The sequence below is a fragment of the Micromonospora sp. NPDC005252 genome (genome assembly GCF_042872475.1).
Lineage (GTDB): Bacteria > Actinomycetota > Actinomycetes > Mycobacteriales > Micromonosporaceae > Micromonospora.
Window position 1 is genome coordinate 112,275 of sequence record NZ_JBIAKN010000008.1, and the last position, 46,967, is coordinate 159,241.

Consider the following 46,967-nt stretch of genomic DNA (forward strand, 5'->3'; position numbering starts at 1 on the left):
CGAGCGCGCCAAGCACCGCCGCGATGACGGCGAGCTGGTGGTCACCCCGCGCGACCGGCTTCCGCGCGGCCGGACCTTCACCGTGGCGGTCGACTACGCGGGAGTGCCCACCGCCGTGACCGACGGCGAGCTGGGCAGCGGCGGCTTCCTGCACACCGACGACGGGGCGATCGCTCTCGGTCAGCCCGACTCCGCGGCCACCTGGTTCCCGGTCAACGACCACCCGTCGGACAAGGCCAGCTACGACATCGCGGTGACCGTCCCGGACGGACTGTCCGCGCTGAGCAACGGGGTGCCCGGGCCGAAGAGCAGCGCCGACGGGTGGACCACCTGGCGCTGGTCGGAGCGCACCCCGATGGCGAGCTACCTGAGCACCCTCGTGATCGGAAACTATCGGGTGGTCAACGGCGAGCACGCCGGACGACCGCTGGTCACCGCGGTCGCGGCGAGCCTGCCGGCGAACGGTGGGGCGGCCGGCTCCCTGGCCCGCACCGGCGAGATCGTGGACTTCCTGGCCAGCCGCTTCGGCCCGTACCCGTTCGACTCGTACGGCGGGATCGTGGTCGCCGACGACCGGATCGGGTACGCGTTGGAGACCCAGTCCCGGCCGGTCTACGGGCCCGCCTTCTTCACCGACGACCATCCCAACCCCGGCGTGGTGGCACACGAGCTGGCCCACCAGTGGTTCGGCGACAGCGTGTCCCTGCACCGGTGGAGCGACATCTGGCTCAACGAGGGCTTCGCCAGCTACGCCGAGTGGCTGTGGGAGGAGCACGACGGCGGCCGGACCGCGCAGCGCAACTTCGAGCTGCAGTACGCGTCGACCGACTGGTCCCAGCCGTCGGTCGAGCCGGGACGGGAGCGGATGTTCGGCACCGCCGTCTACAAGCGCGGCGCGCTCGCCGTGCACGCGCTGCGCCGGACGGTCGGTGACGACACCTTCTTCCGCATCCTGCGTACCTGGACCACCGAGCGGGCGGGCGGCACCGCCACCACCTCGGACTTCGTGGCGCTGGCCGAGCGGGTGGCCGACCGGCAGCTACGGCCGCTCCTCGACGCGTGGCTGGTGGGCGGAGCGGCACCGACCCTGCCGTGACGGCCTCGTGATCATCTGTCGATAGGCTGCCGCCTGCGATCAGGCAGGAGCGCCGGTCGCGCGGGGTGGCCAGGCCCCCCGCACCGGGTGTACGGGGAGGGTTCGTGATGCGGGGAACGCGGCGCAGGCTGCGGGTGGGTGCCGGTCTGCTGGTGACCGGGGCGCTCGTGCTGTCCGGATGCGACTCGTCCACGAAGGAGGCCGCGGCCCCGACGCCGAGCGCGTCCCCGACGCCGTCGCGGACCTTCACCGCCGGGGCGGCCGGGCTCGGGGACGCGTACTTCCCGACGTACGGCAACGGCGGGTACGACGTCGGGAAGTACACCGTGAAGGTGCGCTACGACCCGGCGAAGGACCGGCTGACCGGTACGGCAACCGTGCAGGCCACGGCGACGGCGGACCTGTCGACGTTCAACCTCGACCTGGCCGGTCTGACCGTCAAGACGGTCACCGTGGACGGCGCACCGGCCACCTACACCCGGGACAAGAACGAGCTGGTGATCAAGCCGGCGGCCGGCCTGATCACGGGCAACGGTTTCGTCGCGGAGATCGTGTACGAGGGGGTGCCGAAGCCGCTGAAGAACGAGGTGCTCGGCGAGGGCGGGTTCCTGCACACCGCCGACGGCGCGATCGCGCTGGGCCAGCCGGAGTCGGCGAGCACCTGGTTCCCGGTCAACGACCACCCCTCCGACAAGGCGGCGTACGACTTCGAGGTCACCGTCCCGCAGGGCCTGACCGCCGTCAGCAACGGCGTGCCGGGCGGCAACACCACCAAGGACGGCTGGACCACCTGGAAGTGGTCGGAGAAGTCGCCCATGGCCAGCTACCTGAGCACCGTGGTGATCGGCAAGTTCCGGATCACCACCGGCCAGCACAAGGGGAAGCCGGTCTACAGCGCCGTCACCACCAAGGTGGCCAAGGGCGCGTCGGACGCGTCGATCGCGCAGACCGTCAAGGTGGCCGACTACCTGGAGAGCGTCTTCGGGCCGTATCCGTTCGACGCGTACGGCGGCGTGGTCGTCTCGGACAGCCGGATCGGGTACGCGCTGGAGACGCAGAGCCGCCCGGTCTACTCCGCCGGCTTCTTCCGGCGTGGCGAGAACACCGAGGTGGTCGCCCACGAGCTGGCCCACCAGTGGTTCGGCGACAGCGTGGCGCTGGCCAAGTGGGAGGACATCTGGCTCAACGAGGGCTTCGCGACGTACGCGGAGTGGCTGTGGGCCGAGCACACCAAGCAGTACACCGCGAAGCAGGCGTTCGACATCCGCTACGAGCGGGTGCCGGCCGCGGTGTGGAAGACCCCGCCGGGCAAGCCGGGGGTGAAGGACCTGTTCAGCGAGTCGGTCTATCAGCGTGGCGGGATGACCCTGCACGCGCTGCGGGTGGCCGTCGGCGACAAGGCGTTCTTCCAGATCGTCAAGACCTGGGCGGCGGAGAAGCGCAACGGGACCGCCACCACCGCCGAGTTCGTGGCCCTCGCCGAGCGGATCTCCGGCAAGCAGCTCGACGCTCTCTTCGAGGCGTGGCTCAACGGCACCAAGAAGCCCGCCCAGCCCAAGAAGCTCTAGGAAGGTGTGCCGGGGGCCTCGGTCGAGCCGAGGGCCCCGGGGCGCGGGTCAGGTCTTGACGACCAGCTTGGGGTGGGCCGCGAGGTACGCGTCCGCGCGTCCGGCCCGGAGTTCGGTGATGAACTTCCGGCCCTCGCTGGTGAGTTGTTCGCCCTGGTAGGCGCTGCCCTTGCCGACACCTGAGCCGGGCAGGCCGACCAGGACGAACTTGTTCTCCGGCACCCCGCTGAGCGCGTACGCCAGGTCGACGATCCGGTTGCCGCCCACGTAGATCAGGGTGTCGCCCAGCGCGGCGACCACCTGGTCGACGCGCTCCGGCTGCCGGGCCAGGCCCTCATCGAGGATCTTGCGGGTCAGCGCTCGGACGAGCTGCTGCTGGTGGCGCTGGCGGGCGTAGTCGCCGCCGGTGATGTAGCGCTGCCGCGCGTAGTCCAGGGCCTGCCACCCGTTGAGGTGCTGCTCGCCCTTCTCGTAGACCTGCTGCGGCCCGGTGTACCCGCCGGGGGCGCTGTCCCGGTACTTGCCGTCCGGCTTGCGGTGCAGGGAGGCGACCCGCTGGTCGACGTAGATGTCCACCCCGCCGAGGGCGTTCACCAGCCGGTCGAACCCGGCGAAGGTGAGCACCGCCCCGGCGTCGATCCGCAGCCCGGTGTATCCGCTCACCGTGCTGCGCAGCAGCTCGTACCCCTGGGCGGTGCTCGGCTGCTTGGGCTTGCCGGGCACCCGGCTGCCGAAGCTCATCGAGTGGGTGAGCTTGGTCTTGCCGCCCTTGTAGCCGGCCTTCGGGAACGCCGGAATGTCCACCAGCAGGTCGCGGGGGAGCGAGAAGAGGTACGCCCGGCCCAGCCCCTTCGGCACGTGCAGCACCAGCACGGCATCGGAGTGCGGCTCCCAGCCGGGAACGCTGACCCGGGTGTCCACCCCGACGAGCAGCAGCGTCAGCGGGCCGGTGATTTTCGCGCCCGGAGGCGGGCCGCTCGGGCTGGGCGTGGGGGTGGGCGTGCCGACCGACGACGGGCTCGGCGAGCCGGCCACCGGAGTGCCGGCGGGCGAGTCGCCGCCGGTCAGGCGGGTGATCACCACAGTGCCGCCGGCGATCAGCGCGACGACGGCGAGGGCGGCCAGCCCGAGCACCAGCCACCGCCGGCGCGGCTCCATCGACCCCAAGATCATCTTCGTTTCCTTCCACCCGTATCCGGCACAACGCTCCGACGGGTGCTCCGGGTTGCGGCCGGAAGGCGCCGGGTCGGTCGGCCGGTGCATGATCGCGCGAAAACTGCCGCTGGCGCGAGCGCTACTGACGGGTAATGATGCGTCCATGCGGTACGACGTGGTCGTCATCGGGTCCGGCTTCGGCGGCAGCGTCACAGCGCTCCGCCTGGCCGAGAAGGGTTACTCGGTAGGCGTCCTGGAGGCCGGCCGCCGCTTCGCCGACGACGAGTTCCCGCAGACGTCCTGGCGGGCCCGCCGGTTCCTGTGGGCGCCGAAGCTGGGCTGCTACGGCATCCAGCGGCTCACCCTGCTCCGCCCCGCCGAGCGGCGATCCGGCGGCGGCGTACTCGTGCTCTCCGGCGCGGGAGTGGGCGGTGGCTCGCTCGTCTACGCGAACACCCTCTACGAGCCGCTGCCGGCGTTCTACACCGACCCGCAGTGGCGCGACATCACCGACTGGCGCGACGAGCTGGCCCGACACTTCGACCAGGCGAAGCGGATGCTCGGCGTCACCACGTACCCGATGGACACCGGCGCGGACCGCGCCATGCGGGCGGTGGCCGACCGGATGGGGGTGGGCCACACCTTCCACGCCACCCCCGTCGGCGTGCACATCGGCCGCCCCGGCCAGCGCGTCGCCGACCCGTACTTCGGTGGCGTCGGCCCGGAGCGCACCGGCTGCCTGCACTGCGGCTCGTGCATGACCGGCTGCCGGCACGGGGCCAAGAACACGTTGGTCAAGAACTACCTGTGGCTCGCCGAGCGGCTGGGCGCCACCGTGCACCCGCTGACCACGGTGACGGCCGTCCGGCCGGCCGCCGACGGCGGGTACGAGGTGCACACCGAGCGCACCGGCGCCTGGCTGCGCCGACGGCGGCAGGTGATCCACGCCGACCAGGTGGTCTTCGCCGCCGGGGCGCTCGGCACCCAACGGCTGCTGCACGGCATGAAGACCGACGGCGCCCTGCCGCGGCTCTCACCCCGCCTCGGTGAGCTGACCCGGACCAACTCGGAGGCGATCCTGGGCGCCTCGGTGGACCACCGGCGGGCCCGGTCCGAGCGTCTGGACTTCACCGAGGGGGTGGCGATCACCAGCTCGTTCCACCCGGACCCGCAGACCCACATCGAGCCGGTCCGCTACGGGCGCGGCTCCAACGCCATGGGGCTGCTCCAGTCGCTGCTTGTCGACGGCGGCCCGCACCGGGTTCGGCGCTGGCTGGGCAGCATCGTCCGGCAGCCGGGGCTGGCCGCCCGGATGCTGTCCGTGCGCGGCTGGTCGGAGCGGACGGTGATCGCCCTGGTGATGCAGTCGGTGGACAACTCGCTGACCACCCGCTGGCGGCGCGGCGTGTTCGGTCGCCGGCTGGTCACCGCGCCCGGCCACGGCACCCCGAGCCCGACCTGGATCCCGGCCGGCAACACCGCGACCCGGCTGCTCGCCGAGGAGATCGGCGGTACGCCGGGCGGCTCGCTCACCGAGCCGTTCGACATCCCGATCACCGCGCACATCCTGGGCGGCGCGGTGATCGGCGCCACCGAGGCCGACGGGGTGATCGACCCCTGGCACCGGGTGTACGGCCACCCGGGGCTGCACGTGGTGGACGGCGCGGCCGTCTCGGCGAACCTGGGCGTGAACCCGTCCCTGACGATCACCGCACAGGCGGAACGGGCGATGTCCTTCTGGCCCAACCGGGGAGAGCCGGACCCTCGGCCCCCGCTCGGAGATCCGTACCGGCGGCTGCCTCCCGTACCCCCGCTGCACCCGGCGGTGCCGGCGGACGCCCCCGGCGCGCTGAAACCCTGACCCCGGCGGGCTGTGACCCTGACCCCGGCGGGCGAGCCGGTGCCGGGGACGGCGGTGCTGTCGGTAGGCTTTGTGCACATGAGCCTGCCTCGCCCTGTCCTCGTGGTGGACTTCGGAGCCCAGTACGCCCAGCTCATCGCGCGCCGGGTCCGCGAGGCGAAGGTCTACTCCGAGATCGTGCCGCACTCGATGCCGGTCGCCGAGATGCTGGCGAAGAACCCGGCCGCGATCATCCTCTCCGGCGGTCCGGCCAGCGTGTACGCGCCGGACGCCCCGCAGATCGACGCCGGCGTGTTCACGGCCGACGTGCCGGTCTTCGGCATCTGCTACGGCTTCCAGGCGATGGCCCAGGCGCTCGGCGGCACCGTCGCGCGGACGGGCAACCGCGAGTACGGCGGCACGCCGCTGCGCCCCCGCCTCCTCGAGCCGGGTGTGCTGCTGCGCGACCTGCCGGCGGACCTGCCGGTCTGGATGAGCCACGGAGACTGCGTCACCGAGGCCCCCGAGGGCTTCACGGTCACCGCCGAGTCGGCGGGCGCGCCGGTGGCGGCCTTCGAGGACGTGGCCGGGCGCCGGGCCGGCGTGCAGTTCCACCCGGAGGTCGGGCACACCGCGCACGGTCAGGAGATGCTGACCCGCTTCCTGTACGACATCGCCGGCATCGAGCCGACCTGGACGCCCGAGAACATCATCGACGAGCAGGTCGCCCGGATCCGCGCCCAGGTCGGTGACAAGGAGGTCATCTGCGGCCTCTCCGGCGGGGTGGACTCGGCGGTCGCCGCCGCGCTGGTGCACAAGGCGGTCGGTGACCAGCTCACCTGCGTGTTCGTCGACCACGGTCTGCTGCGCGCGGGCGAGGCCGAGCAGGTCGAGAAGGACTACGTGGCGGCCACCGGCATCAAGCTGAAGGTGGTCGACGCCGCCGACCGGTTCCTCGGCGCGCTGGCCGGGGTGACCGATCCGGAGCAGAAGCGCAAGATCATTGGCCGGGAGTTCATCCGGGTCTTCGAGGCCGCCGCCCGCGAGATCGCCTCGCACGGCGACGTGGAGTTCCTGGTCCAGGGCACCCTCTACCCGGACGTGGTGGAGTCCGGCGGCGGCACCGGCACCGCCAACATCAAGAGTCACCACAACGTCGGCGGCCTGCCGGAGGACCTGAAGTTCGCCCTGGTCGAGCCGCTGCGCACCCTGTTCAAGGACGAGGTCCGGGCGCTCGGCCTCCAGCTGGGCCTGCCCGAGGCGATGGTCTGGCGGCACCCGTTCCCCGGCCCCGGCCTGGCCATCCGGATCATCGGCGCCGTCGACCGCGAGCGCCTCGACCTGCTGCGCCGCGCCGATCTGATCGCCCGCGAGGAGCTGACGGCCGCGGGCCTGGACCGGGGTGTCTGGCAGTTCCCCGTGGTGCTGCTCGCCGACGTGCGCAGCGTCGGCGTGCAGGGTGACGGGCGCAGCTACGGGCATCCCGTGGTGCTGCGCCCGGTCTCCAGCGAGGACGCGATGACCGCCGACTGGTCCCGGCTGCCCTACGACGTGGTGGCCCGGATCTCCACCCGGATCACCAACGAGGTCGCCGAGGTCAACCGTGTGGTGCTGGACGTGACCAGCAAGCCACCGGGCACCATCGAGTGGGAGTGACCGCGGCTCACGCCGCCGGCGGCGTGTGGGACGGGGTCGTCGGCGGGTAGGGCGGCGTCGGCGCGTACCCCGGCTGCGGTCCGCCGGGCGCGGGCCCGGCGGTGGGCTGCGGCGCGGCGCCCGCCGGGTGCGGCCAGGCCGGCGCGCCGGTGGGCTCCTCGGGCATCAGGAACCACATGATGGGGTACGCGAACAGCGCGAGCCCGCCGGTGAGCAGGCCGGTGACCGCGAAGGCCACGCGGACCACTGTGGGGTCGACGTTGAAGTAGCGGCCGAGGCCGCTGGCGACCCCCGCCACCATGCGGTCGGTGGTGGGTCGCCGGAGCTGCTTGTACGGGGCGTGCGGAGCGGCGGTGGATGTCATGTCTCCACGGTCCGCGCCGGTGCCCGGCCCGCCCTCGGTGACCGCCCGGATCCTTACCCTGACCGATCCCGGAGCGGGTAGCAAAGAGTCAGGAATCCGACTCTTTTCCGTCCCGGTAACCCGTCCCGGGGAGAATTTGGTCCCGTGACCACCTTGCTGGAGCCGCTTCGCAGGATCGCGGCATACGCAGTTTGTGCTGATTCAGACGGCCGAGTGTTGCTGGTCCGCGCATCGGAGCGCTCCGGCACCCCCGGCACCTGGTCGCTGCCGGGCGGAGCGGTCGACCACGGTGAGGACCCGAACCACACAGTCGTCCGCGAGACCGCCGCCGAGACGGGCCTCTCGGTCGCCGTCTCGGGCCTGGCCGACGTGCTCGCCGACATGCGGGCGCTGCCCGAGCGCGGCATCACCATCCACACCGACCGGCTGATCTACCGGGTGGCGGTGCGGGGCGGCACCCTCGCCGACCGGGTCGGCGAACGCCCCACCGACCTGGCCCGGTGGTACACGCTCGACGAGGCCCGCGAGTTGCCGCTGCGCTCGTTCACGGCCCGCGCCCTCGGCCTGCCCGCCTCCTCGGCCGACGTGGTGCCCGACGAGGTGCCCGAGTTCCCCTCCTTCTACGCGGTGCCCGGCCCGGACGGGCTGCACCGGGCGCAGCGCTTCGCCGCGTACGCCGTGTGCACCGACCCGGCCGGTCGGGTGCTGCTCACCCGGATCTCCGACGGCTACCCCGGGGCCGGCTGCTGGCACCTGCCCGGCGGCGGCACCGACTACGGCGAGCAGCCCGGCGCGGCGCTCATCCGGGAGCTGGTGGAGGAGACCGGCCAGTCCGGCCGCCTCGTCGAGCTGCTGGGTGTGGCGAGCCACCGCGACGCCGCCTCGCTCGGCCCGGAGGGCTACCCGATCGACTGGCACGGCGTCCGTGCCTTCTACCGGGTCGTCGTCGACGAGCCCAACGCGCCGACGATCACCGACGTCGGTGGCTCCACCTGCGAGGCCCGTTGGTTCGCCCGCGAGGAACTGGGCGCCCTCCCGACCGACCGCCTGACCGAGGTGACCGCAGAAGCAGTCCAAGCAGCCCAACTAACCTAACCCCCACCCCACCCCACCCCGCCCCCGGCCTCCCTCGTCGCGGCGATCATGAAGTTATTGTCGGGACACGCCGGGATGGACGGCGATAACTTCATGATCACCGGCCTGAAGGCGGGTGCGGGGGAGCGGGGGCCTGGTTGTGGAGCTGGTGCGGCGGGTTGCGGTTTATGGTCTGTTGTCGGCCTCGGGGCGAGTTCTGGTTGTTCGGGGGGCTGTGGGGGTGGCGTGGTCGCTGCCTGGGGGGCCCGTCGCGCACGCCGAGCATCCTGAGCGTGCGGCCGTGCGCGCGGTGGGCGAGCAGACCGGGCTGACCGTGTCGGTGGGCCGGTTGCGGGCCGTGGTCGCTGACGTCAGCACCCTCGCGCAGGACGGCGTCTCGCTGCACACCGACCGGTTGCTGTTCGAGATGACCGTTGACGGCGATGCGCCGGGCGACACCGGAGACGGCACGATCGAGGCCCGCTGGGTCAGCCCAGAGGACGCGGCCCGGCTGCCGTTGACGCCGTTCAGCGCCGAACTGCTCGGACTGCCGGTCACCCCGCTCCCGGCCGACGCGCACCCGTCCGCCGAGCCGCTCCCGCCGCCGCACCCGGATCGCCGGCTGCGCTTCGGGGCGTACGGGCTGGTCACCGACCCGGCCGGGCGGGTCCTGCTCACCCAGATCGCCGACGGCTATCCCGGGGCCGGCAAGTGGCACCTGCCCGGCGGTGGCACCGATCACGGCGAGCAGCCGACCACCGGGCTGCTCCGTGAGCTGGTCGAGGAGGGCGGTCAGGTGGGCCGGGTGGTGGAGCTGCTCGGCGTGGACAACCTGCACAACCCGGCCGCGCTCGGCCCGGAGGGCCGTCCGCTGGACTGGCACGGCGTCCGGGTGATCTATCGGGTGCTCGTGGACGTACCCACTGACGCGGTGGTGACCGAGTCCGCCGGTGGCTCGACCGCCCGGGCGGGCTGGTTCACCATCGCCGAGACAGCTGACCTGCTGCTGACAGGCATCGCTGCCTCGGCAATCGGACAGCTGGGTCGATAGCACTTGGCTCGGCGAGCCGAGATGGTGACCCTCCGGTACAGTCAGAGACGGGAATGGTGGAGGAAACGGGCGATGAGGCCCGGGATGGGAATAACAAGGCGGTTCGCGCGGTTTGCACCAGATATAAGTACCGCCGGCAGCTATCGCCAAGCCACGTTCCCCTATGCGATGGTGTACTCCGCAAAACGGCTGCCGGGCCACGCAAGGTCCGGCACGAGACAGCCGGACACCCGCCCCAAACGGCGGTAAGCCGATCCGGTGATGGAGGAAACGTGCCGAGAGCCCCATGGCGCCGGCGTCGTACGACTGACAGTCCGCGCCCCGCAGGGCGTCGCTGGGCGGGCCCGTTGCGCCGCAGCAGCACGTTCGCCCGCCAGGTGCTGCTGGTCCGGGTGGGTCGCCGTGACGGCGACCTGCGGACCACCGACGTGACACTGCCCGAGCACCGGTACGCCGACCGCCAGCGCCGCCGTTACGGCCTGGACCGGCTCGGCCGTCCGTCGCTCGGCGTCAACCGGGCCGAGGTCGAGGCGGTCATGCCGGTCAGCCCGGCGCTGCCGCCGATGGCGCACGCCGACGAGGCGTCGTCCCGGTCGATCCCACTGCTGCCCGGCGAGCACACCGTCGCCCGCCGGATGAAGTTCGGCCTGGTCAACGCCTGCACCCTGGCCAGCCTCATGCTCGGCATGCTGGCCATCTTCCTCGCCATGCAGGGCGAGGTGCGCATCGCCGCCCTCTGCCTGATCGCCTGCGTCGGCTTCGACGGCCTCGACGGAGCGTTGGCTCGCCGGCTCGGCGTGGCCAGCCCGTTCGGTGCTCAGATGGACTCGCTGGCCGACATGTGTTCGTTCGGCCTCGCCGCGCCGGTGGTGGTCTACGCCTCGCTCGCCGGCTCCGTGTCGACGGCTGCGGCCGCGGTGGCCTGCGCCCTGGTCGCGGCGTGTGCGGCGATCCGGTTGGCCCGCTTCAACGTTTCGCCGAAGGACGGCCGCTTCTTCTGCGGTGTCCCCACCACCATGTCCGCGGCCGTGCTCGCCGTGACCGTGGCGATCGGCCTGCCGGTGCCCGGCCTGGTGCTGGTCGCCGGGGTGGCACTGCTCGCCTTCGCGATGGTGTCCAGCTTCCCGTACGCCAAGCTCGCGCGCCTGGTGAAGCTGCCGCCGTGGCTCTGGCTGGCCCCGGTGCTCGGCGCACTCGTCGACATCCGGCTCACGTTCGCCCTGATCGTGGTGGGCTACCTGGTCAGCGGGCCGGTGCTCTGGCTGCGCCAACGTCGTACCGCCTGATCCGACACACGACACACGAAAAGGGGCGCCGCGGACAGCGGCGCCCCTTTTTCGCGTCTTGGCGTCAGCGCCAGCGGGCGATGACTGTGGAGCCGCCGACCACCTTGTCGCCCGGCCCCACCAGCGGGTCCGCGGCCTCGGCCGGCAGGTAGACGTCGGTCCGCGAGCCGAACCGGATGAGCCCGAAGCGCTCCCCCTTCGCCAGCAGCGCGCCGATCGGCGCGCGCTGCACGATGCGGCGGGCGATCAGGCCGGTCCGCTGCGCGACCACCACCGTGCCACGGCTGGTGTCCAGGACGGTGTACGCGGCGACGTTGTGCTCGGCGTCCGGCTTCATCGCGTTGACGAAGCCGCCGTCGGCGACGAAGTAGTCCACGACCTTGCCGGCGACCGGAGCCCGGTTGACGTGCACGTCCAGCACGGAGAGGAAGACCGCGACGCGCAGCCACTCACCGTCGCCGAAACGCTCGTCGTGCAGGCGCTGCACCGACAGGACCTTGCCGTCCGCGCTGGCCACCACGGCGTTCGGGTCCTCCGGGACGTCCCGCTGGGGATCGCGGAAGAACGCGGCGACCGGCCCGGCGGCCAGCGCCGGCAGCAGCCACAACTTGGACGACGGACGCGCCACCCGGGTCAGCGCCGCCAGACCCAGTGTGATGCCCGCCGCGGCCACCCCGTTGGAGTCGATGTGCATTCCCCGGGTCAGCGGCACGCTCGACGGCCGGTACGCCGGGGCCAACCGGTCGGCCGTGGCCGGGCTGGCCGGGGTGAACCGGAGCCGGTAGACCCGTACCGGCGGTGTGTTCCGCAGCACCAGGTCCCCGCCGACGCCGTAGAGGGCGTCCTGCCGGGCCAGCTCGCTGGCCGCGCCGGTCGTCCGGCCCGGCGTCGCGGTGGTCGCCACGCTCAGCACCCCGCCCTCGGTCAGGTACTTGGACAACCCGTCGATGCCGCTCCGGGTCTCCTCGGCGGTGCCGATGAACGCCTCGCCGGCGATGACCACGGCGGCGGCCTCGGCGTCGGCGAGCGAGTCGACCACGCGTACGCGGTCGGCGACCCACCGGCCCTGGGCGGTGACGTGCTCGCGGAGCACGGGGGCGCCGGACGAGTCGGCGGGCACCACGGTGAGCTGGTCACCGGGGAGCAACGCCTCGATGGCCGCGGCCAGCACCGCGGACTCCGGGCTCGCGCCGACCAGCAGGGCGGCCTTCGGGTCGTTCATCCGGGCCAGCTCGGTGACGAGGGTACGGGCGGCTCGCTCGCCGATGCGGACCGGACCGGACCGGCCGGTGGTACGCACGGCGGGGGACTGCGTCATGTCGGGCGGGCTCCTGACGGGGTAGAGACGGGAATCGCGGCGGGGCCGCCATGGCGGGGACGGGCCGGCCGGCGGAGGCGAGATCTCCACCGGTCAGCATATGCGCCTGCCCGCGCCGGCCGCACCGCCGTGGAGGTGGTGCGGGCCGCCGCGGGCAGGTGGCCGGGTCAGGATTCCCGCCGTCGGCCCTCCCGCTCGTCCGCCGGATCGTCGCCGGTCGCCGTGCTCGGGTGGTCGGGCCGGGGCTGCTCGTCGGCCCCGTCGCCGGGCCGGTCGGGGACCGGCGCCGCCGGCGACTCCGACGCGACGTGGGCCAGCCAGGCGGGGTGGATGGCGTCCGCCGACGCCTCCGGTGCCCGGATCTCGGCGGTCGACGCCTCCGGCAGACGCATCTCGGCGGTCGGCGCCTCCGGTGCCCGCAGGGCCACGGTGGGTGCCTCTGGCGCCGGTCCCGGCAGGGGAGCGTCCCAGGTGGAGTGTTCGGCGGTCCAGGCCGGAAGGCCCGCGCCGGAGGTCGGGGCGGGCACCCCGGAGGTCGGCACGCCGGGCTCGGCGGCGCCCGTGACCGGCCCGGACGCCGAGGTCGGCGTGCCGGGCTGCTGGGCCGCGATGGTGGCCGGGTCGGCGACGTCGTTCGGCTCCGGGCGGCCGGAGCGGCCGGAGCGCAACGCGCCGACCAGACCGAAGATCCCGATCAGGATCAGCGCGCCGGCCAGGAACCAGCCGACCGGCGGCAGCGCCAGCCCGAGCAGTTGGGCGAGCAGCCACCAGGCCGACAACGCCAGGAACACCAGCCCGAAGGCGAACGAGAGCAGGTCCGTACGGTGAGCCTTCACCGGGTCACCTCCAGGTTGCCGGCATTGACGTGGATGTACAGGCGCAGCTTCCCGCCGCCGGGGCCGTCCGCGCCCAGGTCGGTGGACTCCCGCAGGCGGCCGTCGATCCCGCCGGAACGGTTGCCGAAGATGGTGGCGTCGCCGGCGTTGACGTCGGCCACGGTGGTGACGTCCACGTTCGGCGGTACGACAACCGTCGCCTGCCCGAAGTTGATCGCGACGGTCACCTCGCTGTCCTGCTTCGTGAAGTCGATGCCCCGCAGGTCGAGCACGGCGTCACCGAAGCTGTTCTCGTACCGGTTGGCGAGGTCGCGGTAGTCGGTGGGCGCCCAGGTGACCGCGCCGTCCACGCCACGGATGCGGTCGTAGGACTCGGCGACCGTGGCGGTTCCCAGAGCCGCGGCGGTCACCAGGCCGAGCGCGATCAGCCAGCGGGCCCGCCCGAACCAGGTGCCGACCAGCAGCCCCAGCCCGATCGTGGCCAACGCGGCCGCGAAGTACGCCGAGGCGCCGACGGCGAAGACGTCCAGCAGGTCGAGCAGGGCGACCACGCCGAGGGCCAGGAAGATCAGCGAGAAGGTCACCGCGCCGAGCGGTGAACGCTCCCGGGGCCGCTTCGGCGGCCTCGGTGGTTTGGGCGGCGGATACGCGGCCGGGGCCGGCGCGGCGTACGGGCCGTGTGGCGCGAACGGTGGGCGGTACCCGCCCGGCGTCGCCGCGGTCGGGTAACCGGACGGACCGGCGGGCACTGCGGTCACCGGCGCCGACGGCCAGCCGGCGGTGGGGGTGACCTCCGTGGCCGTGCCGCTGCCCGGCCAGCCCTGCTCGGGTGCCGGCCAGGTGGCCTCCTGCGGCCCGGTCGTGGCGCCGGCCGGCTGCCCGGACACCGGCCCCGCCCCGGACGACAGCGCCGCCCCGGACACCGGCTGCGCGCCGACGAACGGCTGCGTGGCGGTGGCCGGCTGGGTGCCGTGGACGGGCGCGGGTGCGCTCGGCGTCTCACCCGGCGCCGCGGCGGCGTACGCCGGAGCGCCACCGGCCAACGGCGCGGTCGCCAGCGGCCCGGTGGACGGCACCGCGCCGTACGTCGGAGCGGGCCAGGCGACCGGCGGGACCGGCCCGGGTGGCGTACCGGTCGGGGCGGGCGGCACCGGCCCACCCGGGGCGCCGGGCTGTGGTCCACGACTGTCCCGGTTGAGCAGCAACGCGCCGCCGATCAGGATGGCCGCGCCGAGCAGCACCGCGCGGAAGGCGTCGGTGACGATGTAGCCGAAGCTGGCCGCCACCAGGATGCCCAGCACGATCACGGTCACCGGGGACATGCTGGAACGGCCGCGCCCCAGCATCGACTCCACCGGGGATGCCGTGTCGCCCTCGTTCGGGATGATCAGCCAGGCGGCGACGTACACCAGGATGCCGATGCCGCCGAAGAACCCGAGCACCGCGAGCAGCACCCGCCAGAGCACCGGATCGGTGTTGGTGGCTCGTCCGATCGCCGCGCAGACCCCGGCCAGGTAACGGCCGTCGCGCGGTCGGACCAGCCCGTACCGCGAGGTGAAGCCGGTGCCGCCCAGCGGCCCCACGGACGGCCCCGGCCCACCGGGCCCTCCAGGCGTACCCGCGCCCCCGCCGGGCCCGTAGCCCGCACCGGTCGTACCGCCACCGGGCCCGTAGCCCGCGCCGGGCGTACCGGCGGGCCCGTAGCCTGCGCCCGGCGCGAAGCCGGCGCCGGGCGCGTAGCCCGCGGCGGGTCCCTGGCCCGTGCCGGGCGTGTAGCCGGCGCCGGGCGTGTAGCTCGCGCTCGGAGGCTCGTACGCGCCCGGTGTCGGTTCGGCGGTCGGGCCGGTGTCGGCGGGCGGGCCGAACGTGGTGGGCTCGGTCCAGCCGGCGGGCGTCCCGGCTGGTGCGGGCGGTGCTGAACCGCCCGGCTGTGCCGACCCGGGGCGGGGCGGCGGGGCAGCTTCCTCGGTCATGCCTCGATCCTGCTGCCCGCGTCGCCCGAACGGCCTCAGGACCCGACCCTGACCCCACCCTGAGATCCGGGCGGCCGGAATGTCGGGGGCGTCCCCGTGGTCGGCGGACGCCGCAGCGTGTGACGATCGGACTCACCGACCTCCGGACAGCCCACCACCGTGACCAGGGAGCCTGCGATCAGCACCGTGACCCCGCCTCCGCGCCTGTACCGCGCCCCCGAGCATCGGATGGCCGCTGGCGTCGCCGCCGGTATCGCCGACCATCTCGGCATCTCGGTGCTGCGCGTGCGGGTGGCGTTCATGGTGCTGCTCGGGCTGAGCGGGCTCGGACTGCTGCTCTACGCGGCCTTCTGGGCGGTGGTGCCGCTGCGCCCCGGTGACACCGCGGTGCCGCCCCGGCGCGACGTGGCCCAGCTCCTGCCGTTCGTCGGGATCGGGCTCGGTGTCCTGCTGATCCAGGTGATGGTCTTCGACTCGGTCGGCGCGGCGGGCACCGCCGGTTGGCTGGTGGCCATCATCGCGGTCGGCGCCGGGGTCATCTGGCACCAGTCGGCGCCCGAGCGGCGACGGCGCTGGGGCGACACGATGCCGGTCCCGTGGCTCGGGGCGGTCGTGGAGGAGAGCGACCGGCGGGCCTTCGTCCTCCGGTTCATCGGCGGCGGGGTGCTGGTCGCGGTCGGCATCATCGGTGTCGCGGCGGTCTACTCGCCGGCACAGAACTTCGACGCGGTGATCAACGGGGTGATCTTCGCGCTGGTCGGGTTGGCCGGGGTCGGGGTGGTCACCGCGCCGGTGCTCTGGCGGACGTACAGCCAGCTCCGCGCGGAGCGCGAGGGGCGCATCCGCGAGCAGGAGCGGGCCGAGCTGGCCGCGATGGTGCACGACCAGGTGCTGCACACGCTGGCGCTGATCCAGCGCAACGCCAGCGACGTCAAGACGGTGCAGCGGCTGGCCCGGGGGCAGGAGCGTTCGCTGCGCAACTGGCTCTACAAGCCCACGGCGTCACCGAGCGAGCGCTTCGCGGCCGCCCTGGAGCAGGCCGCCGCCGAGGTCGAGGACACCTTCGCGATCACGGTGGAGACCGTGGTGGTGGGCGACCGGGAGACTGACGAGAAGGTCGGCGCGCTGGTCGCCGCCGCGCGGGAGGCGCTGGTGAACGCGGCCCGGCACGCCGGCGTGCAGACCGTGTCGCTCTACGCCGAGGTGGAGCCCGATCAGGTCAGCGTCTTCGTCCGGGACCGGGGCAAGGGCTTCGATCCGGATACGGTGGAGGACCACCGGCACGGCGTACGCGGTTCGATCATCGGACGGATGAAGCGGCACGGCGGACGGGCCGAGATCCGGTCCGGCCCGGGGGAGGGGACCGAGGTCCGGTTGATCCTGCCGATCTCCCGGGACTCGTCCGCAGCGGAGAGGAACAAATGACCATGGCCGAGCAGCCGATGGAGCACCTCGACCCGGCGACCAGCCGCCCGGAACGCCTGCGGGTTTTCCTGGTCGACGACCACGCGATGTTCCGTGCCGGGGTGCGTGCCGAGCTGGGCGCCCATGTCGAGGTGGTGGGTGAGGCGAGCACGGTGGCCGAGGCGGTCACCCGGATCGCCGCCACCGTCCCGGACGTGGTGCTGCTCGACGTACACATGCCCGACGGCGGTGGCCGCGCCGTGCTGGAGGCGATGCGGCGCAGCCATCCGCAGGTCAAGTTCCTGGCGCTGAGCGTCTCCGACGCGGCGGAGGACGTGATCGGGTTGATCCGGGCCGGCGCCCGGGGGTATGTCACCAAGACCATCTCCCCGGACGAGCTGACCGCGGCGATCCGTCGGGTCGCCGACGGTGACGCGGTGTTCAGCCCCCGGCTCGCCGGGTTCGTGCTGGACGCCTTCGCGGCCCGGCCGGACGCCCCGGTGGCCGACCCCGAGTTGGACCAGCTCACCAACCGGGAGCGGGAGGTGCTGCGCCTGCTCGCCCGGGGGTACGCGTACAAGGAGATCGCCAAGGAGCTGTTCATCTCCATCAAGACGGTGGAGACGCACGTGTCGAACGTGCTGCGCAAGCTCCAGATGTCCAACCGCTACGAACTGTCCCGCTGGGCGGCGGACCGCCGGCTCGTGTGATCTATTCCTCCGCCCCGGCATTTCGGGCAGATGCCACGGATGCCGCCGGGCGGGGCTGACAAACGATCACCCGTCGTCCCATACTGCCCCGGTCCCGTTTCCGCGCGTGGGTGTTGGCATCCCGCGGAGGCGGCGGCTTACGCGTGCCCGCGGTAGCGGGTCACCCCTGGGGGAGAGGTACACAATCTTGATGTTGGGACAACGAGGACGACACTGGGCGCGGGTCGCGTTGGCGGCCGTCGCCGGCGGCGCGCTGGCGCTCGGCGTGGCGGGTGCCGCAGCCGCTGCTCCGGCCACCGGTGTGGCCAAGGTGGTCGATGGCACCGAGGTCACCCTGAAGCTCGACGGCAAGACGCGCACCACGTCTGCGCTCGCTCTGAAGATCGACGGCAAGCTGGTGCCGGCGTTCTGCATCGACTACCACACCAGCGTGAAGCTCGACGGCAAGTACGAGGAGGGCAGCTGGGACGAGTCCGAGGTGCGGAACCTCGGCAAGGTCCAGTGGGTGCTCACCCACGGCTACCCGAACGCCGACTCCACCGCGCTTCTCGCCGCCGCCGGCGTGGAGACGAAGGTCGGTAAGAAGCAGCTGGAGACGCTGCTCTACTTCGGCACCCAGACCGCCGTCTGGCACTTCAGCGACGGCATCGAGCTGGGCGCCTGGGAGAAGGACCTGCAGGCCCGCAACCAGTACGAGGTGATCACGAAGGTCCGTGACTACCTCATCAAGAACGCCACCGACCAGCCGGAGCCGCGTGCCGAGCTGTCCGTCGACCCGGCCAGCGCCACCGCGACGGTCGGCGGCAAGGCCGGTCCGTTCACGGTGAAGGGCCCGGCGGGCGCCATCACCGTGGCGGCCACCGGCGGCACCGCCGTCGACGCCGAGGGCAAGCCGGTCACCACGACCACCAACGGCGGGCAGTTCTGGCTGGCCGCTGAGGCCGCTGGCGCGGTCAACGTGACCCTGACCGCGCAGGACTCGGTCTCCTTCGGCCGGGTGTTCCTGTTCACCGGCGCCAAGAAGGCGCAGAAGCTGATCCTCGGCGGCAGCACCGGCGCCACCGTCACCACCCAGGCGGCGGCCACCTTCACCGCCGTCCCCACGACGCCGCCGACCGCCCCGACGGCGACCCCGAGCGCGTCGGCCTCGCCGACCACCCCGTCGGCCACGCCGTCGGACTCGGCGCAGCCGGCCAGCCCGGCCCCGTCCACCTCGCCGGCGAGCAACGGTGGCGGCCTGCCGCTGACCGGTTCGCCGATCGCGGCGGCGGCGACCGCCGGTCTGCTGCTGCTCGCCGCGGGTGCGGTGGCCGTCCTCCTGGTGCGTCGTCGCAAGGTCCGCTTCACCGCCTGATCCATCCCCGCCACACCACCGGCCCCGGCCCCGCCTCCAGGCGGCGCCGGGGCCGGTGTCGTCGCAGCCGCCGCGGTCGCTCTTCGGTGATCAGAAAACCGTCCGCGGCACCCTCGTCCACCCAGCCGGCCATGGTGCCCGTGCAGCCGACGTTGACCTCGTCCGGACGGGTAAAGAAAGTCGAGCCCGCGTTAGACGTCGGACCGCGTGGTCGTCAAGCGAAAAAGCTCACATAAGCCGAGCCTGAGCGGGGCGCGAGCGTCCCAGCAGGTCAGGTACTTCCAGGTCGGAGACACCTGGACTGACCGTTTTGTGATCATTTTTCAAGTATCGGCAACGTGGCGGACAACTAACGGCTTGATAACGGCACCTTCACGAAAGCGGCCAGTGGGTGTCACAGTGGCAGCACCTCACCCTCGGTGTGTGGCACTCCGCACGGCCCACGACCACGGCCTCCGCTGTTTTCCCGGCGGGTTCGTGGCTGTGCCGCCTGCGCAGAGTCGCGCCTCGTCGGGTGAGGGAGCCCGGCGGATCGGAACATCAGGGGTGTCCCCAACTTCCCTGTGGTCCCGGCGACCCCCGCCCCGGGGTGGTCGGGCGGTGTCACCCCCAAAACGTGCGTGAAACCCACGACGGAACCAGGTTAGAAAGAGGAGGCCCCTCGGAATGAGAGTCTCGAAGCGGGCGACGAGCGCGATCGCGCTCAGCGCGGCTGCCGCGCTTGTCGCGAGCGGTTGCTCGAGCGGTGACGGCGACGGCGACGCCGCCGCCAGCAAGGATGGCGCGATCGTCATCCACGGCGTCCAGCCGGAGAACCCGCTGGTTCCGTCGAACACCACGGAGACCGGCGGTGGCAAGGTCATCGACTGGCTGTGGACCGGCCTGGTCGAGTACCCCAACGACGGTGGGGCCCCGCGCAACGCGCTGGCCGAGTCCATCGACACCAAGGACTCCAAGGTCTTCACGATCAAGATCAAGAAGGGTACCAAGTTCCACGACGGTACCGAGGTGAAGGCGAAGAACTTCGTCGACGCCTGGAACTGGGCGGCGTACTCGCCGAACGGCGCGCAGAACGGCTCCTTCTTCTCGGACATCGCGGGCTTCGACAAGACCTACACCGAGGACCCGGACGGCCCGGACGGCCCGCAGAAGGCCCCGACCCCGACGGCCGACAAGCTCTCCGGCCTGAAGGTCATCGACGAGCAGACCTTCGAGGTCACCCTCGCCGCCCCGACCGCGGTCTTCCCGACCAAGCTCGGCTACAGCGCGTTCATGCCGCTGCCGGACGTGTTCTTCACCATGAAGCCCGAGGAGTTCGGCAAGAAGCCGATCGGCAACGGCCCGGTGAAGTTCGTGTCGTGGCAGGACAACGTCCTCATCAAGCTGACTCGTTTCGACGACTACAGCCTGCGCGACAAGATGAAGATCAAGGACGTCGACGTCAAGCTGTACCAGGACGAGACGGCGGCCTACGCCGATCTGCTGGCCAACAACCTTGACTTCATGGAGGTTGTCCCCACCTCGGCGCTCGCCGGCGACAAGTGGAAGACCGACCTCGGTGACCGTGGCCTGAACACCGTCACGCCGTCGACCGCGTTCATCGCGTTCCCGATCTACGACAAGCGCTTCCAGAACCCGAAGCTGCGTCGCGCGGTGTCGCTGTCGATCAACCGGCAGGAGATCTCGGACAAGATCTTCTTCGGTACCCGCAAGCCGGCCGACAGCTGGGCGAACCCGCTGACCCCGGGCGCCAAGCCGGGTAACTGCACCGCCTGCAAGTTCGACCCGACCACGGCCAAGCAGCTGCTGACCGAGGCCGGCGGCTTCACCGGTGAGATGGTCTTCTACTACAACTCGGACTCCAGCCACAAGGACTGGATGGACGCGGTTGCGCAGCAGGTCAAGACCAACCTCGGCATCGACGCGCGGGCCGAGGGCATCCCGACCTTCGCGGTGTTCCGCCAGAACATCAACGCCCACAAGATGGCCGGCCCGTACCGTGCCGCCTGGCAGCAGGACTACCCGGACGTGGAGAACTGGGTCAACCCGCTCTACGTCAAGGGTGGCTCGTCCAACGACGGCCTGTACAGCAACCCCGAGGTCGACACCCTGGCCAAGCAGGCCAGCGCCGCGCCGAGCCTGGAGGCCTCGCACGAGGCGTTCGCCAAGGCCGTCGAGGTTGTCGACCAGGACGTCCCGAGCATCCCGGTCTACTTCTACGGCCAGCAGTCCGGCCACTCGGAGAAGATCAAGAAGCTCGAGCTGAACAACGTCGGCGAACTCGACATCACCTCGGTCGAGCTCTGATCCGAACGGTCTGACCCCGGGTCGGGCTCGCCACATCCGGTGAGCCCGACCCGGGGCCGTTCCGCGAGTGGGTGCCACAGCACTCCACTCGCCACGTTGTCACCACCGTGTCGGCCGTCCGACGCGCCCCCTGTCTGGAGGACCACCCCATGGGCCGTTATCTGTTGAGACGGCTGCTCCAACTCGTGCCGGTCTTCATCGGCTCGACCTTCCTGATCTACTGGCTCGTCTGGTCCGTCCCGGGCGATCCGTTCGCCGGCAAGTGCGGCGAGCGCCGCTGCCCGGACCAGTACGTCGCGTACATGACCGAGAAGTACCACCTGGACCAGAACGTCTTCGTGCAGTACGGCAACTACATGAAGAACCTGCTCCAGGGCGACTTCGGCCAGACGTTCTCGCAGCGCGACATCGGCGGCATCATCGCCACGGCGTACCCGAACACGCTCAAGCTGGCCCTGGTCGCGCTCGCCATCGAGGCCGTGATCGGCCTCGGCGCCGGCATCCTGACCGGTCTGCGCCGCAACGGCTTCCTGGACAACCTGGTCCTCGTCTCGACCCTCTTCCTGCTCGCGCTGCCGGTGTTCGTCGTCGGCTTCGTGCTGCAGTGGCTGCTGGGTGTGCAGTGGGGCATCGTCAAGCCGACCGTCTCGTCCGAGATGCGATTCTCCGAGCTGATCGTGCCGGGCTTCGTGCTCGGTAGCGCGTCGGTGGCGTACATCGCCCGGGTGGCCCGAACGAGCATCGCGGAGAACCGCCGTGCCGACTACGTGCGCACCGCCATCGCCAAGGGCCTGCCGATGCGCCGGGTCGTGGGTGTGCACCTGCTGCGCAACTCGCTCATTCCGGTCGTCACCCTGCTCGGCACCGACCTCGGCGCCCTGATGGGCGGCGCGATCGTCACCGAGGGCATCTTCGGCATCAACGGAATCGGCCGCGAGGTCTACCGCGCGATCGTCACCAAGGAAAGCGCTACCGTGGTTGGCATCGTGGTCGTACTGGTGGTCGTCTATCTGCTGATGAACCTGTTGGTCGACCTGCTCTACGCCGCCCTGGACCCGAGGATCCGTTATGAGTGACCCAAGCACCGCATCGATTGTCAGCACCCCTCCCGCACAGGTGACGGACACCCCGGCCACCTCCGGGCCGCAGGGCAACGAGAAGCCGCGTGGTCTGCTCGGTGACGCCTGGCGGGACCTGCGCCGTAAGCCGCTGTTCTGGATCTCGACGACGATCATCGTCATCTTCCTGCTGATGGCGGCCTTCCCGTCGCTGTTCGCCCCGGGCGACGCGGTCAACGGATCGCTGTCGCGCAGCCTCAACAAGGCGTCCGGCAACGCGTGGTTCGGGTACGACCTGCAGGGCCGGGACGTCTACGCCCGGGTCATCTACGGCGCGCGTGCCTCCATCGTGGTCGCCGTGCTCTCCGTGGTCGGCACCCTGCTGATCGGTGGTGCCATGGGCATCATCTCCGGATACCTCGGTGGCTGGGTCGACACGATTCTCAGCCGGGTCGCGGACGTGTTCTTCGGAGTGCCGTTCGTGCTCGGCGCGATCGTCATCCTGACCACGTTCAACGGTTCGGGCAGCAGCAACAGCAAGGCCGAGATCATGGGCCTGGTGATCATCTCGCTGATCGTGCTGAGCTGGCCGGTCGTGATGCGGTTGATGCGTTCCTCGGTGCTCTCCACCAAGGAGGCCGACTACATCGTGGCGGCGCGTGCGCTGGGTGCCGGCAGCGGCCGGATCATCCTCAAGCACCTGCTGCCGAACTGCCTGGCCCCACTGCTGGTCTACGGCACGATCATGGTCGGCTCGTTCATCGGCGCCGAGGCAACCCTGTCGTTCCTGGGTGTCGGCCTGAAGTCGCCGGTGGTGTCCTGGGGCATCATGATCAGCGAGGGTAAGGATTTCATCCGGGTCGCGCCGGGGCTCGTGTTCTTCCCCGCCGCATTCCTCGTCGCCGCGGTGCTGAGCTTCGTGATGCTCGGTGAAGCGGTCCGCGAGGCTCTCGATCCGAAACTCCGCTAGGGGAGATCCAGTGTCCGACATTCTCGTGTCTGAGCAGTCCGCGCCGGGATCCGGCGGGTCCGGGCGCCCCTCCGGCCGGCTGCTCGAGGTCGACGACCTGCGGGTGGAGTTCCGTACCCGGGACGGCGTCGCAAAGGTCATCAACGGGGTCACGTACCACGTCGACGCGGGGGAGACCCTCGCCGTGCTCGGCGAGTCCGGCTCCGGTAAGAGCGTCACGGCGCAGACGATCATGGGCATCCTCGACACGCCCCCCGGCTTCGTCACCGGTGGGCGGGTCCGCTTCCACGGAAAGGACATGCTCCGCATGTCCGCCGAGGAGCGCCGCCGCATCCGCGGTGAGGGCATCGCGATGATCTTCCAGGACGCGCTCTCCGCCCTGAACCCGGTCTTCACCGTCGGGTTCCAGATCGCCGAACAGTTCCGGGTTCGGCGGGGTCTGGGTCGCGCGGAGGCCAAGAAGCGCGCGATCGAGATGCTCGACCAGGTCAAGATCCCGAACGCCAAGGGCCGGTTCAACAACTATCCGCACCAGTTCTCCGGCGGTATGCGGCAGCGCGCGATGATCGCGATGTCGCTGGCGCTCGACCCCGAGGTGCTGATCGCGGACGAGCCGACCACCGCGCTCGACGTGACCGTGCAGGCCCAGATCATGGACCTGCTCGCGGAGCTCCAGCGTGAGCGGCAGATGGGCATGATCCTGATCACCCACGACCTCGGCGTGGTCGCCGACGTCGCCGATCGGATCGCCGTCATGTACGCGGGCCGGATCGTCGAGGAAGCCGACGTGTACGACCTGTACGCCAAGCCGGCGCACCCGTACACGCTGGGTCTGATCGACTCGATCCCGCGTCTGGACGAGAAGGGGCAGCAGCTCCGGACGATCAAGGGCCTCCCGCCGAACCTGATGAACATCCCGCCGGGCTGCCCGTTCAACCCGCGCTGCCCGATGGCGCAGCCGGTGTGCCGGGAGAAGGTCCCCCCGCTGCTCCAGGTGGGCCCCGCCCGGGCCAGCGCCTGCCACTTCGCCGAGGAGCTGGTGAACCGTGTCTGAGAACATCCTCGAGGTCCGTGACCTGGTCAAGCACTACCCCGTCACCCAGGGTGTGGTGTTCAAGAAGACCGTCGGTCAGGTCAAGGCCGTCGACGGGGTCTCGTTCGGTCTGCGGGCCGGCGAGACGCTCGGTGTCGTCGGCGAGTCCGGCTGCGGCAAGTCGACCCTCGCCCGGGTTCTGATGAACCTGGAGAAGCCGACCGCCGGCAGCGTGGTCTACAAGGGCCAGGACATCTCCAAGCTCTCCGGTGGGGCGCTGCGTCGGCTGCGTCGGCAGATCCAGCTGGTCATGCAGGACCCGTACACCTCGCTGAACCCGCGGATGACTGTCGGTGACCTGATCGGGGAGCCGTTCGAGATCCACCCGGAGGTGGCGCCCCGGGGCAGCCGTCGGGCCAAGGTCCGCGAGCTGCTCGACCTGGTCGGGCTCAACCCGGAGCACATCAACCGGTACCCGCACCAGTTCTCCGGCGGTCAGCGTCAGCGCATCGGCATCGCCCGCGCGCTCGCGCTGCGGCCCGAGGTGATCGTCTGCGACGAGCCGGTCTCGGCGCTTGACGTCTCCATCCAGGCCCAGGTGATGAACCTGCTGGAGAAGCTGCAGACCGAGCTGGGGCTGTCGTACATCTTCATCGCCCACGACCTGTCGGTGGTCCGCCACCTGTCGGACCGGGTGGCGGTGATGTACCTCGGCAAGATCGTTGAGATCGGCACCGAGGACGAGATCTACGAGCGGCCGACCCACCCGTACACCCAGGCGCTGCTCTCGGCGGTGCCGGTGCCGGACCCGACCCAGCGGAACAACAAGACGATCATCCGGCTCACGGGTGACGTGCCGTCGCCGATCAGCCCGCCCTCGGGCTGCCGGTTCCGGACCCGCTGCTGGAAGGCGCAGGAGGTCTGCGCCGAGCAGGTCCCGCTGCTGGAGATCCGGCGCGACTCGGACCACCCGAGCGCCTGCCACTTCGCGGAGCGGCGCGAGATCGTCGCCACCCACGAGGTGTGAGTCACCGGAACCGCCTGCCGACGTCACCACGACGACGGCAGGCGGTTTCGTCTGTCCGGAGCCCTCTGAGCGGTTCGCCACGCTCCCGCACCGCCGGTCGGGTGACGACCCCGCACCGGCGGCCACCGGGGCGCCTCAGAGCGGCCCGCGGCCCGCGCGCAGCAGCAGCAGCGCCAGTTGGGTGCCGTCGGCGCCGAGCGCGAGCCGGAAGCGCTCCAGGATGTCCCGTTCGCGGGAGAGCACGAGGCGGGTTCCACCGGATGCCATCCGGGTCGCCCCGACCTCCTGTGACAGCGCGGCCCGCTCCTGCCAGAGCGCGATCAACGCGTGGTCGATCTCGTCGATCCGTTCCCTGATCTGCACGATCCGCGCAGCGGCGGTCGGCTCCACGGTGCCGGTCCGTGCCTCGGACGGGTCGCCGGTCCGCACCGAAGGCACCACCTCCGGCACGCTCCCGCTCGCCGACGGCTGTCCCGCCTCCGGTCCGGCCGGGCCACCGTTCTGCTCCACCACGTCTGTCATCATCGGGTACCTCTCGCGCTGTGGTGCCCGGTGCCCGGAACCCGGGACGAAAAAGCCCCGGACTCCAGGAGCCCGGGGCTTTTCGCAGGTCTGTCGATCAGGCGCGACCTACGGCAGCCGGACTCCCGGTGCCGTAGTAAAAGTAGTAGCGCGCAGCGATCACGCCGTCGAGTATGCCCACGCCGGTGGCCGGCGCGCAAGGATTCCGGCGCAAAAGGGCGGCCCGGCCGTGTGCTCCAGGCGCAGGCACGGCGACCCGGCCCGGCGGACGGCGCGGTCGGGAAGTGTCCGGCTGGCGGCATAGACTTGGTGCGCGATGCATCCTCTCTTCGACATTCCCGCGTCCCCGCCCGCGCCGGAGTCCGCGCCGGCCCGTCCGCACCGGCCCGGGTCGGCGTCCGTCCGTCTCGATCCGCAGCAGCTCCTCGCCGGGCTGAACGGGCCGCAGCGCGACGCCGTCAGCCACGCCGGTTCCCCGTTGCTGATCGTGGCCGGCGCGGGGTCCGGCAAGACCCGGGTGCTCACCCACCGGATCGCCTACCTGCTCGCCGCACGGGACGTGCATCCCGGTGAGATCATCGCCATCACCTTCACCAACAAGGCGGCCGGCGAGATGAAGGAGCGGGTCGCCGCGCTGGTCGGCCCACGGGCCCGACTGATGTGGGTGTCGACGTTCCACTCGGCGTGCGTCCGCATCCTGCGCGCCGAACACGAGCACGCCGGCCTCAAATCGACGTTCTCGATCTACGACGCGGACGACTCCCGCCGACTGATGCAGCTGGTCACCCGCGAGCTGGATCTCGACCCGAAGCGCTACCCGGCGCGTGGTCTGGCCGCCCAGGTCTCCAACCTCAAGAACGAGCTGGTCGACCCGGAGCAGTTCGCCGCGCGGGCCAGCGGGCCCAACGAGCGGGCGCTCGCCGAGGCGTACACGCTGTACCAGCGCCGGCTGCGCGAGGCGCACGCGCTGGACTTCGACGACCTGATCATGACGACGGTGCACCTGCTCCAGTCCCACCCGCACGTCGCGGAGAGCTATCGGCGGCGGTTCCGGCACGTGCTGGTGGACGAGTACCAGGACACCAACCACGCCCAGTACGTCCTGATCAAGGAGCTGGTCTCCGGCACCGACGGGCTGGAGCCGGCCGAGCTGTGCGTGGTCGGTGACGCCGACCAGTCGATCTACGCGTTCCGGGGCGCGACGATCCGCAACATCCTGGAGTTCGAGCGGGACTTCACCGACGCGCGGACGATCCTGCTGGAGCAGAACTACCGCTCCACCCAGACCATCCTCAACGCGGCCAACGCGGTGATCGACCGGAACACCTCCCGCAAGCCGAAGCGGCTGTGGAGCGAGGCCGGCGACGGCGAGCGGATCGTCGGCTATGTGGCCGACACCGAGCACGCCGAGGCGGACTGGGTGGGCCGGGAGATCGACCGGCTGGTCGACGCCGACGAGACACGCCCCGGTGACGTCGCGGTCTTCTACCGCACCAACGCCCAGTCCCGCGTCTTCGAGGAGGTGTTCATCCGCGCCGGCCTGCCGTACAAGGTGGTCGGCGGGGTGCGCTTCTACGAGCGCAAGGAGGTCCGCGACGCGCTGGCGTACCTGCGCTCGGTGGTCAACGACGACGACACGGTGAGCCTGCGGCGGGTGCTGAACACCCCGCGCCGGGGGATCGGCGACCGCGCGGAGGCGTGCGTCGAGGCGCTGTCCAGCCGTGATCGGATTTCCTTCGGCGCGGCGCTGCGCCGGGCCCGGGAGGCGCCCGGCATCTCCACCCGGGCGGCCAACGGCATCGCCGACTTCGTGGCGCTGCTCGACGGCGCGCGGGAGCTGGCCGAGACCGGCACCCCGGAGGAGGTGCTGGAGGCCCTGCTGACCCGCTCGGGTTACCTCACCGAGCTGGAGGAGAGCCTGGACCCGCAGGACGCGGGCCGGGTGGACAACCTCCAGGAACTGGTCAGCGTCGCCCGGGAGTACACCGAGCGGATCGAGGCGACCGGCGCCGACGGGGAGCGCGCCACCCTGGCGGGCTTCCTGGAGCAGGTCGCGCTGGTGGCCGACGCCGACCAGATCCCCTCCGACGACCCCGACCACCAGGGCGTCGTCACCCTCATGACGTTGCACACCGCCAAGGGCCTGGAGTTCCCGGTGGTCTTCCTGACCGGGCTGGAGGACGGCGTCTTCCCGCACCTGCGCTCGCTGGGCGACACCCGCGAGCTGGAGGAGGAGCGCCGACTGGCGTACGTGGGCATCACCCGTGCCCGACAGCGGCTCTACCTCTCCCGGGCGGTGACCCGCTCGGCCTGGGGGCAGCCGTCCTACAACCCGCCGTCGCGGTTCCTGGAGGAGCTGCCGCCGGAGCTGGTGCGCTGGGAGCGCACCGAGGGGTCGTACACCTCGTGGGCCGGCGGGGGCGGCGGCGTCGGCGGTCGTGCCGACCGTGCGCCCGGCGGTCGGGGCACCTTCACCGGCGGCACCCCGAAGGCGGCGCAGCTTGCCCAGCGGCTCGGCGTGGACGGCAGCCGCCTCACCACGGCCAGCGAGTTGCCGCAGGGGCCGAAGGTGGCCGCCGGCGACCGGGTCAACCACCAGCGCTACGGGCTGGGGCGCGTGCTCGCCGTGGAGGGGCACGGCCCGGGCGCCCGCGCGCAGATCGACTTCGGCGACCAGACCATGTGGCTGGTGCTGCGACACGCCCCGGTCGACAAGCTCTGACGCCCGAAACGGCACCTTCGCGAGGTCGCGCTAGAACATGGAAAGAGTGGCCTCCGCCAGCGCGGAGGCCACCCTTTCAGGATTCTGTGCGGGCCAGGCTCAGCAGCCCAGGTCGACGCCGCGCGCCCGCATGAACGGGGCGGGGTCGATCTGGTTCCACATGCCCTGGTGCACCTCGAAGTGCAGGTGCGGGCCCGTGGCGTCGCCGGTGGCGCCCTCGTAGCCGATCACCTGGCCGGCCTTGACCGCCTGCCCGACGGTGACCGCGATGCGGCTCTGGTGGGCGTAGTGGGTCAGGTAGCCGTTGCCGTGGTCGATGAAGACGGAGTTGCCGTACCCGTCCGCGGCGTCACCGGCCTGGGTGACCGTGCCGGCGGCCGCGGCGCGGATGGGGGTGCCCGAGGGCAGCGCCAGGTCGATCCCGGCGTGCAGGGTGCCCCAGCGCTGGCCGTAGCAGGAGGTGACCGCGGCGCCCGGCATCGGGTCGACCCAGGCGGCCGTCGGCCTGGTGGTCTTCTTCGGCTTCGGCTTCGGCTTGGCGGTGGCCGTCTTCGTCGGTGTCGGGCTGGCGCTGGCCGTCGACGGGCTCACGGTCGGGCTGGCCGACGCCGACGCCGGCGCGCTCGACTCGCGGGTCGAGCGGTCGGCCCGGCTGGCGGCCTCGGCGCGGGACTGGGCGTCGAGCGAGACGGCGGTGGGCGCCGTCCGGTCGGGGCCGGAGGTGGCGACGGCGACCCCACCCAGGCCGAGGGCGACCAGCGCGGCCGCGCCGGCCACGATCAGGCGGTTCCGCCGGCGGGCACGTCGCGGCTGCTCGACGGTGGTGTCGGGGGTGTTCTCGTTCTGGACGGGGCTGTCTTCCTGCACGGCGGACCTTCACAGTCGAGGGGCACTTGACCTCGAAATACTGGTGTCGGGCCGAGCTGGACGACCGTCCGGGACCGGGCGTCCGAACCGGGGGCGGCAGGCCGGCTGACCTGGTATGCGCCGATCTGAAGCGCTCCGTCCGGAAAAGTGATCATGCTGCGCCGTGCGGTCGGTCACAGTCCATGCTGTGATCCAGCAGACATCAGCCGCAGGCCGGGCAGGAAAAACCGCCCGGATCGACAGATCCGGGCGGTCAACGGGCGGCACGCAGCGTCAGGAACCCGCTACCTCGCTGTAGATTGCCTCGACTTGCAGCTTGATGTCCACTCCGCGCTCCTGCAGGTACGGAACGGGGTCGATCGGCGCGCCCTTGACATGAAGCTCAAGGTGCAGGTGGGTGCCGTAGGCGTGGCCGGTCTGGCCCACCAGGCCAAGCTGGTCGCCCGCCTTGACCTGCTGGCCCTCCTTGACGCTGAGCGCGGAGGAGTGACCGTAGATCGCCTCGCTGCCGTCGGCGTGCTGGACGATCACCGCGTAGCCGTAGCCGCCGAACCAGCCGGCCTTGGTGACCAGCCCGTCGTGGACCGCCACGTACGGCGTGCCCTCGGGGACGACCAGGTCGACGCCGGTGTGCAGCTTGCCCCACCGCATCCCGTACGGGGAGTTGAAGTCGTAGCCCTGCAGCGGCAGCATCCAGACCTCGGGCTCGGCCGCTTCCTTCGTGCGGCTGTCCCGGGAGGCGCGCTCGGCGTTGTCCGCACGGGCCGCGACGTCCTGACTGGTGATCGACGCCTGCTTGAGCTCGTCGAGCACGGTCGGGCTGACGTCCTTGGCGTCGGGCAGGGCCGACGCGCCCAGCGCGACGATGCCCGCGCCGACGAAGGCGGTGGTGACGACGGCCGCGTAACGGCTACGTGGGGGGGTGGGTACGCGGCGGCGACCGCGATATCGATCGGGCTCAGACGACAGGCGCTGGCGCACGCACACCCTCCGTTGTCGGGGTTCCGAGGCGGCCGGTGGACGTCCGTGAAGCTCCGGTGAACGTCTGCCGACCGCGTCGTCACCCGTCCATGGACCTGATGACAACCGTGGACACGTTAACCAACCACCAGGCGACTCACAAGCCAGAGCGCCAAATTGGCGTGTCGATCTGTCCGTTTGCGTCCGAGATTGTCATGCATCGCGCCGTCGAACGGTGCCCCCGTAACCACCCGTTCGTCGCCGAGCGTGACCGATCCGGCGGAGTCGTCCGGCTTGACGCCGGGGCCCGGGTAAGACGGCCTCGATCGACAGTGCCGGAGGCCGTGCCTGGGCGCGGCGGAATGTCGTACGTGTTTCCGGCCCGGATTTCCCGGCCCCGGCCGGGCGGGTTACCGTTCGTTCAGGTGAAGGCCGTGAAGCCGGTGAAAGGTGTGCGCTGATGAGCTCTCGTATTCGGGTCGTCGTCGCGAAGCCAGGTCTGGACGGCCACGACCGTGGCGCGAAGGTCGTCGCACGCGCCCTGCGCGACGCGGGGATGGAGGTCGTCTACACCGGCCTGCACCAGACGCCCGAGCAGATCGTGGAGACGGCCATCCAGGAGGACGCCGACGCCGTCGGTCTCTCCGTACTCTCCGGCGCGCACATGACGCTCTTCCGTCGGGTGCTGGATCTGCTGGCCGAGCGTGACGCCCGGGACATCGTCGTGTTCGGTGGCGGCATCATTCCCAACGGCGACATCCCCGAGCTGGAGAAGCTGGGCGTCGCGAAGATCTTCACGCCGGGCGCCACCACGCAGGCGATCGTCGAGTGGGTCCGGCAGAACGTCGCGCAGCCGGTCGCCTGAGGCGCCGGTCCGCTGAGGCGACCGGATCTGGGCACGGGGGAGGGGCCGGACGCACCCCTCACACGTCCGGCCCCTCTATGCACGATGCCCCGCCGCCACCCCTCGACCGACAGGGCATCGGCCGTATCCCGTCTTTGCGCTGATCAGCGCGCCGACACCTGACTCAACGACGCCCCGACGGGCGGGTTACGGACCCCCGGCAACATCGTCCGGACGATTGACGCCGCCCACGGCGCGGCCGGAATCAGCCCCACTCGGCACGGGGGTTGTGCATTACCGCACACCGTGCACCCGCTCGGTTGCCGGCGGTGCCCACCTCGCTAGGCTGCCGCCAATGGCCTGTTTCAACTGATGACAGGCGTCAAACTGTTTTCTGAACGCTGGTGGCGGCGCGACGGCGCGCCGCGGAGACGGGACGGGACGCGCAATCGTGGACCTGTACGAGTACCAGGGGCGGGACCTGTTCGAGCGGCACGGCTTGCCCGTGCTGGCCGGCGGCGTCGCCACTACCCCGGAAGAGGCCCGTGCGATCGCCGAACGCCTCGGCGGTCGCGTGGTCGTCAAGGCGCAGGTGAAGGTCGGCGGCCGAGGTAAGGCCGGCGGCGTCAAGCTGGCCGAAGGCGCCGAGGAGACGGTGGCCCGCGCCACCGACATCCTCGGCATGGACATCAAGGGCCACACCGTCCACAAGGTCATGATCACGGTGACGGCGGACGTGGCCGAGGAGTACTACTTCTCGTACCTGCTCGACCGGGCGAACCGCACCTTCCTCTGCATCGCCAGCGTCGCCGGCGGTATGGACATCGAGCAGGTCGCCGCCGAGACCCCCGACCGCGTGGTGAAGGCGCCGATCGACGCGAACACCGGCGTCGACGAGGCCAAGGCGCGGGAGATCGTCACCGCCGCCGGCTTCCCGGCCGAGGTCGCCGACCAGGTCGTCGAGGTGGCCGTCGGCCTGTGGCAGGCGTTCGTCGCCGAGGACGCCACCCTGGTCGAGGTGAACCCCCTCGCGAAGAACGGCGACGGGCGGCTGCTGCTGCTCGACGCGAAGATCACCCTGGACGAGAACGCCGCGTTCCGGCACCCGGACCACGAGGCCCTGGTCGACCAGGCCGCCGTGGACCCGCTGGAGCAGGCCGCCAAGGCCAAGGACCTCAACTACGTCAAGCTCGACGGCGAGGTCGGCATCATCGGCAACGGCGCGGGTCTGGTCATGTCGACCCTCGACGTCGTCGCGTACGCGGGTGAGCGGCACGGCAACGTCAAGCCGGCCAACTTCCTCGACATCGGCGGCGGCGCGAGTGCCGCCGTGATGGCGAACGGGCTGGAGATCGTGCTCTCCGACCCGGCCGTGAAGAGCGTCTTCGTCAACGTCTTCGGCGGCATCACCGCCTGCGACGAGGTCGCCAACGGCATCATCCAGGCGCTCGCCCTGCTGGAGCAGCGCGGCGAGAAGGTCACCAAGCCGCTCGTCGTCCGGCTCGACGGCAACAACGCCGAGGCCGGCCGGGCGATCCTGGACGGCGCGAACAACCCGCTGGTACAGCGGGTGGACACCATGGACGGCGCGGCCGAGCGGGCCGCCGAGCTGGCAGCTGCGGGGGTCTGATCATGGCTATCTGGCTGACCAAGGACTCGAAGGTCATCGTTCAGGGGATGACCGGCTCCGAGGGCTCCAAGCACACCCGGCGGATGCTCGCCGCCGGCACCAACGTGGTGGGCGGCGTCAACCCGCGCAAGGCGGGCCAGAAAGTCGACTTCGACGGCACCGAGCTGCCGGTCTTCGCGTCCGTGGCGGACGCCATGGCCGAGACCGGGGCCGACGTCTCGGTCATCTTCGTGCCGCCGCAGTTCACCAAGGCCGCCGTGGTCGAGGCGATCGACGCCGCGATCCCGCTGGCCGTGGTGATCACCGAGGGCGTGCCGGTGCACGACACCGCCGCGTTCTGGGCGTACAACCTCGCGCAGGGCGAGCGGACCCGGATCATCGGGCCGAACTGCCCCGGCATCGCCTCCCCGGGCGCCTCCAACGCCGGCATCATCCCGGCCGACATCACCGGCTCCGGCCGGATCGGCCTGGTCAGCAAGAGCGGCACGCTGACCTACCAGATGATGTACGAGCTGCGCGACATCGGCTTCTCCACCTGCGTCGGCATCGGTGGCGACCCGATCATCGGCACCACGCACATCGACGCCCTCAAGGCGTTCGAGGCCGACCCGGAGACCGACGCCATCGTGATGATCGGTGAGATCGGTGGCGACGCCGAGGAGCGGGCCGCCGAGTTCATCAAGGGCAACGTCACCAAGCCGGTGGTCGGCTACATCGCCGGCTTCACCGCGCCCCCCGGCAAGACCATGGGTCACGCCGGGGCGATCATCTCCGGCTCGGCCGGCACCGCCGAGGCGAAGCAGGCGGCGCTCGAAGCCGTCGGCGTCAAGGTCGGCAAGACGCCGACCGAGACCGCGAAGCTGATGCGGGAGATCATGTCCGGCAGCTGAGCCGGCACGGCAACACCGAAGGGGTCGACCGGAACTGGTCGGCCCCTTCGTCGTACCGCCGGATCAGTCGTTGTTCCAGAACGGGTAGTTGCCGGTGAGGCGCAGGATCGCGCCGCCGATGATGTTGATCACGCCGAACGCGATGGCGAGGTAGCCGAGAACCGGCGACTGGCCGTTGCGCCGCGCGTCGCGCAGTGACAGGTAGCCGAAGATGATGCCGAGGATGCCGCAACAGATCAGGCCGAGGACGATGCCCAGCACGCCCCAGAGTGTGGTGCGGTCGCGTCCCCGGGCCGGCGGTGGTGGGGGCGGCGGGTATGCGGTCGTCACGGCTACCTCCGGGCGGTCGTGGGCGGCGGACCCCGGGCCGCGACCGGCGAACGAGACCCGGTTGGCGACGACGGCCACCCCCTCTGGCCCGACGCTAGACCCGACGGGACGGCTCCGACTCCGGTTCGCCCAACTCGCCGCCCTCCGGGGCGGGTTAACGGACTGCCCCCGCCCGCGCGACGTGCCAGAGTAGAGCGGATGTCCCCCGTCACCCCTGACCCACCCAGCCGTGCCGGCGGCGTACGCGCCGACGACCGGCCGGTCGACCGCGCCGCGCCGCGTCGGCGGGTTCCCGCGCCGCGCGCCGGTGGGTCGCCGCGTGGGCGTGCGCCGCTGGCCGTCGCCGCCGGGGTGGCCGCGGCCGGGGCGGCTCTCACCTCGTACCTGCCGGTCGCCATCGTGCTCGGCCTGGTCCAGCTCGGCGCGGATTCCACCACGCTGGGCGGCACCCTGCGCACCGCGCTCGCCGGTTGGCTGGTGGGGCACGGGGTGCCGCTGCACACCGAGGCGGGCCCGTTCGGGCTCGCCCCGCTGGCGCTCACCGTGCTCGCGCTCTGGCGACTGACCCGGGCCGGCGTGCACGTGAGCCGCGCGATCGGCGCCCGCGACACCCGCTCACCGCGTCGCGCGCTGATCGCCGCCGCAGCGGTCGGTCTGGCGTACGCGCTGCTCGGCGCGCTCGCCGCGGTGCTGATCGGCGCGGGCGGGCCGCAGGTGTCCGTGGTGCGGGCGGCGGCCACGTTCGCGGTGGTCGGCACGCTCGGCGCGCTGGTCGGTGCGATCCGGATCACCGCAGTGACCCGGCTGCTCGTCACCCGGATACCCGGCCCGCTGCGCGACGGCGTACGCGCTGGGCTGGTGGCCGCGCTCCTCCTGCTCGGGGCGGGCGCCGGCGCGGCCGGCCTGGCCGTGGCCATGGGCGGCGGTGACGCCGCGGACATGATCGGCGCGTACCGGACCGGAGTGGCCGGGCAGGCCGGGATCACCCTGGTCAGCATGGCGTACGCGCCGAACGCCGCGGTCTGGTCGACCAGCTATCTGCTCGGGCCGGGCTTCGCGGTGGGCGTCGACACGGCCGTGCGTACCAGTGAGGTGTCGGTCGGCGCGCTGCCGGCCGTACCGTTGCTCGCTGGCCTGCCGCGCGGCCCGGTGGACGGCCTCGGCGCCCTGCTGCTCGCGGTTCCGGTGCTGGCCGGGATGGTCGCCGGCTGGTTGCTCGCCCGCCGGCTGGCCCGGTCCGCCGGGTCGGAGCGGCCGCCGCGGCGCTGGGCGGAGCTGTTGGCGCCGGCGGCGCTGGCCGGGCCGGTGGCCGGCGTGCTGCTCGGCGTCGCCGCCGCGGCCTCCGGTGGGCCGCTCGGCGCGGGACGGCTGGCACAGCTCGGGCCGGTGGCCTGGCAGGTAGGCGCGGTGGCGGCCGGTGTCGTCGCGGTCGGCGCGCTGCTCGGCGCCGCCGCCACCCGGGTGCTCGCCCGGAGCCCGCGCGCCGCTCAGACACCGCCGGTGCGCCCCGGAGTCTGACCGTCCGGCTGCGCGGCCGACGGTGGCTCGACCGAGGCTGGGCACGGCCGACGGCGGCGCGGCCGACGGCGGCGCGGCCAACGGCGGTACGGCCAACGTGGCGCGGCCAACGTGGCGCGGAGACGACGCGGGGCGCCCCGGACGGATCCGGAGCGCCCCGTCGGGAGCAGGGTCTTCTCAGGGCTCGGTCGGCAGGTTGACGTTCGCCACGATGCTGATGATGAGCAGCAGGATGCCCAGGCCGACGCCGACCGCGCCGCAGATCAGGCCAGCCTTGGCCTGGCCGGCGTTGCTGGCCTGGCCCTGGGCGACCTTCTGCTTCGCGAGGTAACCGGTCACCACGCCCGCGATACCCACCGGGATGCCCAGGTAGAGGCAGCAGATCAGCGGGATCGACGCGATGCCGAGGATCATCGACACCAGGCCCAGGGTGTTGTTCTGGCCCTGCTGCTGCGGGTAGCCGGCGTTCGGGTACGTCGGGGTGCCACCGTAGGGCTGCTGCTGGCCGTACGGGGCCTGCGGTGCGCCGTACGGGTCCTGCGGCTGCTGGCCGTACGGGGCACCGGGCTGCTGGCCGTAGGGAGCCGCCGGCGGCTGGCCGTACGGCTGGCCCGAGGTGGGCTGGCCGTAGGGCTGGCCCGAGGTGGGCTGGCCGTAGGGCTGACCCGAGGTGGGCTGCTGGCCGTACGGGGCGGCCGGCGGCGGGGCGTACGGGTCGTGCGGCGGCTGGGGGGCGGTCGGGTCCTGGTTGGGCTGCTGGCCGTACGGGTCCTGACCGGGGTTGCCGGGCTGCATTCGAGAAGCTCCTTGGACTGGTTCCGTCAGTTGCTGCTGTTGTTCCCATCCATGATCGCGGTCAGACCACCTCAGGCACAGCACAGCAGCGCGACGACATACCGCGCATTACCCCCGATAACTATTCAGTCCGCCCGTCGGTCACTGTCACAGATCGGCGAACCGCCCAACCGAGGGGCGTCCTGACCTGCCCGATAGGGTGGCCCGGTGACCGAGCCCGCGTCCGCCGCCCGCATCGTCGTCCTCATCTCCGGCTCCGGGAGCAACCTGCAGGCCCTGCTGGACGCCGCCGCCGACCCCGCGTACGGCGCACAGGTCGTCGCGGTCGGCGCGGACCGCGACGGCATCGCGGGCCTGGACCGGGCCGAGGCCGCGGGGGTGCCGACCTTCGTCGAGCGGGTCCGCGACCATGACAGCCGGGAGGACTGGGACCGCGCGCTCACCGCGCACGTCGCCAAGCACCAGCCCGACCTGGTCATCTCCGCCGGCTTCCTCAAGCTGGTCGGCCCGCACTTCCTCGCCGCCTTCGGCGACCGCTACCTGAACACCCACAACACCCTGCTGCCGGCGTTCCCCGGCATCCACGGCCCGCGCGACGCCCTCGCCTACGGCGTGAAGCTCACCGGGGCCACGCTCTTCTTCGTCGACGCCGGCATGGACACCGGGCCGATCGTGGCGCAGGTCGCGGTGCCGGTGCTCGACGACGACGACGTGGACGCGCTCACCGAGCGCATCAAGGAAGCCGAACGGCGCCAGCTCGTCGAGCAGGTCGGCCGCCTGGTCCGCGAAGGCTGGACCATCACCGGAAGGAAGGTCACGGTTCCGTGAGTCCCACTCAGGACGGACGTCGCCCGATTCGGCGGGCGCTGGTCAGCGTCTACGACAAGACCGGATTGGTCGAGCTGGCCCAGGCCCTGCACGCGGCCGGTGTCCAGATCGTGTCCACCGGCAGCACGGCGGGCACCATCGCCGCCGCCGGGGTGCCGGTGACGCCGGTGGAGACGGTGACCGGGTTCCCCGAGGTGCTCGACGGCCGGGTGAAGACCCTGCACCCGAAGGTGCACGCCGGTCTCCTCGCCGACCTGCGCAAGGACACGCACGTCGCCCAGCTCGACGAGCTGGGGGTGGCCGCGTTCGACCTGCTGGTCTCTAACCTCTATCCGTTCCAGGCGACCGTCGCCTCCGGCGCCGGCGTCGAGGAGTGCGTGGAGCAGATCGACATCGGTGGCCCGGCCATGGTGCGGGCCGCCGCCAAGAACCACGCCTCGGTAGCGGTCCTCACCGACCCGGCCGGTTATCCGGCGCTGCTCGGCGCGCTCGACGAGGGTGGCTTCACGCTGGCCCAGCGCCGCGCGCTGGCCGCCCGCGCGTTCGCCGACATCGCCGAGTACGACGTCGCGGTGGCCCAGTGGTGTGCCCAGGAGCTGGCCCCGGCTGACGACTCGTGGCCGACGTTCGCCGGGTCCGCGCTGCGCAAGTCGACAGTGCTGCGCTACGGGGAGAACCCGCACCAGCCCGCCGCGCTCTACATCGACCCGGACGCCCCGGCGGGGCTGGCCCAGGCCGAGCAGCTGCACGGCAAGGAGATGTCGTACAACAACTACGTCGACGCCGACGCCGCCTGGCGGGCCGCCAACGACTTCGCCGACCAGCCGGCGGTTGCGATCATCAAGCACGCCAACCCGTGCGGCATCGCCGTGGGCGCGGACGTGGCCGAGGCGCACCGCCGGGCGCACGCCTGTGACCCGGTGTCGGCGTTCGGCGGCGTGATCGCGGTCAACCGGCCGGTCTCGGTCGAGCTGGCCCGGCAGGTCGCCGAGATCTTCACCGAGGTGGTGGTCGCCCCCGGCTTCGACGAGGGCGCGGTCGAGGTGTTGCAGGGCAAGAAGAACATCCGGCTGCTGCGGGCGCCGGCCTGGAGCCCGGCGAAGGTCGAGTGGCGGCCGGTGACCGGTGGCGTGCTGACCCAGGTCGCCGACCGGGTGGACGCTCCCGGTGACGACCCGGCGAACTGGCAGTTGGCGACCGGCGAGGCCGCGGACGAGGAGTTGTTGCGGGACCTCGCGTTCGCCTGGCGGGCGGTGCGCGCGGTGAAGAGCAACGCGATCCTGCTCGCCAAGGACGGCGCCACCGTCGGGGTCGGCATGGGTCAGGTCAACCGGGTCGACTCCGCGCGGTTGGCGGTCGACCGGGCCGGCGCCGACCGCGCCCGGGGATCGGTCGCCGCATCGGACGCGTTCTTCCCGTTCGCCGACGGCCCGCAGATCCTTCTCGACGCCGGCGTCCGCGCCATCGTCCAGCCCGGCGGCTCGATCCGCGACGAAGAGGTCATCGCAGCGGCCAAAAAGGCCAACGTAACGATGTACCTGACGGGAACCCGCCACTTCTTCCACTGACCCTCGTCTGCACCCCGTCGATCATGAAGTTATTGCCCTGACACGCCGATGTGCAGGGCAATAACTTCATGATCAACTGCCCCTTTGGGGTCAGGCTGGCGTGACCGGGCGGAGTTCGGCGAAGTGGCAGGCCGAGGGGTGCGGGTCTGCCGCTCTCGGCACCGCCTGGGGATCCTGGGTGGCGCAGATGTCCTGGGCCTTCCAGCAGCGGGTGCGGAAGTGGCAGCCGCTCGGCGGGTCGGCCGGGCTGGGCACGTCGCCGACCAGCCGGATCATGTTGCGCTGATCGCGTACCTCCGGGTCCGGCACCGGCACGGCCGAGAGCAGCGCCTGGGTGTACGGGTGGGTGGCACGCTCGTAGATCTCGTCCTCGGTGCCGATCTCGACGATCCGGCCGAGGTACATCACGGCCACCCGGTCGGCGATGTGCCGGACCACGGACAGGTCGTGCGCGATGAAGATGTAGGAGAGCCCGAGCTCGTCCTGGAGCTGCTCCAGCAGGTTGATCACCTGGGCCTGGATGGACACGTCCAGCGCCGACACCGGCTCGTCGCAGACGATGATCTCGGGCCGCAGGGCGAGCGCCCGGGCGATGCCGATGCGCTGGCGCTGACCGCCGGAGAACTGGTGCGGGTACCGGTTGATGTACTCCGGGTTGAGCCCGACCAGGTCCAGCAACTCCTGCACCCGCTTGGCCTTGCTGCCCTTCGGTGCGGCGTCCCGGTGGATCTCGAACGGCTCACCGATGATGTCGCCGACCGTCATCCGCGGGTTCAGCGAGGTGTACGGGTCCTGCATGACCATCTGCATGTTGCGGCGCAGCCGGCGCAGCTCGCCCCCGGAGGCCTTGAACAGGTCCCTGCCCTCCAGGGTGGCCCGGCCCGAGGTGGGCGTCTCCAGCCGCATCAGCAGCCGGGCGAGGGTGGACTTGCCGCAGCCGGACTCGCCGACCACGCCCAGCGTCTCGCCCCGGCGCAGCTCGAAGCTCACGCCGTCGACGGCCTTGACGGCGCCGATCTGCCGCTGGAACAGCACACCCTGACTGATCGGGAAGTGCTTCACCAGGTTGTCGACGGAGAGGATGGTCTCGCCCCGGACCTTGGTGGAGCTAGCGGGCGCTGTCATCACGAACCTCCTGCGCGAAGTGGCAAGCGCTGGTCCGGCCGTCGCCGAGGACCAGGTCGTGCGGCACCACGTCCACGCAGACCTGCTGCACGTACGGGCACCGGGGGTGGAACGGGCAGCCGGAGGGGATGCGCATCAGGTTCGGCGGCAACCCCTTGATCGTCGACAGTTCCTGGCTGCGGACGTCCATCCGCGGGATCGACTCCAACAACCCCTTGGTGTACGGGTGGGCCGGCGCCTTGTAGAGCGAGCGGACGTCGGCGTGCTCGACGATCCGACCCGCGTACATGACCGCGATCCGGTCCGCGACGCCGGCGACCACACCCAGGTCGTGGGTGATCAGGATCATCGCCATGTTGAGGTCCCGGCGCAGGTCGGCCAGCAGGTCCATGATCTGGGCCTGCACCGTGACGTCGAGCGCGGTGGTGGGCTCGTCGGCGATCAGCACCTTCGGGTCCAGCGCCAGCGCCATGGCGATCATGACGCGTTGCCGCATGCCGCCGGAGAACTGGTGCGGGTAGTCGCCGATCCGCTTGGCGGCACCGGGGATCTTGACCAGGTCCATCAGCTCGACGGCCCGGCGGCGGGCGTCGCCCCGGGACATGCCGGCGCGCTGGCGCAGCGTCTCGCCGATCTGCCAGCCGACCGGGAAGACCGGGTTCAGCGCGGAGAGCGCGTCCTGGAAGATCATCGCGATCTCCTTGCCGCGGACCTGCCGGCGCTGCTCCTCGGACGCCGTGAGCAGGTCCTGACCCCGGTAGAGGATCTGGCCGGAGCGGACGAACGCGGGCGGCGTGTCCAGGATGCCCATGATCGCCTGGGCGGTGACCGACTTGCCCGAGCCGGATTCGCCGAGCACCGCCAGGGTCTCCCCGGCGTCCAGGTGGTACGACACGCCGTTGATCACCCGGGCCACGCCCTCGTTGGTCCGGAACTCGACGTGCAGGTCCCGCAGTTCCAGCAGGTGGCCGCCCTCAGGGGTGGGGGAGGCGGGGGTGGGTTCGACGGTGGAGTGGGTCATCAGAGAGTCACCGCAACTTCGGGTCGAAGGCGTCACGGATCGCGTCGCCGAGCATGATGAACGCCAGCACGGTCAGCGCGAGGAAGGCCGACGGGACGATCAGCGGCGTCGCCGCCTCCCGCATGTGGATACGGCCGGTGTCGATGTCCTGGCCCCACGAGATGGTCGGCGCCTTGAGGCCGATGCCCAGGAAGGAAAGCGTCGCCTCGGCGGCGATGAACGAGCCGAGCGCGATGGTCAGCACGACGATGGCCGGGGCCAGTGAGTTCGGCAGGATGTGCCGCCACATGATCCGGCCGTTGCCGGCGCCGAGCATCCGGGCCGCCGCCACGTAGTCCTGCTCCTTGGCGGTGATCACCGAGGAGCGCACCACCCGGGCGGCGGTGGTCCAGCCCAGGATGGCCAGCACGAAGATCACCGCGGCGATCCGCGCGTTGTCGCTGGCGGTGGAGACGCGCTTGAGCAGCACGATCGCGGCCAGCAGCAGCGGGATGCCGAGCACCACGTCGATCACCCGGGAGAGCACGGCGTCGACCCAGCGACCGAAGTACCCGGCCAGCATGCCGATGACCAGCGCGATGATGCCGGTGCCGAGCGCGGCGAGCGCGCCGACCAGCAGCGAGGCCCGCGTGCCGTAGACGGCCCGGGAGTACGTGTCGCAGCCCTGGAAGTCGTACCCGAAGATGGCCCCGCCGGACGGCCCGGCGTGCTGTCGGGACAGCAGGCAGTCGTTCGGGCTGTTGGCGGTGAACACGCCGGGGGCCAGCGCCATCAGGGTGAAGATGACGACCAGTGTCAGCGAGATCCAGAAGATCGGGTTGCGGCGCAGGTCACGCCAGGCGTCGCCGGCCAGGCTGCGCGGCTTGTGCGGCGCGCCGACCTGGTTCGGTGTGCCCGGCTCGCCCGAGGGGCCCCGCCGTGCGGCCTGGTTCTCGCTGGCCGCCACAGTTTCAAAGTCACTCATGCCGGCACCTCGCTGCGCTCGGTGCCGGCATGAGAGCCCAAGCACGCTGCGCTGATGATTCGTTCGCTGCGCTCACTCATAGCGGATCCTCGGGTCGAGTACGGCGTACAGGACGTCCACCACCAGGTTCGAGACCAGGTAGACCACGACGAGCACGCTGACGATGCCCACCACCAGGGGGCCGTCCTCGGTGCGGATGCCGCGGAAGAGGTTGAAGCCCACGCCGGGGATGTTGAAGACGCCCTCGGTGATGATCGCGCCGCTCATCAGGTTGCCCAGCTCCACACCGAGGAAGGTGACCACCGGGATGAGCGAGTTGCGCAGCACGTGGACGGTGACGATGCGGCGCTTGACCAGGCCCTTGGACCGCGCGGTCCGGACGTAGTCGGCGCGCAGGTTCTCGGCCACCGAGGTACGGGTCAGCCGCAGCGCGGTGGCCAGCGACAGCGAGCCGAGCACGATGCCCGGCAGCAGCAGCGCGTAGAACGTCGGCTGGGAGCCGGCGGTGGGCGGGAAGAGCTGCCACTTGACGCCCAGGAAGTACTGGGCGAGCGGCGCCAGCACGATGGTCGGGATGCCCAGCACGAGCAGGGTCAGCACCAGCGTCGAGTTGTCGAAGATGCTGGCCCGGCGGATGCCGGCGACCACGCCGGCGCTGACTCCGAAGATGATCGCCACGGCGAGCGCGATGAGCGCGAGCTTGAGGGTGACCGGCCAGGCCGCCTGCAGGATGTCGCCGATCTGGCGGCCGGTCAGGGACTGGCCGAGGTCACCCTGGAGCAGGTTCTTGACGTAGTCGAAGTAGCGGTAGAAGAAGCCGCCCACGCCTGTCGCGTCGAGGTGGTACTTCTCCGTCAGGTAGGCCCGTTGGGCCGGCGTCACCGGGCGTTCGCCCGCGAGGGCCTGGATGGGGTCGCCCTGGCCGGCGAACATCAGCGCGTAGACGATCAGGGTGGTCCCGAAGAACGCCAGGACCATCTGCAGTAGGCGCCGCAAGATGTAGCGGAACATGCTTAGCAGTCTCTCCGGAAATATGCGAAAGGGTCGCAGGACGGCATCTCTGGTCGTACCCGAAATATCCGAGACGTGCCGTCCGGCCCGGGGGAGGCCGGCGCCACCGACTGCGGGCCCACGCGAGCGGCCCGGCCGGTACAGCGCGGTCCGGGCCACCCGGGCGTCGTCGCCCGGGTGGCCCGAATCCGTTGGTCAGCTCAGCTGGCCGCTTCGATCTTGATGAGGTTGACCCGCTGGAACAGGTCCATCTGCACGTTCTTGACCTTGGACGAGGTGCCGTACACGTTCTCGCCGAAGCGGAGCGGGATCACCGGCATGTCCTTGGCCAGGATGTCCTCCGCCTGCTGGTACTTGGCGATCGCCTCGTCCTGCGTCTTGGCGGCGGAACCCTCCTTGACGAGCTTGTCGAACTCCGGGTTGCTGTAGCCGTAGTAGTTCGACGAGCCGTTGGTGCTGTACAGCGGGCCGAGGTAGTCCTCCATGGAGGGGTAGTCCATGACCCAGCCCAGCCGGAACATGCCAACCGGCTGCTTCTTCTCGACCTTGGTGAGCAGGTCGGCGAACTTCGGCTCGGCCGAGCCGACAACGTCCACGCCCAGGTTGGCCTTCAGCTGGTTGGCGGTCGCGTCGACCCAGTCCTTGTGACCGCCGTCGCCGTTGTAGGAGATGACGATCTTCGACGGTCCGCCGGCGGCCTGGTAGAGCTTCTTGGCCTCGGTCGGGTTGAACTCACCCGACGCGCCGGTGGTGTTCTCCCGGTAGCCCGGCAGGACCGGCGAGACGAAGGAGCGCGCCGGCGTCTGCGAGCCCTTGAAGACCGACTTGGTGATCTCGTCACGGTCGATCGCCATCGAGATGGCCTTGCGCACGTCCGGGTTGCTGAAGTTCTTGTCGAACGTCGGGAAGGCCAGGAACTGGAACGACGACATCGGGCTGGTCTGGTACCGGTCGCCCAGGTCGGTCGGCGCGTTGCCGAGGCTCTCGGTCGGGATCGTCGGGAGCACGTCCAGGTTGTCGCCCAGCACGTCCGCGTAGGCCGCGGTGAGCTGCTGGTAGACCCGGAACTCGACGTCCTGCACCTTGGGCTTCTCACCCGGGTAGGCGTCGTACCGCTCGACGTCGATCTTGCTGTCGTGCTGCCAGGTGCCCTTCATCTTGAACGGGCCCTGACCGATCGGTGCCTGCTCGTAAGAGTCCTTGAGCACGCCCGGAGCCGAGAACGCGGCGTCCGGCAGCGGGTAGAACGCGTTGTATCCGAGCATCGTCTTGAAATCGATGTACGGAGCGCTGAGCGTCACCTGGAAGGTCAGGTCGTCGACCTTCTTCAGGCCGGACATCTCCTTGGCCTTCGGCTTGTCGCCCTGCAGGTCCTGGTAGCCGGCGATCTTCTCGAAGAAGTAGCTGCCACCCTGGCCGTTGGGCGCGTAGGCGCCGTAGTTCCACGCGTTGATGTAGTCCTCGGACGTGACCTTCTCGCCGTTGTGGAAGGTGTAGCCGTCCTTGAGCTTGATCGTCCAGACCGTGTTGTCGGACGAGGTGATCGACTGCGCGGCGACCTCGTACGGCTTGTTCTGGGCGTCGTAGTCGACGAGCGGGCTGAACAGGCCGGCGAGCACCTGCGACCCGGACGTCTCGGTGGTGTTGGTCGGAACCAGGTGCTGGGGCTCGGCGATCTGAATGCTGACCGCCGAACTGCCGTTGCCGCCGGATCCACCGTCTCCGCCGCTGCCGCAGGCCGCGAGGCCCAGCGTCACCGCGAGCGGGAGGGCGGTCCAGGCGGCGAGTCTACGAACTCGCATAGAGCCTCCTCATCTCCTCACGCTGCGCAGTCAGGCCCGACGCTGGGTTTACGCTGCGCAACAAGCGGTAACGGTAGGTCGAGATACCGGCCGTCGACAACGGCCCGGTTGCGGGTGCGTAACGGTCCGAGGACGTCTTCCTTGCGCGGCTCCCTCGTGCGTGCTAGCCCAAACCGGACAAGCGGCTCTGGGCTGCACATTCGCCAACAAGGCCGAAGTGTCGTGGGGTCTGCTGGCAGGGATTCGGCCGCCTCCGGCGGGTCCGTCCGGTATCCGCCGCGTGCGCAGACGGCGACCGTTTTCTCGGTGACAAGGTCCACAAATTGTCACCCAGAGTGATGAGCAACACGTAACTCATCGTGACCTTCGGTGGTGTGGCCGGTGCCTCGGCGGCCGTCCGGAGTGAGGTCGCCGGAACGGCACGTGCCGGACATGAGACGATCTGGTGGTGACGGCGACGCTTCTGGACGGCAAGGCGACCGCGGCGGAGATCAAGGACGAGCTGCGGATACGGGTGAAGGCTCTCGCGGAGCGCGGCATCACCCCCGGGCTCGGCACGGTCCTGGTCGGAGCCGACCCGGGCAGCCAGGCGTACGTCAACGGCAAACACCGTGACTGCGCCGAGGTGGGCATCGCCTCGATCCGCCGGGAGTTGCCGGCCGACGCCACCCAGCAGCAGGTCGACGACGTCCTGGCCGAGCTGAACGCCGACCCGGCGTGCCACGGCTACATCGTCCAGCTGCCGCTGCCCGCCCACCTGGACACCCAGCGGGTGCTGGAGCTCATCGACCCGGCCAAGGACGCCGACGGCCTGCACCCGGTCAACCTGGGTCGTCTCGTCCTCGGCTACGACGGTCCGCTGCCCTGCACCCCGCGCGGCATCGTGGAGCTGCTCCGCCGCCACGACGTGGCGCTGCGCGGTGCCACCGTGGCGGTCGTCGGCCGGGGCAACACCGTCGGCCGTCCGCTCGGCCTGCTGCTCACCCGTCGCAGCGAGAACGCCACCGTCACCCTGTGCCACACCGGCACCCTCGACCTCGCCTCGCACACCCGGACCGCCGACATCGTCATCGTCGCGGCCGGCGTACCGGGGCTGCTGACCGCCGACATGATCAACCCGGGTGCCGTCGTCGTGGACGTCGGCATCACCCGGGTGATCGGCCCGGACGGCAAGGGCCGCTACACCGGCGACGTCGCTCCGGAGGTGGCCGAGACGGCCGGCGCGCTGGTTCCGATGCCCGGCGGCGTCGGCCCGATGACCCGCGCCATGCTGCTGACCAACGTCGTGGAGCGCGCCGAGCGCGGCTGACGCGTCGACGCTGTCCCACGAGTGCCGTTCGCGTCTGTCCGGTCATAACTGTCCGCCCCTGGCCCGATCAGTGCCAGGATGGCTGATACGGTCCGGAAAACCGACTGGTATCAGGGAGTGGGACGACCATGGGTAAGAAGGTCACTGTCGTCGGGGCTGGCTTCTACGGCTCCACCACCGCACAGCGCCTGGCCGAGTACGACGTCTTCGACACCGTTGTGATCACCGACATCGTGGAGGGCAAGCCCGCGGGCCTCGCGCTCGACCTCAACCAGTCGCGGGCCATCGAGGGCTTCGAGACCAAGGTCGTCGGCGTGACCACCGGCCCGAACGGCGAGGGCTACGAGGCCATCGAGGGCTCCGACGTCGTCGTCATCACCGCTGGCCTGCCTCGCAAGCCGGGCATGAGCCGGATGGACCTGCTGGAGACCAACGCCAAGATCGTGCGGCAGGTCGCCGAGAGCGTGGCCAAGTACGCCCCCAGCGCCGTCGTCATCGTCGTCTCCAACCCGCTGGACGAGATGACCGCGCTGGCGCAGCTCGCCACCCAGTTCCCCAAGAACCGGGTGCTCGGCCAGGCCGGCATGCTCGACACCGCCCGGTTCAGCAACTTCGTCGCCGAGGCGCTGAACGTGCCGGTGGCGTCGGTACGCACGCTGACCCTGGGCTCGCACGGCGACACCATGGTCCCGGTGCCGTCCAAGAGCACCGTCAACGGCAAGCCGCTGCGTGACGCGATGCCGGCCGAGCAGATCGAGGAGCTGGTCGTCAAGACCCGCAACGGTGGCGCCGAGGTGGTCGCGCTGCTCAAGACCGGTTCGGCGTACTACGCCCCGTCCGCCGCCGCGGCGCGGATGGCGAAGGCCGTGGCCGAGGACTCCGGCGACGTCATGCCGGTCTGCGCCTGGGTCGACGGCGAGTACGGCATCTCCGGCGTCTACCTGGGTGTCGAGGCCGAGATCGGCCGCGAGGGTGTCCGTCGGATCGTCGAGACCGACCTGGACGCCGACGAGCTGGCCAGCCTCCTGGCCGCCGCCGAGGCCGTCCGCGCCAAGCAGGGCGACATCTCCAGCATGTAGTTCGTACCCAACCCGCAGGAGGGGGGGGGGGGGGGGGCCCCGCGGCCCCCCCCCCCCCCCCCCCCCCCCCCCCCCCCCGGGGGAAAACCTGGGGGTGAACGC

Annotated in this window: 38 protein-coding genes and 1 pseudogene (1 of these 39 only partly in view); 24 read left to right on the top strand and 15 right to left on the bottom strand. The window is 71.2% G+C overall.

The window, feature by feature from the left end:
• On the top strand, positions 1-1,096 hold the 3' portion of the coding sequence (locus ACFYPH_RS22565; RefSeq protein ID WP_354855358.1) for a M1 family metallopeptidase. It extends 326 nt beyond the left edge of the window; the window shows 1,096 of its 1,422 coding nt (coding positions 327-1,422); its start codon lies off the left edge, out of view; the stop codon is at positions 1,094-1,096.
• 107 nt (positions 1,097-1,203) lie between these two features.
• Positions 1,204-2,664 (top strand): M1 family metallopeptidase, encoded by a 1,461-nt coding sequence (locus ACFYPH_RS22570; protein WP_355139158.1) that lies wholly within the window; start codon positions 1,204-1,206, stop codon positions 2,662-2,664.
• A 48-nt stretch (positions 2,665-2,712) separates the two neighbouring features.
• Here the strand turns inward: ACFYPH_RS22570 and ACFYPH_RS22575 are convergent, their stop codons facing one another.
• The gene (locus ACFYPH_RS22575; RefSeq protein WP_355068464.1) at positions 2,713-3,837 is read right to left on the bottom strand and encodes an LCP family protein; all 1,125 of its coding nucleotides are present in this window, start codon (positions 3,835-3,837) and stop codon (positions 2,713-2,715) included.
• Between the two features lie 145 nt (positions 3,838-3,982).
• On the opposite strand from ACFYPH_RS22575, the gene ACFYPH_RS22580 reads away from it, so the two are divergent.
• Together ACFYPH_RS22580 and guaA are read left to right on the top strand one after the other, a co-directional pair.
• A complete protein-coding gene (locus ACFYPH_RS22580; RefSeq protein ID WP_387184342.1) occupies positions 3,983-5,680 on the top strand; it encodes an FAD-dependent oxidoreductase in 1,698 nt (565 codons plus the stop codon).
• Positions 5,681-5,758: 78 nt separating this feature from the next.
• Complete coding sequence (gene guaA / locus ACFYPH_RS22585) at positions 5,759-7,315, top strand: glutamine-hydrolyzing GMP synthase (protein ID WP_387184345.1); 1,557 nt, start codon at positions 5,759-5,761, stop codon at positions 7,313-7,315.
• 7 nt (positions 7,316-7,322) lie between these two features.
• On the opposite strand, the gene ACFYPH_RS22590 is transcribed toward guaA, so the two are convergent.
• Positions 7,323-7,679, bottom strand: a complete 357-nt coding sequence (locus tag ACFYPH_RS22590) for a PspC domain-containing protein (protein ID WP_355139162.1) — start codon at positions 7,677-7,679, stop codon at positions 7,323-7,325.
• A gap of 144 nt (positions 7,680-7,823) precedes the next feature.
• On the opposite strand from ACFYPH_RS22590, the gene ACFYPH_RS22595 reads away from it, so the two are divergent.
• The 3 genes from ACFYPH_RS22595 (at position 7,824) to ACFYPH_RS22605 (ending at position 11,090) form a co-directional block, all read left to right on the top strand.
• Complete coding sequence (locus ACFYPH_RS22595; protein ID WP_354855364.1) at positions 7,824-8,774, top strand: NUDIX domain-containing protein; 951 nt, start codon at positions 7,824-7,826, stop codon at positions 8,772-8,774.
• A gap of 139 nt (positions 8,775-8,913) precedes the next feature.
• Positions 8,914-9,804: an NUDIX hydrolase gene (locus ACFYPH_RS22600; RefSeq protein WP_387184348.1), complete on the top strand. Its 891-nt coding sequence runs from the start codon at positions 8,914-8,916 to the stop codon at positions 9,802-9,804.
• A 347-nt stretch (positions 9,805-10,151) separates the two neighbouring features.
• Positions 10,152-11,090, top strand: coding sequence for a CDP-alcohol phosphatidyltransferase family protein (locus ACFYPH_RS22605; protein WP_387184493.1), 939 nt, complete (start codon positions 10,152-10,154; stop codon positions 11,088-11,090).
• Positions 11,091-11,154: 64 nt separating this feature from the next.
• Here ACFYPH_RS22605 and ACFYPH_RS22610 read toward each other — a convergent pair whose 3' ends face one another.
• The 3 genes and pseudogenes from ACFYPH_RS22610 to ACFYPH_RS22620 all read right to left on the bottom strand — a co-directional run bounded on the left by ACFYPH_RS22610 (position 11,155) and on the right by ACFYPH_RS22620 (position 15,217).
• Entirely contained in the window at positions 11,155-12,408 is a 1,254-nt protein-coding gene (locus ACFYPH_RS22610; RefSeq protein ID WP_387184351.1) for a phosphatidylserine decarboxylase, read from the bottom strand.
• Between the two features lie 652 nt (positions 12,409-13,060).
• A pseudogene (locus tag ACFYPH_RS22615) lies at positions 13,061-13,244 on the bottom strand (hypothetical protein); the annotation flags it as partial.
• Complete coding sequence (locus ACFYPH_RS22620; protein WP_387184353.1) at positions 13,241-15,217, bottom strand: PspC domain-containing protein; 1,977 nt, start codon at positions 15,215-15,217, stop codon at positions 13,241-13,243. The gene ACFYPH_RS22620 and the pseudogene ACFYPH_RS22615, both read right to left, overlap by 4 nt.
• A gap of 159 nt (positions 15,218-15,376) precedes the next feature.
• On the opposite strand from ACFYPH_RS22620, the gene ACFYPH_RS22625 reads away from it, so the two are divergent.
• The 8 genes from ACFYPH_RS22625 to ACFYPH_RS22660 all read left to right on the top strand — a co-directional run bounded on the left by ACFYPH_RS22625 (position 15,377) and on the right by ACFYPH_RS22660 (position 25,080).
• Positions 15,377-16,642: a PspC domain-containing protein gene (locus tag ACFYPH_RS22625; RefSeq protein ID WP_354855369.1), complete on the top strand. Its 1,266-nt coding sequence runs from the start codon at positions 15,377-15,379 to the stop codon at positions 16,640-16,642.
• 2 nt (positions 16,643-16,644) lie between these two features.
• A complete protein-coding gene (locus ACFYPH_RS22630; RefSeq protein ID WP_354855393.1) occupies positions 16,645-17,331 on the top strand; it encodes a response regulator transcription factor in 687 nt (228 codons plus the stop codon).
• Positions 17,332-17,521: 190 nt separating this feature from the next.
• Positions 17,522-18,685 carry a thioester domain-containing protein gene (locus ACFYPH_RS22635; protein WP_387184357.1) on the top strand — a complete coding sequence of 388 codons (1,164 nt, stop codon included), beginning with the start codon at positions 17,522-17,524 and terminating at the stop codon, positions 18,683-18,685.
• A gap of 666 nt (positions 18,686-19,351) precedes the next feature.
• Positions 19,352-20,992, top strand: coding sequence for an ABC transporter substrate-binding protein (locus ACFYPH_RS22640; RefSeq protein ID WP_387184360.1), 1,641 nt, complete (start codon positions 19,352-19,354; stop codon positions 20,990-20,992).
• A gap of 149 nt (positions 20,993-21,141) precedes the next feature.
• Entirely contained in the window at positions 21,142-22,068 is a 927-nt protein-coding gene (locus ACFYPH_RS22645) for an ABC transporter permease (RefSeq protein ID WP_354855372.1), read from the top strand.
• Positions 22,061-23,020 carry an ABC transporter permease gene (locus ACFYPH_RS22650; protein WP_355068473.1) on the top strand — a complete coding sequence of 320 codons (960 nt, stop codon included), beginning with the start codon at positions 22,061-22,063 and terminating at the stop codon, positions 23,018-23,020. Before ACFYPH_RS22645 ends, ACFYPH_RS22650 begins: the two co-directional genes overlap by 8 nt.
• A gap of 25 nt (positions 23,021-23,045) precedes the next feature.
• A complete protein-coding gene (locus ACFYPH_RS22655; protein ID WP_354855394.1) occupies positions 23,046-24,074 on the top strand; it encodes an ABC transporter ATP-binding protein in 1,029 nt (342 codons plus the stop codon).
• Positions 24,067-25,080, top strand: coding sequence for a dipeptide ABC transporter ATP-binding protein (locus ACFYPH_RS22660; protein WP_354855374.1), 1,014 nt, complete (start codon positions 24,067-24,069; stop codon positions 25,078-25,080). The genes ACFYPH_RS22655 and ACFYPH_RS22660 overlap by 8 nt, the downstream gene beginning before the upstream one ends.
• A 135-nt stretch (positions 25,081-25,215) precedes the next feature.
• On the opposite strand, the gene ACFYPH_RS22665 is transcribed toward ACFYPH_RS22660, so the two are convergent.
• Positions 25,216-25,605: a chorismate mutase gene (locus tag ACFYPH_RS22665; protein ID WP_354855375.1), complete on the bottom strand. Its 390-nt coding sequence runs from the start codon at positions 25,603-25,605 to the stop codon at positions 25,216-25,218.
• A 313-nt stretch (positions 25,606-25,918) separates the two neighbouring features.
• Here ACFYPH_RS22665 and pcrA point away from each other — a divergent pair, with 313 nt between their 5' ends.
• The gene (gene pcrA, locus ACFYPH_RS22670) at positions 25,919-28,324 is read left to right on the top strand and encodes a DNA helicase PcrA (protein WP_354855376.1); all 2,406 of its coding nucleotides are present in this window, start codon (positions 25,919-25,921) and stop codon (positions 28,322-28,324) included.
• A gap of 99 nt (positions 28,325-28,423) precedes the next feature.
• Here pcrA and ACFYPH_RS22675 read toward each other — a convergent pair whose 3' ends face one another.
• Complete coding sequence (locus ACFYPH_RS22675; protein ID WP_354855377.1) at positions 28,424-29,191, bottom strand: M23 family metallopeptidase; 768 nt, start codon at positions 29,189-29,191, stop codon at positions 28,424-28,426.
• Between the two features lie 273 nt (positions 29,192-29,464).
• Positions 29,465-30,172 (bottom strand): M23 family metallopeptidase, encoded by a 708-nt coding sequence (locus ACFYPH_RS22680; protein ID WP_234590189.1) that lies wholly within the window; start codon positions 30,170-30,172, stop codon positions 29,465-29,467.
• Between the two features lie 439 nt (positions 30,173-30,611).
• On the opposite strand from ACFYPH_RS22680, the gene ACFYPH_RS22685 reads away from it, so the two are divergent.
• From ACFYPH_RS22685 to sucD, 3 genes are all read left to right on the top strand, one after another.
• Entirely contained in the window at positions 30,612-31,016 is a 405-nt protein-coding gene (locus tag ACFYPH_RS22685) for a cobalamin B12-binding domain-containing protein (protein ID WP_354855378.1), read from the top strand.
• A gap of 430 nt (positions 31,017-31,446) precedes the next feature.
• Positions 31,447-32,625: an ADP-forming succinate--CoA ligase subunit beta gene (sucC, locus tag ACFYPH_RS22690; RefSeq protein ID WP_354855379.1), complete on the top strand. Its 1,179-nt coding sequence runs from the start codon at positions 31,447-31,449 to the stop codon at positions 32,623-32,625.
• A 2-nt stretch (positions 32,626-32,627) separates the two neighbouring features.
• Positions 32,628-33,515 carry a succinate--CoA ligase subunit alpha gene (gene sucD, locus ACFYPH_RS22695; protein ID WP_354855380.1) on the top strand — a complete coding sequence of 296 codons (888 nt, stop codon included), beginning with the start codon at positions 32,628-32,630 and terminating at the stop codon, positions 33,513-33,515.
• Between the two features lie 63 nt (positions 33,516-33,578).
• On the opposite strand, the gene ACFYPH_RS22700 is transcribed toward sucD, so the two are convergent.
• Entirely contained in the window at positions 33,579-33,845 is a 267-nt protein-coding gene (locus ACFYPH_RS22700; RefSeq protein ID WP_354855381.1) for a DUF4190 domain-containing protein, read from the bottom strand.
• Positions 33,846-34,043: 198 nt separating this feature from the next.
• On the opposite strand from ACFYPH_RS22700, the gene ACFYPH_RS22705 reads away from it, so the two are divergent.
• Positions 34,044-35,363 (top strand): DUF6350 family protein, encoded by a 1,320-nt coding sequence (locus ACFYPH_RS22705; RefSeq protein ID WP_363936547.1) that lies wholly within the window; start codon positions 34,044-34,046, stop codon positions 35,361-35,363.
• 177 nt (positions 35,364-35,540) lie between these two features.
• On the opposite strand, the gene ACFYPH_RS22710 is transcribed toward ACFYPH_RS22705, so the two are convergent.
• Positions 35,541-36,158 (bottom strand): DUF4190 domain-containing protein, encoded by a 618-nt coding sequence (locus tag ACFYPH_RS22710; RefSeq protein ID WP_387184369.1) that lies wholly within the window; start codon positions 36,156-36,158, stop codon positions 35,541-35,543.
• A 207-nt stretch (positions 36,159-36,365) separates the two neighbouring features.
• Between ACFYPH_RS22710 and purN the strand changes: the two genes are divergently transcribed.
• Entirely contained in the window at positions 36,366-36,986 is a 621-nt protein-coding gene (purN, locus tag ACFYPH_RS22715) for a phosphoribosylglycinamide formyltransferase (protein WP_354855384.1), read from the top strand.
• The gene (purH, locus tag ACFYPH_RS22720) at positions 36,983-38,554 is read left to right on the top strand and encodes a bifunctional phosphoribosylaminoimidazolecarboxamide formyltransferase/IMP cyclohydrolase (protein WP_363936543.1); all 1,572 of its coding nucleotides are present in this window, start codon (positions 36,983-36,985) and stop codon (positions 38,552-38,554) included. Before purN ends, purH begins: the two co-directional genes overlap by 4 nt.
• A gap of 90 nt (positions 38,555-38,644) precedes the next feature.
• Here the strand turns inward: purH and ACFYPH_RS22725 are convergent, their stop codons facing one another.
• The 5 genes from ACFYPH_RS22725 to ACFYPH_RS22745 all read right to left on the bottom strand — a co-directional run bounded on the left by ACFYPH_RS22725 (position 38,645) and on the right by ACFYPH_RS22745 (position 44,477).
• The gene (locus ACFYPH_RS22725) at positions 38,645-39,679 is read right to left on the bottom strand and encodes an ABC transporter ATP-binding protein (protein WP_387184373.1); all 1,035 of its coding nucleotides are present in this window, start codon (positions 39,677-39,679) and stop codon (positions 38,645-38,647) included.
• Positions 39,663-40,700 (bottom strand): ABC transporter ATP-binding protein, encoded by a 1,038-nt coding sequence (locus tag ACFYPH_RS22730; RefSeq protein WP_387184376.1) that lies wholly within the window; start codon positions 40,698-40,700, stop codon positions 39,663-39,665. Before ACFYPH_RS22730 ends, ACFYPH_RS22725 begins: the two co-directional genes overlap by 17 nt.
• 7 nt (positions 40,701-40,707) lie before the next feature.
• Positions 40,708-41,664, bottom strand: coding sequence for an ABC transporter permease (locus ACFYPH_RS22735; protein WP_387184379.1), 957 nt, complete (start codon positions 41,662-41,664; stop codon positions 40,708-40,710).
• A gap of 72 nt (positions 41,665-41,736) precedes the next feature.
• On the bottom strand, positions 41,737-42,675 hold the full coding sequence (locus ACFYPH_RS22740) for an ABC transporter permease (RefSeq protein ID WP_354855389.1): 939 nt from the start codon (positions 42,673-42,675) through the stop codon (positions 41,737-41,739).
• A 200-nt stretch (positions 42,676-42,875) separates the two neighbouring features.
• Positions 42,876-44,477 (bottom strand): ABC transporter substrate-binding protein, encoded by a 1,602-nt coding sequence (locus ACFYPH_RS22745; protein ID WP_354855390.1) that lies wholly within the window; start codon positions 44,475-44,477, stop codon positions 42,876-42,878.
• A gap of 448 nt (positions 44,478-44,925) precedes the next feature.
• Between ACFYPH_RS22745 and ACFYPH_RS22750 the strand changes: the two genes are divergently transcribed.
• Both ACFYPH_RS22750 and ACFYPH_RS22755 read left to right on the top strand, forming a co-directional pair.
• Positions 44,926-45,786, top strand: a complete 861-nt coding sequence (locus ACFYPH_RS22750; RefSeq protein ID WP_387184383.1) for a bifunctional methylenetetrahydrofolate dehydrogenase/methenyltetrahydrofolate cyclohydrolase — start codon at positions 44,926-44,928, stop codon at positions 45,784-45,786.
• A gap of 128 nt (positions 45,787-45,914) precedes the next feature.
• Positions 45,915-46,865: a malate dehydrogenase gene (locus tag ACFYPH_RS22755; RefSeq protein WP_387184386.1), complete on the top strand. Its 951-nt coding sequence runs from the start codon at positions 45,915-45,917 to the stop codon at positions 46,863-46,865.
• Positions 46,866-46,967 lie beyond the last annotated feature (102 nt).

Excerpts from the sequence above, each read along its gene's own strand:
- ACFYPH_RS22570 (WP_355139158.1), top strand. The coding sequence starts at position 1,204 with ATGCGGGGAACGCGGCGCAGGCTGCGGGTGGGTGCCGGTCTGCTGGTG.
- ACFYPH_RS22575 (WP_355068464.1), bottom strand. The coding sequence starts at position 3,837 with ATGATCTTGGGGTCGATGGAGCCGCGCCGGCGGTGGCTGGTGCTCGGG.
- ACFYPH_RS22580 (WP_387184342.1), top strand. The coding sequence starts at position 3,983 with ATGCGGTACGACGTGGTCGTCATCGGGTCCGGCTTCGGCGGCAGCGTC.
- guaA (WP_387184345.1), top strand. The coding sequence starts at position 5,759 with ATGAGCCTGCCTCGCCCTGTCCTCGTGGTGGACTTCGGAGCCCAGTAC.
- ACFYPH_RS22590 (WP_355139162.1), bottom strand. The coding sequence starts at position 7,679 with ATGACATCCACCGCCGCTCCGCACGCCCCGTACAAGCAGCTCCGGCGA.
- ACFYPH_RS22610 (WP_387184351.1), bottom strand. The coding sequence starts at position 12,408 with ATGACGCAGTCCCCCGCCGTGCGTACCACCGGCCGGTCCGGTCCGGTC.
- ACFYPH_RS22620 (WP_387184353.1), bottom strand. The coding sequence starts at position 15,217 with ATGACCGAGGAAGCTGCCCCGCCGCCCCGCCCCGGGTCGGCACAGCCG.
- ACFYPH_RS22630 (WP_354855393.1), top strand. The coding sequence starts at position 16,645 with ATGGCCGAGCAGCCGATGGAGCACCTCGACCCGGCGACCAGCCGCCCG.
- ACFYPH_RS22635 (WP_387184357.1), top strand. The coding sequence starts at position 17,522 with ATGTTGGGACAACGAGGACGACACTGGGCGCGGGTCGCGTTGGCGGCC.
- ACFYPH_RS22640 (WP_387184360.1), top strand. The coding sequence starts at position 19,352 with ATGAGAGTCTCGAAGCGGGCGACGAGCGCGATCGCGCTCAGCGCGGCT.
- ACFYPH_RS22645 (WP_354855372.1), top strand. The coding sequence starts at position 21,142 with ATGGGCCGTTATCTGTTGAGACGGCTGCTCCAACTCGTGCCGGTCTTC.
- ACFYPH_RS22650 (WP_355068473.1), top strand. The coding sequence starts at position 22,061 with ATGAGTGACCCAAGCACCGCATCGATTGTCAGCACCCCTCCCGCACAG.
- ACFYPH_RS22665 (WP_354855375.1), bottom strand. The coding sequence starts at position 25,605 with ATGATGACAGACGTGGTGGAGCAGAACGGTGGCCCGGCCGGACCGGAG.
- pcrA (WP_354855376.1), top strand. The coding sequence starts at position 25,919 with ATGCATCCTCTCTTCGACATTCCCGCGTCCCCGCCCGCGCCGGAGTCC.
- ACFYPH_RS22685 (WP_354855378.1), top strand. The coding sequence starts at position 30,612 with ATGAGCTCTCGTATTCGGGTCGTCGTCGCGAAGCCAGGTCTGGACGGC.
- sucD (WP_354855380.1), top strand. The coding sequence starts at position 32,628 with ATGGCTATCTGGCTGACCAAGGACTCGAAGGTCATCGTTCAGGGGATG.
- ACFYPH_RS22705 (WP_363936547.1), top strand. The coding sequence starts at position 34,044 with ATGTCCCCCGTCACCCCTGACCCACCCAGCCGTGCCGGCGGCGTACGC.
- ACFYPH_RS22710 (WP_387184369.1), bottom strand. The coding sequence starts at position 36,158 with ATGCAGCCCGGCAACCCCGGTCAGGACCCGTACGGCCAGCAGCCCAAC.
- ACFYPH_RS22725 (WP_387184373.1), bottom strand. The coding sequence starts at position 39,679 with ATGACAGCGCCCGCTAGCTCCACCAAGGTCCGGGGCGAGACCATCCTC.
- ACFYPH_RS22730 (WP_387184376.1), bottom strand. The coding sequence starts at position 40,700 with ATGACCCACTCCACCGTCGAACCCACCCCCGCCTCCCCCACCCCTGAG.
- ACFYPH_RS22735 (WP_387184379.1), bottom strand. The coding sequence starts at position 41,664 with ATGAGTGACTTTGAAACTGTGGCGGCCAGCGAGAACCAGGCCGCACGG.
- ACFYPH_RS22740 (WP_354855389.1), bottom strand. The coding sequence starts at position 42,675 with ATGTTCCGCTACATCTTGCGGCGCCTACTGCAGATGGTCCTGGCGTTC.
- ACFYPH_RS22745 (WP_354855390.1), bottom strand. The coding sequence starts at position 44,477 with ATGCGAGTTCGTAGACTCGCCGCCTGGACCGCCCTCCCGCTCGCGGTG.
- ACFYPH_RS22755 (WP_387184386.1), top strand. The coding sequence starts at position 45,915 with ATGGGTAAGAAGGTCACTGTCGTCGGGGCTGGCTTCTACGGCTCCACC.